At 54.8% G+C, this 57,671-nt stretch carries 52 protein-coding genes and 1 pseudogene (1 of these 53 running past the window's edge); 30 read left to right on the forward strand and 23 right to left on the reverse strand.

Annotated features, from left to right (window positions below; all coding sequences use genetic code 11):
* Both AUP42_RS21535 and AUP42_RS08145 read left to right on the forward strand, forming a co-directional pair.
* Positions 1-293, forward strand: a pseudogene (locus AUP42_RS21535) (aldehyde dehydrogenase (NADP(+))); the annotation flags it as partial.
* Between the two features lie 59 nt (positions 294-352).
* Entirely contained in the window at positions 353-1,078 is a 726-nt protein-coding gene (locus AUP42_RS08145; RefSeq protein ID WP_062950745.1) for a ribonuclease activity regulator RraA, read from the forward strand.
* A gap of 84 nt (positions 1,079-1,162) precedes the next feature.
* On the opposite strand, the gene AUP42_RS08150 is transcribed toward AUP42_RS08145, so the two are convergent.
* The 5 genes from AUP42_RS08150 to xylF all read right to left on the reverse strand — a co-directional run bounded on the left by AUP42_RS08150 (position 1,163) and on the right by xylF (position 6,903).
* The gene (locus AUP42_RS08150) at positions 1,163-2,407 is read right to left on the reverse strand and encodes an ROK family transcriptional regulator (protein ID WP_062950748.1); all 1,245 of its coding nucleotides are present in this window, start codon (positions 2,405-2,407) and stop codon (positions 1,163-1,165) included.
* A gap of 105 nt (positions 2,408-2,512) precedes the next feature.
* Positions 2,513-3,694: a fumarylacetoacetate hydrolase family protein gene (locus AUP42_RS08155; protein ID WP_062950750.1), complete on the reverse strand. Its 1,182-nt coding sequence runs from the start codon at positions 3,692-3,694 to the stop codon at positions 2,513-2,515.
* On the reverse strand, positions 3,691-4,509 hold the full coding sequence (locus tag AUP42_RS08160) for an ATP-binding cassette domain-containing protein (protein ID WP_170954231.1): 819 nt from the start codon (positions 4,507-4,509) through the stop codon (positions 3,691-3,693). The genes AUP42_RS08155 and AUP42_RS08160 overlap by 4 nt, the downstream gene beginning before the upstream one ends.
* A 12-nt stretch (positions 4,510-4,521) precedes the next feature.
* The gene (locus tag AUP42_RS08165; RefSeq protein ID WP_197468256.1) at positions 4,522-5,787 is read right to left on the reverse strand and encodes a sugar ABC transporter permease; all 1,266 of its coding nucleotides are present in this window, start codon (positions 5,785-5,787) and stop codon (positions 4,522-4,524) included.
* An 84-nt stretch (positions 5,788-5,871) separates the two neighbouring features.
* A complete protein-coding gene (xylF, locus tag AUP42_RS08170) occupies positions 5,872-6,903 on the reverse strand; it encodes a D-xylose ABC transporter substrate-binding protein (RefSeq protein ID WP_062950754.1) in 1,032 nt (343 codons plus the stop codon).
* A 244-nt stretch (positions 6,904-7,147) separates the two neighbouring features.
* Between xylF and AUP42_RS08175 the strand changes: the two genes are divergently transcribed.
* The gene (locus tag AUP42_RS08175; RefSeq protein ID WP_062950756.1) at positions 7,148-7,909 is read left to right on the forward strand and encodes an SDR family NAD(P)-dependent oxidoreductase; all 762 of its coding nucleotides are present in this window, start codon (positions 7,148-7,150) and stop codon (positions 7,907-7,909) included.
* Positions 7,910-7,989: 80 nt separating this feature from the next.
* Positions 7,990-10,158, forward strand: coding sequence for a dihydroxy-acid dehydratase (locus tag AUP42_RS08180; protein WP_062950760.1), 2,169 nt, complete (start codon positions 7,990-7,992; stop codon positions 10,156-10,158).
* Here AUP42_RS08180 and AUP42_RS21365 read toward each other — a convergent pair.
* Genes AUP42_RS21365 through AUP42_RS08195 form a run of 4 tightly spaced genes read right to left on the reverse strand, consistent with a single transcriptional unit; the run spans position 10,139 to position 14,952 of the window.
* Positions 10,139-10,306 carry a hypothetical protein gene (locus AUP42_RS21365; protein WP_156484580.1) on the reverse strand — a complete coding sequence of 56 codons (168 nt, stop codon included), beginning with the start codon at positions 10,304-10,306 and terminating at the stop codon, positions 10,139-10,141. The two genes, AUP42_RS08180 and AUP42_RS21365, sit on opposite strands and share 20 nt — an antisense overlap.
* A 25-nt stretch (positions 10,307-10,331) precedes the next feature.
* A complete protein-coding gene (locus AUP42_RS08185; protein ID WP_062950762.1) occupies positions 10,332-11,768 on the reverse strand; it encodes an efflux transporter outer membrane subunit in 1,437 nt (478 codons plus the stop codon).
* A gap of 14 nt (positions 11,769-11,782) precedes the next feature.
* Entirely contained in the window at positions 11,783-13,765 is a 1,983-nt protein-coding gene (locus AUP42_RS08190; RefSeq protein WP_062950763.1) for a MacB family efflux pump subunit, read from the reverse strand.
* Positions 13,766-13,767: 2 nt separating this feature from the next.
* Positions 13,768-14,952 (reverse strand): efflux RND transporter periplasmic adaptor subunit, encoded by a 1,185-nt coding sequence (locus tag AUP42_RS08195; protein ID WP_062950896.1) that lies wholly within the window; start codon positions 14,950-14,952, stop codon positions 13,768-13,770.
* A 223-nt stretch (positions 14,953-15,175) separates the two neighbouring features.
* Between AUP42_RS08195 and AUP42_RS08200 the strand changes: the two genes are divergently transcribed.
* The 4 genes from AUP42_RS08200 to AUP42_RS08215 all read left to right on the forward strand — a co-directional run bounded on the left by AUP42_RS08200 (position 15,176) and on the right by AUP42_RS08215 (position 19,058).
* Positions 15,176-15,886 (forward strand): response regulator transcription factor, encoded by a 711-nt coding sequence (locus AUP42_RS08200; RefSeq protein ID WP_231858200.1) that lies wholly within the window; start codon positions 15,176-15,178, stop codon positions 15,884-15,886.
* Positions 15,883-17,256 (forward strand): HAMP domain-containing sensor histidine kinase, encoded by a 1,374-nt coding sequence (locus AUP42_RS08205; protein WP_062950765.1) that lies wholly within the window; start codon positions 15,883-15,885, stop codon positions 17,254-17,256. The genes AUP42_RS08200 and AUP42_RS08205 overlap by 4 nt, the downstream gene beginning before the upstream one ends.
* Before the next feature lie 107 nt (positions 17,257-17,363).
* A complete protein-coding gene (locus AUP42_RS08210; protein ID WP_062950768.1) occupies positions 17,364-18,059 on the forward strand; it encodes a dienelactone hydrolase family protein in 696 nt (231 codons plus the stop codon).
* A 156-nt stretch (positions 18,060-18,215) separates the two neighbouring features.
* Positions 18,216-19,058 carry a fumarylacetoacetate hydrolase family protein gene (locus AUP42_RS08215; RefSeq protein ID WP_062950769.1) on the forward strand — a complete coding sequence of 281 codons (843 nt, stop codon included), beginning with the start codon at positions 18,216-18,218 and terminating at the stop codon, positions 19,056-19,058.
* 60 nt (positions 19,059-19,118) lie between these two features.
* Here AUP42_RS08215 and AUP42_RS08220 read toward each other — a convergent pair whose 3' ends face one another.
* Positions 19,119-20,708: an FGGY-family carbohydrate kinase gene (locus tag AUP42_RS08220; protein ID WP_062950899.1), complete on the reverse strand. Its 1,590-nt coding sequence runs from the start codon at positions 20,706-20,708 to the stop codon at positions 19,119-19,121.
* 277 nt (positions 20,709-20,985) lie between these two features.
* Between AUP42_RS08220 and AUP42_RS08225 the strand changes: the two genes are divergently transcribed.
* Entirely contained in the window at positions 20,986-21,666 is a 681-nt protein-coding gene (locus AUP42_RS08225; RefSeq protein ID WP_231858201.1) for an HAD family hydrolase, read from the forward strand.
* A gap of 6 nt (positions 21,667-21,672) precedes the next feature.
* On the opposite strand, the gene AUP42_RS08230 is transcribed toward AUP42_RS08225, so the two are convergent.
* Entirely contained in the window at positions 21,673-22,404 is a 732-nt protein-coding gene (locus AUP42_RS08230) for a FadR/GntR family transcriptional regulator (RefSeq protein ID WP_062950776.1), read from the reverse strand.
* 133 nt (positions 22,405-22,537) lie between these two features.
* Between AUP42_RS08230 and AUP42_RS08235 the strand changes: the two genes are divergently transcribed.
* The 3 genes from AUP42_RS08235 to AUP42_RS08245 all read left to right on the forward strand — a co-directional run bounded on the left by AUP42_RS08235 (position 22,538) and on the right by AUP42_RS08245 (position 25,350).
* The gene (locus AUP42_RS08235; protein ID WP_062950778.1) at positions 22,538-23,521 is read left to right on the forward strand and encodes a hypothetical protein; all 984 of its coding nucleotides are present in this window, start codon (positions 22,538-22,540) and stop codon (positions 23,519-23,521) included.
* Between the two features lie 85 nt (positions 23,522-23,606).
* Positions 23,607-24,323, forward strand: a complete 717-nt coding sequence (locus AUP42_RS08240) for a FadR/GntR family transcriptional regulator (RefSeq protein ID WP_082824712.1) — start codon at positions 23,607-23,609, stop codon at positions 24,321-24,323.
* 124 nt (positions 24,324-24,447) lie between these two features.
* Positions 24,448-25,350, forward strand: a complete 903-nt coding sequence (locus AUP42_RS08245) for an SMP-30/gluconolactonase/LRE family protein (RefSeq protein ID WP_062950781.1) — start codon at positions 24,448-24,450, stop codon at positions 25,348-25,350.
* 74 nt (positions 25,351-25,424) lie between these two features.
* On the opposite strand, the gene AUP42_RS08250 is transcribed toward AUP42_RS08245, so the two are convergent.
* Positions 25,425-26,189, reverse strand: a complete 765-nt coding sequence (locus AUP42_RS08250; RefSeq protein ID WP_062950784.1) for a 2-keto-4-pentenoate hydratase — start codon at positions 26,187-26,189, stop codon at positions 25,425-25,427.
* Between the two features lie 277 nt (positions 26,190-26,466).
* On the opposite strand from AUP42_RS08250, the gene kdgD reads away from it, so the two are divergent.
* From kdgD to AUP42_RS08280, 6 genes are all read left to right on the forward strand, one after another.
* Complete coding sequence (gene kdgD, locus AUP42_RS08255; RefSeq protein WP_062950786.1) at positions 26,467-27,393, forward strand: 5-dehydro-4-deoxyglucarate dehydratase; 927 nt, start codon at positions 26,467-26,469, stop codon at positions 27,391-27,393.
* Between the two features lie 203 nt (positions 27,394-27,596).
* A complete protein-coding gene (locus tag AUP42_RS08260) occupies positions 27,597-28,589 on the forward strand; it encodes a TRAP transporter substrate-binding protein (protein WP_062950788.1) in 993 nt (330 codons plus the stop codon).
* A gap of 93 nt (positions 28,590-28,682) precedes the next feature.
* The gene (locus AUP42_RS08265) at positions 28,683-29,228 is read left to right on the forward strand and encodes a TRAP transporter small permease (RefSeq protein ID WP_062950793.1); all 546 of its coding nucleotides are present in this window, start codon (positions 28,683-28,685) and stop codon (positions 29,226-29,228) included.
* A complete protein-coding gene (locus AUP42_RS08270; protein ID WP_062950795.1) occupies positions 29,229-30,518 on the forward strand; it encodes a TRAP transporter large permease in 1,290 nt (429 codons plus the stop codon).
* A gap of 33 nt (positions 30,519-30,551) precedes the next feature.
* Entirely contained in the window at positions 30,552-31,346 is a 795-nt protein-coding gene (locus tag AUP42_RS08275; RefSeq protein ID WP_062950797.1) for an NAD-dependent epimerase/dehydratase family protein, read from the forward strand.
* Between the two features lie 141 nt (positions 31,347-31,487).
* Positions 31,488-31,853, forward strand: coding sequence for a hypothetical protein (locus AUP42_RS08280; RefSeq protein ID WP_231858202.1), 366 nt, complete (start codon positions 31,488-31,490; stop codon positions 31,851-31,853).
* Here the strand turns inward: AUP42_RS08280 and fhuB are convergent.
* From fhuB to AUP42_RS08300, 4 genes are read right to left on the reverse strand one after another with little or no spacing between them, the layout of a single operon-like run.
* A complete protein-coding gene (fhuB, locus tag AUP42_RS08285) occupies positions 31,850-33,859 on the reverse strand; it encodes a Fe(3+)-hydroxamate ABC transporter permease FhuB (protein ID WP_062950801.1) in 2,010 nt (669 codons plus the stop codon). The genes AUP42_RS08280 and fhuB overlap by 4 nt on opposite strands.
* Positions 33,856-34,788, reverse strand: a complete 933-nt coding sequence (locus AUP42_RS08290) for an ABC transporter substrate-binding protein (RefSeq protein WP_062950803.1) — start codon at positions 34,786-34,788, stop codon at positions 33,856-33,858. Before AUP42_RS08290 ends, fhuB begins: the two co-directional genes overlap by 4 nt.
* 6 nt (positions 34,789-34,794) lie before the next feature.
* A complete protein-coding gene (locus AUP42_RS08295; protein WP_062950901.1) occupies positions 34,795-35,736 on the reverse strand; it encodes an iron-siderophore ABC transporter substrate-binding protein in 942 nt (313 codons plus the stop codon).
* A gap of 10 nt (positions 35,737-35,746) precedes the next feature.
* Positions 35,747-36,523, reverse strand: coding sequence for an ABC transporter ATP-binding protein (locus tag AUP42_RS08300; RefSeq protein ID WP_062950804.1), 777 nt, complete (start codon positions 36,521-36,523; stop codon positions 35,747-35,749).
* 298 nt (positions 36,524-36,821) lie between these two features.
* On the opposite strand from AUP42_RS08300, the gene AUP42_RS08305 reads away from it, so the two are divergent.
* Positions 36,822-37,712, forward strand: a complete 891-nt coding sequence (locus AUP42_RS08305; RefSeq protein ID WP_062950806.1) for an SMP-30/gluconolactonase/LRE family protein — start codon at positions 36,822-36,824, stop codon at positions 37,710-37,712.
* A gap of 177 nt (positions 37,713-37,889) precedes the next feature.
* Positions 37,890-39,455 carry a YbaY family lipoprotein gene (locus AUP42_RS08310; protein ID WP_062950808.1) on the forward strand — a complete coding sequence of 522 codons (1,566 nt, stop codon included), beginning with the start codon at positions 37,890-37,892 and terminating at the stop codon, positions 39,453-39,455.
* 88 nt (positions 39,456-39,543) lie between these two features.
* Here the strand turns inward: AUP42_RS08310 and AUP42_RS08315 are convergent, their stop codons facing one another.
* Complete coding sequence (locus AUP42_RS08315; RefSeq protein WP_062950810.1) at positions 39,544-40,050, reverse strand: GNAT family N-acetyltransferase; 507 nt, start codon at positions 40,048-40,050, stop codon at positions 39,544-39,546.
* Between the two features lie 11 nt (positions 40,051-40,061).
* Positions 40,062-41,195 carry a type III PLP-dependent enzyme gene (locus AUP42_RS08320; RefSeq protein ID WP_062950811.1) on the reverse strand — a complete coding sequence of 378 codons (1,134 nt, stop codon included), beginning with the start codon at positions 41,193-41,195 and terminating at the stop codon, positions 40,062-40,064.
* A gap of 599 nt (positions 41,196-41,794) precedes the next feature.
* On the opposite strand from AUP42_RS08320, the gene AUP42_RS08325 reads away from it, so the two are divergent.
* The 3 genes from AUP42_RS08325 to AUP42_RS08335 all read left to right on the forward strand — a co-directional run bounded on the left by AUP42_RS08325 (position 41,795) and on the right by AUP42_RS08335 (position 44,132).
* On the forward strand, positions 41,795-43,021 hold the full coding sequence (locus AUP42_RS08325; protein ID WP_062950812.1) for an SLC13 family permease: 1,227 nt from the start codon (positions 41,795-41,797) through the stop codon (positions 43,019-43,021).
* Positions 43,022-43,032: 11 nt separating this feature from the next.
* The gene (locus AUP42_RS08330) at positions 43,033-43,446 is read left to right on the forward strand and encodes a DUF3830 family protein (RefSeq protein WP_062950813.1); all 414 of its coding nucleotides are present in this window, start codon (positions 43,033-43,035) and stop codon (positions 43,444-43,446) included.
* Positions 43,447-43,538: 92 nt separating this feature from the next.
* Entirely contained in the window at positions 43,539-44,132 is a 594-nt protein-coding gene (locus AUP42_RS08335) for a DedA family protein (protein WP_062950815.1), read from the forward strand.
* A 60-nt stretch (positions 44,133-44,192) separates the two neighbouring features.
* Here the strand turns inward: AUP42_RS08335 and AUP42_RS08340 are convergent, their stop codons facing one another.
* Positions 44,193-45,839 (reverse strand): U32 family peptidase, encoded by a 1,647-nt coding sequence (locus AUP42_RS08340; RefSeq protein ID WP_062950819.1) that lies wholly within the window; start codon positions 45,837-45,839, stop codon positions 44,193-44,195.
* A 271-nt stretch (positions 45,840-46,110) separates the two neighbouring features.
* Here AUP42_RS08340 and AUP42_RS08345 point away from each other — a divergent pair, with 271 nt between their 5' ends.
* Genes AUP42_RS08345 through AUP42_RS08355 form a run of 3 tightly spaced genes read left to right on the forward strand, consistent with a single transcriptional unit; the run spans position 46,111 to position 49,317 of the window.
* On the forward strand, positions 46,111-46,605 hold the full coding sequence (locus tag AUP42_RS08345) for a MarR family winged helix-turn-helix transcriptional regulator (protein ID WP_197468257.1): 495 nt from the start codon (positions 46,111-46,113) through the stop codon (positions 46,603-46,605).
* 16 nt (positions 46,606-46,621) lie between these two features.
* Complete coding sequence (locus AUP42_RS08350) at positions 46,622-47,767, forward strand: HlyD family secretion protein (RefSeq protein WP_062950822.1); 1,146 nt, start codon at positions 46,622-46,624, stop codon at positions 47,765-47,767.
* On the forward strand, positions 47,764-49,317 hold the full coding sequence (locus AUP42_RS08355) for a DHA2 family efflux MFS transporter permease subunit (RefSeq protein WP_062950823.1): 1,554 nt from the start codon (positions 47,764-47,766) through the stop codon (positions 49,315-49,317). The genes AUP42_RS08350 and AUP42_RS08355 overlap by 4 nt, the downstream gene beginning before the upstream one ends.
* A 53-nt stretch (positions 49,318-49,370) precedes the next feature.
* On the opposite strand, the gene AUP42_RS08360 is transcribed toward AUP42_RS08355, so the two are convergent.
* Together AUP42_RS08360 and AUP42_RS08365 are read right to left on the reverse strand one after the other, a co-directional pair.
* Positions 49,371-50,918: an alanine/glycine:cation symporter family protein gene (locus AUP42_RS08360; protein WP_082824710.1), complete on the reverse strand. Its 1,548-nt coding sequence runs from the start codon at positions 50,916-50,918 to the stop codon at positions 49,371-49,373.
* Between the two features lie 54 nt (positions 50,919-50,972).
* Positions 50,973-51,419, reverse strand: coding sequence for a universal stress protein (locus AUP42_RS08365; RefSeq protein ID WP_062950825.1), 447 nt, complete (start codon positions 51,417-51,419; stop codon positions 50,973-50,975).
* Positions 51,420-51,666: 247 nt separating this feature from the next.
* On the opposite strand from AUP42_RS08365, the gene AUP42_RS08370 reads away from it, so the two are divergent.
* The 4 genes from AUP42_RS08370 to AUP42_RS08390 all read left to right on the forward strand — a co-directional run bounded on the left by AUP42_RS08370 (position 51,667) and on the right by AUP42_RS08390 (position 56,486).
* The gene (locus tag AUP42_RS08370; RefSeq protein ID WP_062950827.1) at positions 51,667-52,122 is read left to right on the forward strand and encodes an Lrp/AsnC ligand binding domain-containing protein; all 456 of its coding nucleotides are present in this window, start codon (positions 51,667-51,669) and stop codon (positions 52,120-52,122) included.
* 398 nt (positions 52,123-52,520) lie between these two features.
* The gene (locus tag AUP42_RS08380; RefSeq protein WP_062950830.1) at positions 52,521-53,876 is read left to right on the forward strand and encodes an NAD(P)-dependent oxidoreductase; all 1,356 of its coding nucleotides are present in this window, start codon (positions 52,521-52,523) and stop codon (positions 53,874-53,876) included.
* Positions 53,877-53,896: 20 nt separating this feature from the next.
* On the forward strand, positions 53,897-55,174 hold the full coding sequence (preA, locus tag AUP42_RS08385; RefSeq protein WP_062950831.1) for an NAD-dependent dihydropyrimidine dehydrogenase subunit PreA: 1,278 nt from the start codon (positions 53,897-53,899) through the stop codon (positions 55,172-55,174).
* Positions 55,175-55,208: 34 nt separating this feature from the next.
* Positions 55,209-56,486: a Zn-dependent hydrolase gene (locus AUP42_RS08390; RefSeq protein WP_062950832.1), complete on the forward strand. Its 1,278-nt coding sequence runs from the start codon at positions 55,209-55,211 to the stop codon at positions 56,484-56,486.
* A gap of 63 nt (positions 56,487-56,549) precedes the next feature.
* Here AUP42_RS08390 and AUP42_RS08395 read toward each other — a convergent pair whose 3' ends face one another.
* Both AUP42_RS08395 and AUP42_RS08400 read right to left on the reverse strand, forming a co-directional pair.
* Positions 56,550-57,314 (reverse strand): substrate-binding periplasmic protein, encoded by a 765-nt coding sequence (locus tag AUP42_RS08395; RefSeq protein ID WP_231858203.1) that lies wholly within the window; start codon positions 57,312-57,314, stop codon positions 56,550-56,552.
* A gap of 169 nt (positions 57,315-57,483) precedes the next feature.
* A protein-coding gene (locus tag AUP42_RS08400) for a TetR/AcrR family transcriptional regulator (RefSeq protein ID WP_062950834.1) crosses the window boundary here: on the reverse strand, positions 57,484-57,671 show its 3' portion. It continues 454 nt past the right edge of the window; 188 of the gene's 642 nt are visible here — the last part of the coding sequence; its start codon lies beyond the right edge, outside the window; the stop codon is at positions 57,484-57,486.

A 57,671-nucleotide genomic window follows, 5' to 3' on the forward strand; every position in this document is an offset into this window, starting at 1 on the left:
CGATTGCCAGGGCGCTTGAAGGTCAGCTGACCTGCACGATCCATATGGATGGCGGGGATGCGGCGGATGCGCGTTCGTTGCTGCCGATTTTGGAACGCAAGGCGGGGCGTATTCTGGCCAATGGTTTCCCGACCGGGGTCGAGGTTTCCGACACCATGGTGCATGGCGGACCATACCCGGCATCGACAAATTTCGGGGCGACATCGGTTGGTACCATGTCGATCCGTCGCTTCCTGCGTCCGGTTTGCTATCAGAACATCCCCACCGATGTCCTGCCGGCTGATCTGGCCTGATCGCATTTTATTGATTTGCCGGGGTGATCGCGCCCCGGCGCACCTACGGAGTTCATATAATGAGCGATTATGTCCTTGGCGACGCAACGCGCGAGAAGCTTAAGAACGTCAGCACGGCCTCGCTTTGCACTGCCCTTTTCAAACGTGGCCTGCGCAATCAGTTTATTCAGGATGTCGGCCCGGTTGCGCCAAAAGGTGAAAACATGGTCGGGCAGGCTTATACCCTGCGTTATATTCCGGCCCGCGAAGACCGCAACCCGATCGAGGTTTTCCGCGATCCAAACCATCCGCAGCGTATTGCGGTTGAACAATGCCCAACTGGTCACGTTCTGGTGATGGATAGCCGCAAGGACGCGCGCGCTGCGTCTGCCGGATCGATCCTCGTGACCCGCCTGATGAAGCGCGGCGTTGTTGGTATCGTTACCGATGGTGGTTTCCGTGATGCCGAAGGCATTGGCAAACTTGATATCCATGCCTATCACAACCGCCCGTCGGCACCGACTAACCTGACCCTGCACGAGGCTTATGACCTTAACGTCCCGATCGGGTGTGGCGATGCGCCGGTTTTCCCGGGGGATGTTCTGGTTGGGGATAAGGATGGCGTTGTTGTCATTCCGGCCCATCTTGCCGACGAGCTGGCTGAGGAATGCGCAGGCATGGAAAGCTTCGAGGACTTCGTTCTTGAAGAAGTCCTGGCAGGTAAGCCGATCATCGGCCTTTATCCGGCGACCAAGGACGAAACCAAAGCCAATTATGAGGCATGGCGCAAAAAAACGGGTCGCTGATCCCGTTATGCTTTGCTGAATACTGCGTAAAGCCGCCCTGTTTCGGGCGGCTTTTTGCATTTCGGGTCTAGCCAAGTGATCCGGTCAGTTTGCCGGTGGATTGGCGAACATGCTTTCGTCATGGCGCAAAAGGCTTTGGCCGATTGCACCCTGCAATGCCAGATCCTTGTCCCACGGCAAGTGGATGATCTTGGGCCCGTTACGCAGTTCCGGCACCTGTGCCTCGCGAAGGCCACGTTCGATTTCGGGTTCCATCAGATCATAGGCACGTGCGCCGGAACCGGTAATCAGGATGCGTTCCGGTCCCAGAAGGGCGATCAGATTGGCAATGCCATATCCCAGTACCTTTCCGGCGTGGCGGAACAGATCGGCAAGGTCGTCGTGGCCGTCACGCGCCCGTCTGACCAGATCCATCATCTGTTTTTCACTGGGATGCAGACTGTTGGGATCGGGCAGGTCAATAAGGCCGCTGGCATCACGCAAAATGGCGTAATCCCCGATATAGGCTTCAATACAACCGCGTCGCCCGCAATTGCAAAGCGGCCCGTCGGGCTGGTATTTCATATGGCCAAATTCGGCGGCCGCGCCAAAATGCCCGTTATAGACCGCCCCGTTCAGGACAAGCCCCATACCCACGCCATATCCCAGCATGATCACGGCAAAATCGCCATTGCCGCCAAGATCGTTATTCTGGGTAATTGCGGTCGCAATACAGTTGGCATCGTTTGACATCTGGACAATCCCGCCAAAGCGTTCGCGTAACGGTTTGGTAATCGCGATGTGACGATTGCGAAGGGCCGGTGACCAGATAATTTCGCCGCTGTTGCTGTCGGCGACACCCTGTATGGCGATGCCGATCCCGATGGGCGGGTTTGGCGCGATATCGCGGTTATCGGCAATGAACTGATCAATCAGATCGCAAAGTGTCGTCACCAGCGATGTTTCATCAAGATCGCGGGTATTGATGCTGTGCTGGATGCTGCGTTCAATCTCCCCCTTGAAATTGCCCAACGCGATTTCAACAAGATTGATGGTCAGTTTGACACCAATCACACTGGCTGCAGAGGGAACGAGATCAAGCAGAACCTTGGGGCGGCCGCGTGTAGCACTTTGGCCGCCATTGCCATTCGTGCCGTTTGGTGTGCCCTGGGTTTCCTTGACCAGCCCCTGTGCAATCAGATCGGCGGTCAGCGAGGTAACTGTTGCCGGGCTTAATCCGGTGGCATTACCAATATCGATCCGTGCGGCCGGGCCATGGATACGCAGAAAGCGCAGAATGGCAATCTGGGACGGTTGGCGCGGAGTATCGTGATCGGTTCGACGGCTCATGGGCGGGGCCTGTTATTCTGCAAGGCGGGACCGGAACCGGGAGAAAACCCGGTTCCGGATAAGGGCATGTTTTTTACCGCTTTGGCAAGCTGGTGATGCACCGGGTTAAAGCAATCCGCGCGCGGCCAGATTGGTCATCAACGCCGTGATGCCAAAGGTCCAGGGCGCAATTGCGTCTGACCGGTCGACCTGATTGCAAAGTGTGCCAAGGCAAGGGGTCGAAATGGTGACAAGGTCGCCCATTTCATGGGTAAAGCCCTTGCCTTTGCCGCCACGATCATCGGTGGGCGCAAACATCGTGCCCAGAAACAGCATGAAGCCATCCGGATATTGATGATGTTTGCCGCATGCCTGTGCGGCGAGGCTTTCGGGTGAGCGACTGATCTGGCTCATGGAGGAGCCAGCATCAAGGTGATAGCCATCCTGTCCGTCGACCGCCATTTTAAGATCGGCCTGCTTGACGGTTTCAAGCGTGAAATTACCATCAAAAATGCGGATGAACGGTCCGATGGCGCAGGAGCCGTTATTGTCCTTTGCCTTGCCCAGAAGCAATGCTGAGCGGCCTTCGATGTCGCGCAGGTTGACATCGTTGCCAAGGGTCGCACCGATGATTTTGCCCTTTGAGCTGACGGCGAGAACAACTTCGGGTTCCGGGTTGTTCCAGTTTGAAATCGGATGCAGGCCAACATGCGCGCCATGACCGACGGCGGACATTGGCGGGGATTTGGTAAAGATTTCCGCATCCGGGCCAATGCCGACTTCAAGATATTGCGACCATGCGCCTTTGCCGATCAGGACTTCCTTGATGTCCGCGGCCTTTTTCGATCCCGGTTCGATCTGTGACAGGTCATCGCCGATGATGCCGGTGATTTCGGTGCGGATCAGGTCGGCCTTGCTGGCGTCGCCGCGCGCCTGTTCTTCGATCACACGTTCCAGAAGGCTTGCGACAAAGGTGACACCGCTGGCCTTGATCGCCTGAAGGTCATTGGGGCTGAGCAGATGCAAGGTTTGCGATCCTGCACCGGGCCTGGATGCGGCAACAATGTCATCCAGGGTGCCGACCAGCGGGAAACCCGACGGGTTACGAAGCTGCGATACCAAGTCCTCGCGTTCGAGAAGCTGGCTGATCGTCGGGGCCAGTTTGCTGATATCGCGAAGGTTTCCCTGATCGACAACGGCCGGGGTCGGGCCGGAAACGCGTGGATCCCAGACGCGACCAACCAAGATGGCATTGCCATGATCGTCGGGCAGAATATCGCGGGCGGTATTCGGAAAGTCGATAGTCATTCGGGAGCCTCTTTGTTCGGGGCGTTGGTGGCACCCGGCCCGGCCAGATGCATAAGATGTTCGGGCATTTTACCCAGAATGATCATGCCCAGAACATCGTCATGGGTGACATCCTTGGTCGGGACGGTGCCGACCAGCTTGCCGTTCTTCATAACATGCAAACGATCAGACAAATCAAACACATCATGAAGATCGTGACTGATCAACAAAATACCGAGCCCGTCACGTTTAAGCTGGGCAATCAGTTCGCCGACCATGCGGGTTTCATGCACGCCAAGTGCCGCGCAGGGTTCATCCATGATCAGGACGCGGGCTTCGAACAAAAGCGCGCGCGCAATCGCGACCGATTGGCGTTGCCCGCCCGAAAGGGCCGAAACCGGTGATGTGAATTTATGGAAATTCGGATTCAGGCGATGCAGGACTTCGCGGGCCTTGTGTTCCATCGCCGCATCATCCAGAAAGCCTAGCCTGTCGACGATTTCACGACCCAGAAACAGGTTCTGTGCGGCGTCGAGATTGTCGGCAAGGGCCAGGTTCTGATAGATGGTTTCGATATTGTTGTCACGGGCATCGCGCGCATTTTCAATTTTGGCTTCACGACCATCGACGATGATCTGGCCTGTATCGGCCTTATATGCGCCCGAAAGCACCTTGATCAGGGTTGATTTGCCTGCACCATTATGGCCAAGCACGCCAACCACTTCGCCGGGATAAAGATCGATGGAAACCCCGTCGACCGCCTTGACCCCGCCAAAGCTGATATGAATGTCGCGCATTTCGACCAGCGGGTTTTGACCGGTTTTGATATCGTTCATATCCCTATGCTCCTAGCTGGTCGGGTCGCTATAGCGACGGTGGAAATATTTGTCGCTGAACACGGCAAGGACAAGCACAAGGCCGATGACGATGCTTTGCAGCGATGTATCAACGCCTAGAAGCGCCATACCGCTTTGCAGGCTTTGCATCACTAGGGCGCCAATCAGCGCACCGTAAATGGTGCCAACACCGCCCGCCAGCGACGTGCCGCCAATCACAACCGCAGCAATCACGCGCAATTCGTCAAGCGTGCCAAGATCGTTGCCCGCCGATTGCAGGCGTGCCGATGAAATCGCCGCACTGATCGCGCACAGGACACCCATCAGGGCAAAGACCGCAACCGTCATGCGTTTGACATTGATCCCGGCCAGTTCGGCTGCTTGTGGGTTGCCGCCCATGGCAAAGACATAGCGCCCGAACCGGGTGCGTTTGGCAACGATGGTCAGCACGATGGCGACCAGTGCCACAATCAGAAGCGGGATCGGAATGCCGTGCGAAATCAAAAGGTTTTCCGCCGTTACCGGAATGCCGCGATCCTCAAGAATACGTTCGGCGGCGCGTTCGGGCAGGTGATAGGCATTTAGCGTGATGATCGCCACCAGAACCAGCCCGGCCTTGATCAGTGTATTGGTATATTCCGCCCAGATCGGTTTGACCGGGAACTGGAAGGAAAGCCTGCGGCGGCGTTCCATGATCGCGGCATAGATGATCGCGACAATCGCAATCGCGGCCACGATCCAGCTCCATGTGGCGCCAATCGTGCCTTCGATCCCGCCGCCAAGCAGCATGAAATTATGATCGAGCGGGGCAACGGTACGCCCCTGTGTCACCCACCAAGCCGCCCCGCGCCAGACCAGGAGCCCGCCCAGGGTTACGATAAAGGCCGGAACGCCAAGATAACCAACGGCAAGCCCCTGAACGCCACCAATTGCAGCCCCGACGACCAAGCCGACAAGCAGGGTGATGATCCAGGTCACCGGATGATTGTATTCAAGAAATTGCGGCAGGAAGTCGGTTTGCACCACACCCATGATCATCGCCAGAACCCCCAGCACCGCACCGACCGAAAGATCGATATGGCGGGTGACGATAATCAGGACCATCCCGCAGGCCATCACGGCAACAGAGGCGGTCTGGACTGACAGGTTAAAGATGTTTCGCGGGGTGATGAAGCGGCCACCGGAGGCAACATCAAAGCCGATCCAGATAACCAGAAGCACAACGGCGAGCCCCACAAGGCGGCGGTCGACTTCCATCTTGGCAAGTAGTCTTGTCATGTAAAATGCTCGTCAGGCAGCGGGGCCGGTCGAAAGGGTGCGGCCGGCCCCGGGGTTTAACAAGGTCGGAGGGAGGAAACCTGCCTAGTTACAGGCAGCGACCTTGCCGCTTTCAACCCCTTTGCAGACGACGTCTTTCGATACCCAGCCTGCATCAATCACAAGATCAAGCTTGTTCTGGGTTATCGCCACCGGATCAAGGAAGTAGGATTTCATGGTGACGCCGTTCGGGCTGTTCCAGTCTTGGGTGCCTTCGACATCACCAAGTTTTGCACCTTTTGCCAGCTCAACCGCGATTTCGGCTGCGCGCTGTCCCAGAAGGCGGGCATCTTTCCAGACCGAAACCGTCTGAGTGCCAAGAGCAACACGGTTAAGTGCGGCGTGATCCCCATCCTGACCGGAAACCGGGATGCCCTGCATGCCCTGTGCCGAAAGGGCGGCAACAACACCGCCAGCAGTGCCATCGTTCGAGGCGACAACGGCATCAACCTTGTTATCGGCAGCCGTCAGGAACTGTTCCATGTTGCGCTGGGCGATGGCGGGCTGCCAGCTATCGGTATAGGCTTCGCCGACGACCTTGATGTCGCCGCTATCAATTGCGGCCTGAAGGATTTCAAGCTGGCCTTCATGCAGGATATTGGCGTTCGGGTCGGTCGGTGCGCCCTTGATAAAGACGTAATTGCCTTTCGGCTGTTCGCCAAACACGGCTTCGGCCTGCAGACGGCCGACTTCCTTGTTGTTGAACGTAATGTAATAGGCGTTCGGGTCTTCGATCAGGCGGTCATAACCAACCACCGGAATGCCTTCATTGATCGCCTGCGTAACCGCAGCGCCGATCGATGATGAATCCTGTGCGAGAACGATCAATGCGTCTGCACCACGTGAAATCAGGCTTTCGATATCGGAAAGCTGTTTGGACGGCGAGCTTTGAGCATCTGCGCTGATATATTCTGCGCCGGCTGCTTCCAGTGCCTTCACAATGGCGGCTTCGTCGGTTTTCCAGCGTTCTTCCTGGAAGTTCGACCAGCTGACGCCAACGATCAGATCGTCAGCAAAGGCATTGGCGGAAAACAGCACGGCACCGGCCAGTGCGACCGAGGAGAGGAGTTTTTTCATCTGTTTCTTCCCTGAATGATATGTGTCTTGCAGTGACATTTATTTTTGTTGTCGAAAAAATGTTGACGCCTTCGATCCGTCCTGTCAAATTTTTTTTAATGAACAAATTAAAAATCTCGCTTTTCAGGCTCAAACCCATCATTGAACCGCATGTTTAGTTGATTCTATGTGGATTTGAGTTGGTGCAGCGCAGCATTTAATTTGATATCGAAAAATAAAAGATGAAAACAAGTCAGGGAACGTCATGACAGCGAGTTATCACGACATAGACGGCAAATCGGTTCTTGTAACCGGTGGTGCGTCGGGCATTGGCGCTTCTATCGTCCGGGCCTTTTGTGCGCAGGGTGCGCGGGTCGGCTTTTTTGATATTGATGATGCGGCGGCGGCAAAACTGTGTGCCGAAATCGAACGCGATCTGGATGTTCGTCCGTACTACATGTCACTTGATCTGCGCGATCAGGCCCGAATTCCCAAGGCCATTACCGAAATGGCATCGAAAATCGGAGTGATTGATGTGCTGGTCAATAATGCCGCGCGTGATGATCGCCACAGCCCCGAAGAAACCGGGCCGGATGAATGGCGTGATAAGCTTGATGTCAATCTGTCACACCAGTTTTTCTGTTCGCGTGCCGTGGCAAAGGGCATGGCCGAGAAGGGCCGGGGCAGCATCATTAATTTCAGTTCGGTAAGTTATTTGATGGGGCTGCCCGATCTGGTCGGTTATGAAACGGCCAAAGCCGGTGTGGTTGGCATGACGCGCGCACTGGCGCGTGATTGGGGTGCGGATGGTATCCGGGTCAATACGGTCATTCCGGGCTGTATCATTACCCAGCGACAGCTTGACCTTTGGATCAGCCCGGAAGATGAAGAGCGCATTCAGTCCGAACAATGCATCAAGCGTCGACTTGTCGGGGATGATGTTGCACAGATGGTGCTTTTCCTCGCATCTGACGTGTCATCGGCATGTTCGTCACAAAGCTTTATCGTCGACGGCGGACTTGTCTGATAGTCTGCCCAAAACGAAGTAACGTTACGCCATAATCGCCAGTATTCCGCAGCCCCGATATCCCGCAGTCAGAGACGATCATGCCCCACCAATCCCGATCCATCCCCAATGCCATCACCATTGATGAAAAAGCCAATCCCTATCGCGACTGTATTCAGGGGTTGGCCAATCAGCCGATTACGGTTGTCCGTCTTTTGCGTGATGCGGTGAATGAAAACCCGGTTGTTGCCAGTGACCGGAAATTTGCGGTGCCCGAAATCCGTGATGTGGTCGGGCGGCTGGTGGAAAACCGGCCACGCATTGCGATTATCGGCGGCGCACCGGATCATCCTGCGCATTTGCTTGATCGGCCACAGGCCTTGATGGCGGCCATTCGTATCTGGGAAATGGGCGGGGTGCCGTTCCTGTTTCATGTACCGGTAATCTGCGATGGCACGGCGCAAAACAATATCGGCCAAAGTTATTCGCTTGCGTCACGCAACCATACGGCGGCCGCCGTGAACATTACCTTTGAAGGCCACAGTTATCATGCGGCCTATGTGATTGCCGGGTGCGACAAATCACCCGCCGCCGTTGTGGCCGGTTTGGCGGCGGCCGATCAGGCGCGGAAATATCGCGGTGATCAGGCCCCGGTTTGGGCGGTATTTGCCCCGTCCCACGTGCTGAAGGGTGGCGAAATTCCCGACGGCACCCGTCGATTGCTTGATAAAATTGCTGATGATGCGGATCATGCCGGGCATGATGACCTCGGCGGCGATATTCGTGAAAACATGCGCTATATCCTGCAATGCACATCGGATGAAGCCTTTGCCGGGTTGCTGGATCGTGCGCGGTTGCTAGGCATTATCGATGGCAAGATGGAACGCCGGGTTCTTGACGAGCTTGCCGGGGCGACCTGTGATTCCAAGGGGGGAATTTGCGCCTTTAACGGTACAGGTAATTCATCGCGGACGATGCTGGCAGCCTTTGGCCTGACGCCGCCGGAACTGGAGTTGCTGACCGATGTGCCGCCCTATGCGGCAGTGGCGGCCGGGATTGATGCGCTGTTTGGGGTGTTTAACAAGCCCGAATATGCGATCAGCAATCTGTTGAAACGCAACTTTGCCAATTTCGTCCGCATTCACAATGCCACGGGGTCAAGCAGCAACATGCTGCTGCATTTGCCATTCATGATGCGCTATGCCGGGTTTGATGTGACGATTGATGATTATCAGGATGTGCGTCTTAAAACGCCGGTGCCGGAAATCTTCGCCCATAGTCTGACCGAAAACCGCGATACCTTTGTTCTGGCGCAGCAAATGGCCGAAGGCAAAAACCGCGGCATGGAAAGCATCTATCGCATTCTGGCCGATCTTGGTGTGGCGATGGATCTTGATGCGCCGACGGTTCTTGGCAAGACGTGGGGGGAAAGGATTGCAAATCTTGAAAACCCCGTTGATCTGTCGCTGGGGGATAAATCGGTTATCCGGGCAACACCGGTGCGCAAGCGGTCCGGTGTTGACGTTCTGACCGGCAGTTTCTTTGATAATTGTGCGGTCAAGACATCTGGTATGAGCGACCATCTGATCGAACATTTCGACGATCACGTTTTCATCGTGCGTTATTACGAAAACGAGCATGTCTGCAATGCTGATTTTGCGTCGCCCGATCTGGTGACGCGTTTGATTGAAACTGATGGTGTGGACGAAGACCTGATTGCTGCCGTGGTCCGGCGCAATGGCGGCAACCGGGTTGATATGGATGCGCCCAAGGACATGCTGGCACAGGGGCATTTGTCCTTTGCCTTTGTCATTGGTGGGCAGGGGCCGGAAGCCTACGGCATGCCGGAAATGTTTTCACCGTCCCAGAACCTGCGCCATCATCGCATCCTTGAAGCATCCAGTATGCTGATTACCGATGGCCGTTATTCCGGCGTGACCAAGGGGGCCTGCATCGGCCATATGGTCCCGGAAGCATTTTCTGGTGGCGGCATCGGTCATTTGCGCGATGGCGATGTGCTGCGCCTTGATCTGACGAAAAATACGCTTGACTGGCTGGATCGTGACGCGTTCCTTGCCGGGACCGAAACCGCCGGAAGCCCGATTGATCTGGCGGATCGTGCACCGTTATTTGCCGAACGGCAAAAACGCATGATCGCCCGTCAATACGATATCGCGGCCAGCAACGTGATGGATCATGTATCGAACGCGGCACGCGGAATTGTGCCCGGTGTGGTGGACCGCCGTGCGGTCAATCCGTGGCGAAACTGATACTCGCCTGACGATCAAATCCAGTGTCATACTTGCGATCCTGTGCCGCCCGGCTTTCGCCAAGCAGGATCGCGGTTGCGCATAATCCTGCCCCGAAAAGGATCAGGACATGACCTATATGGTGCGAAAGATTTTCAAAACGCATCATCTGTTTCCCTGTTTGGTGGTTGGTATCAGGCGGCTGAAGTATCCGGTGCCGGGCTGGTTTGGGCATTGGCTGGGGTGGCGTCGCCGCCCAGTGCCTGATAGAGCGTGATCAGATTTGTAATGCGATCAAGCTGGTTGGCCAGAACGGATTCTTCGGCTGTGCGTCTGGTTTCCTGCGCGTCCAGCCAATCCTGCATGGCGACTGCCCCTGATCGGAAACGGGTTTCATAAATCCGTTCGGCATTTCGTGCGGCGTCAAGCGCGGCTTCAAGCCGGGCTGCACGACGATCATACTGTGTGCGGGCCGAAAGAGCGTTTTCAACGTCGCTCATGGCTTCGTAGGCTGTCTGACGGAATTCAGCGACAGCCTGTTCATATTCGGCCTCGGATACCTTGATGTTGAGCTGCCCCTCGTTCCAGTTCAGGAACGGCAGGGCAAGGCTTGCGCCCAGCGTGCCGATTGGATTTTGCAAGAGGTTGCGCAACTGATCGCTGCTGGTGCCCAGATCGCCTGTCAGGGTCAGGGTTGGCAGCAAGCTGGTTTTGACCGAATTCAAATCCGAAACGCTTTCCTTCAGGCGCAATTCCGCCGCCCGAACATCGGGCCGGCGCGACAGCAATTCGGATGGTAATCCAGCGGCCACATCGGGCAGGGCATCTGATGGCAATGTTGCGCGCGGGATTGCAATATCGCCCGGTGGGCGGTCAAACAGGATCGATAGGGCGTTTTTGGTTTCAGTCAGACTTTGTTCGATCTGGGTATAATCGGCCAACTGGCTTTCAAGGTTCTGGCGGGCTTCGAACAGTTCCAGCGATGATGTCGAACCGGACGCATACTGAACATCCACCAGATCAAGGGTTTGCTGAGCATAATCGATGCTGGCCTGTGCAATATCTAGTCGTTGCTGATAATAGACAGCCTGCCAATAAAGGGTGGCGGTGGTGCCGATCAGCGATAGTGCCGTGCTTTCACGATCTTCAAGGGTCGCCAGTGCTTCCCAGCGGGCGGCGTCGTAATCATGGCCAAGCTTGCCCCAAAGATCGAGTTCGTAACTGATTCCGGCATTGGTGCCAAAGCTTCGCGTGCTGCCGTTATCCTCGTCCAGATCGCGCGAAACCGACGCATCCGCACCACCGGAAAAATCTGGATACAGGTCATCTTCGGCGAGGCCCGCAGTCAGTTGTGCCTTGCGAACCTTGATGGTGGCGGCAGCGAGATCGTTATTGCGTTCAAGTGCTCGGGCGATAAGTGCGTCAAGCTGGTCATCGCCGAAATTTTGCCACCAGTCTTGCGTGGCGGCGATGTCGGATGCGCGGCTGTTGTCCGATGTGGTGGCAGATCCGTTCCAACTGTTTTCCGCCGCAATATCCGGACGGGAATATCGGGTTTCGGTCAGGCTGCTGCATCCTGCGAGTGCAATCATAGACAGGATGGTCCCGGTTTTTAAAATCCGTGTGATCATTTTTGTATTCTCCGTCAATCGCGCGACAGGGCGTCGACCGGATCAAGCCGGGCGGCATTGCGGGCAGGCAGAAAGCCGAATGAAATTCCGATCAATGTGGCGCAGGCAAAAGCCGCGACAATCGAGGTTGTCGAATAGACCATTGAAAACGAGCTTCCCATCGCATCGAACAGAACCCCGATGCCAAGGGCTGTCAGAACGCCAAGCGCCCCGCCAAGGATACAGACCAGAACCGCCTCGATCAGGAATTGTCGAAGAATGTCGCTTTGACGTGCGCCGACCGCCATCCGTACCCCGATTTCACCGGTGCGTTCGGTAACCGACACCAGCATGATATTCATCACGCCAATGCCACCAACAATCAGGGAAATCACAGCAATCGACGAAATCAGAAGCGTCATGGTGCTGGTGGTCTTTTCGATGGTTTCACGGATGGTGTCGGTATTGATCGTGAAAAAGTCTTTCACGCCGTGTCGCCGGGTCAGAAGGGTTTCGATGTTCTGTTGCGCCAATGCGGTTTGGACTGCGTCATCAATACGGACGGTGATGCTGCTTAGGTAATTCTGGCCGAGAATTCGGGTCAGTGCGGTGGTGTAGGGAACCCAGATGTTCAGGCTGTCATTATTGCCAAAGGTGCTGTCCTTTGGCGCGGTAACACCAATGATGCGTACCGGGACAGTGCCAAGGAAAATCACCTGCCCCAGCGGGTCTTCGCCATTGGGAAACAGCTTTTCGCGCGTATTGTCGTCAATGACCGCATCCTGGCTGCGTTTGTCGACGGCAAGGCTGTTAAACCAGATGCCATCGGCCATTTCATAGCCGCGCACCCGATAATAATCGGTGCCGACACCGGCAACAGTGGCATCCACTTCAATATTGCCATACCGCAGGGTGACGGTGCTTGAAACACGGGGGGTGACGCTGTCGACATAGTACTGGGTCGACAGCACATCGGCATCGGCCGCAGTCAATGTCCTGATCTGACTGGCATCGCGATCACCAAAATCCTTGCCGCGATTGACATCAATCGTATTGGTCGCGATTGAACTGATATCGGCAAGGATGCGATCCTGCGATCCTTGGCCAAGGGCTACGACCGACACCACCGATGCGATCCCGATAATGATGCCCAGCATCGTCAGAAAGGTCCGCAACCGGTGAGCATTCATTGCCACCAGCGCCATTTTGAATGCCTCGGTAAACCGGTCGATTTCGGCCCGAATGCGTGATGACCGATGGGTATGGTTTTCGACCTTTTTACGGGGACCGGATTGTATGAAGGCCTGCGTCTGGCGTTCATCACGGATGATTTCGCCGTCACGGATTTCAATGATGCGTTCGGCATGGGCGGCAACATCATGATCATGGGTGACCAGAATGACCGTATGGCCATCGCGATGCAGGTTGCGCAGCAGTTCAAGCGTCTGTGCACCGCTTTGGCTATCGAGTGCACCGGTTGGTTCATCGGCCAGAATGACGTCGCCGCCATTCATCAGGGCGCGCGCAATACTGACACGTTGCTGCTGCCCGCCGGAAAGCTGGCTGGGGCGGTGATGAATGCGGTCGCCAAGCCCGACACGGGTCAAGATATCCATTGCCCGGTCACGCCGTGTTTCGGCATCAAACCCGGCATAGATCGACGGGACTTCGACATTGCCAAGCGCGCTTAAATCCGACAGCAGATGATAGCGCTGAAAGATAAAGCCGAAATATTCGCGCCGAAGGGCGGCCAGTTCATCGGGTTCCAGATTGCCTGTCAGGCGGCCATTAACCCGGTATTCCCCACCAGTCGGTCGATCAAGACAGCCCAGAATATTCATCAGGGTCGATTTACCCGACCCGGAAGCGCCAATGATCGCAACCATCTCGCCGCGTTCAATCGTCAGATTGACGCCCTTTAGGACGGCAATGCGATCTTCGCCCGCCGGATAGTGACGCCACAGATCGCGGATTTCGATCAGCGGGGTTTTGTATGTATTGCTCCCTATCTGGTTCATGATCAGAACATCCCCCCCGGGCCACGACGTATGGATTGGCTGGTGGCGACCACACCGCTGGTCGCGCCGATAACAATGTCGTCATTTTCGGAAATGCCACTGATGATCTGCGCGTTGATATTGGTGTTCATGCCGACCGTGACCGGCTTTTCAATCGTGTCACCTTTGTCGTTAAGAACCTGAACGGTATATAGCCCGTCCTTGTCCGGACCACTCAGCGCGGCGGACGGAATGATCAACGCATTTTCAACTTCGTTTAGTGTTATGGTGACTTCGGCTGTCATCCAGACGCGCAGGCGGTGATCCGGATTGGCGATGTCAAACAGACCATTGTAATAAACGGCTTCGTCATCGGTATTGTCGTCGTCATCCTCGATTCCGGTCGGGGCGGGTTCGATGGCGCGAAGGGTGCTTTCATAGCGCGTGTCGGGATCGCCCAGAATGGTGAAGCTGACCGGTTGGCCTTCACGAACGCGGATGACGTCGGCCTCGGATATTTCGGCCTCGACCGTCATGGTGTCGAGCTGTGCGAGTTTTATGATGGTCGGCGTGGATTGGGCGGCGTTCACGGTCTGCCCTTCCTTGACTGGCAGGGCAACAACCGTACCATCCATGGGGGCCAGGATTTTGGTATATCCCAGATCAATCTCGGCGGTATCAACGGCGATTTTTGCCTGATCGATTTGCGCGTTGAGCGCTGCGATTTCAGCCTTGGTCACATTAAGGGTTGCCTCGGCACTTTCGAAATCTTCCTGTGGCGAGGCATCAAGCGCACGCATCTTTTTCTGCCGTGCATAATCAAGTTCCGCCTGTTTCAGTTCGGCCTGCTTGGCGGCAAGCTGTGCCTTGATATTGGCAAGGGCGGCCTCGGCATCGCGCAAATCATTCTGTTGTGTTGATGGATCGATTTCGGCAATCAGATCGCCTTCCTTGATTTCATCACCGAGATCGACATGCAGTGCCTTGATCTGCCCGGACACCTGCGCGCCGACACTGACCAGTTTAGAAGCCGTGATGGTGCCACTTGCCAGAACCGTATCGGCAACCTTGCCGATACGGGGTTTGGTGGTGACATAACCGGTTTTGGCTTCGGACGGGAACAGATAGGCCTGTGCCATCCATCCTGCTGCCAAGATGATGATCACGGCGATGACAAGGTTACGTGCGGTTCTGGATGATTTCTTCATCGGGCTTTCATGTCCTTGGATGAAACGCACCCGACGGCGAAAGGCAATTGAGCCATCGGGCATCCCAGACATAGCAACCCCTTTGTCAGAACGGGGTGAGGGGGATGAAAATGATCTGTAAGGAATGTGTAAAGTTCGCCATCCGTGCCTTTCGTCAGGCGTTTTAAGCGCTAGAATGTCATCATGAACAGGAGTTAACCCGCATTTGAAAGACCCGGAAACCGTGACCAGAATTCTGCTTGTTGATGATGATGTCGAACTCGGCACGATGCTGGGCGAGTATCTTGAAGGTGAGGGGTTCGAGATCGCCAACGCCTATAACGGTAAGGATGGCCTGCGTATGGCGCTGGATGGCGGGTTTTCCGTTGTGTTGCTTGATATCATGATGCCGGGCATAGGCGGAATTGAAGTACTGCGCGAATTGCGTACCAAAAGCCGGGTGCCGGTGATCATGCTGACCGCCAAGGGCGACGATGTCGACCGGGTTGTCGGGCTGGAACTGGGGGCGGATGATTACATACCCAAACCATACTATCCACGCGAGCTGGTGGCGCGCATTCGCGCGGTTCTGCGCCGGGCCGAACCGGTTGGCGAAAGCCGCCGGGATGCAGGCGGGCCGGACAATGGCGACGAAATCGTTCTTGGCAAATTGCGGCTTAATACCGCACGCCGGGTGGCGCAGTTTGATGGTCAAGACATGGAACTGACGGTATCGGAATTCAATCTTCTGGAAGTTCTGATGCGTGCCAGAGAACGGGCAATGTCAAAAAACGAGCTTTCGATGAAGGTGCTGGGCCGCCCGCGCGAGGTTTATGATCGTTCGATTGATGTCCATATGAGCAACCTTCGACAGAAGCTTCAATCTGTCAGTAACGATGTTGGCCTGATCGAAACTGTGCGCGGCTTTGGCTATCGTCTGAGGCAGGACATATGAGAGGACGGTTATTCTGGAAAATCCTGATCGGGTTTGCTTTGACCTTCATGGGGATATGGCAGGGCGTGTGGCTTCTTTTTACGTTATATGGTGATCCACCCAAACCCTATCATGTCGGATATCTGCAGGAAACGGCACGCGGTTATATCGATACTGCTGCAAGAATTATCGAGGCCGAAGGTATTGGTGCGCTTGAGAAGGCGATTGCACACTGGCCCGACAATGAACGTGTCCGACTAAGTATCGAGCCGGATGCAAACCGCACCGACAGCTCCGTGCGCGGTTCCGTACCTGAAACATTCCCCCCCGTCCGGTTCGAGGAGATCCGCGAAAACGGGTTTCTGTCACGTGATGCGGTTAGCCCGGTCGGGTTGCTTGTGCATTTGAAGTTTGATGTGACCGATATCGTTGCGTCTATCCCGGAGCGGGGGCGGTTCAATGTGCCGACCCCGTTGGTGATTGCGGGCGTGCTGGGAGGGTTTGTGTTTAGCGGCGTGCTTGCCTGGTATCTGACCCGACCGATCCGCCAGCTTCAGGAAGGGTTCGAGCGACTGTCGACCGGGGATCTGACATGGCGACTGGGCGAAAAGATCGGCCTTAGACGTGACGAGATTGCTGATCTGGCGCGTGATTTCGATGTGATGGCCGTGCGATTGCAACAATTGATCGAGGCACGCGACCGCCTATTGAACGACGTATCGCATGAACTGCGGTCCCCGCTGGCGCGGATGCAATTGGCTGTTGGGCTGGCGCGCCAGAAACCGGAACGGATCGAAGGATCACTTGACCGGATTGAAAAGGAAACCATTCGTCTGGATGAACTGGTTGGTGAACTTCTGACCCTGTCGCGTGCGGAAAGCGGCGCCAGCCAGAACCAGACATGGCTTGATATCGACCATCTGCTGGGCCGTGTTGTTAGTGATGCCCGGTTTGAGGCCGAGGCGACCGGGATCAAGGTCCAGACAAACCTTGCGATTAAACGCAACTGGCACGGTGAAGTACCGGTGGTGGTCGGCAACGCCGAACTTCTGCGGCGGGCCTTTGAGAATATAGTGCGTAATGCCCTTCGTCATTCACGCGAAGGTCAACTTGTCCGGATTTCTGCCGAAGCAGATGCCAGTCGCAATGTTTTCTGCATCACCATATCCGATCAGGGGCCAGGCATTCCTGCTGAACAGCTTGAAAATATGTTTGAACCATTCATTCGCGGGGAACCGGGAATAAACGGCGCCGGTTTCGGACTGGGTTTGTCAATTGCACGGCGTGCGATCAAGGCGCATGGCGGGGAAATTTCCATTCGCAACCGGGATGGCGGTGGGCTGGATGTTTTAATTACTCTGCCATTTACCTTGCGCGTTGATGACGAATAAACAGATTGCTTCCATTTAACCCCTTGCGAAACCGGTACAATCCAATACCTCAACAGGGAAACAACCGGCGTCGCCGGAAAAATCGGATATCGACAAGGAGGACCATCATGACCAGCAAGCTGACCGTAACGACGCCAGACGGAAATTTCGATGCCTATGTCGCCATGCCTGCCAAGTTACCGGCACCGGTGGTGGTGGTTATTCAGGAAATTTTTGGCGTTAACGCCGTGATGCGGGGCATTGCCGATGATTATGCCAAGCAGGGATATATTGCGGTTTGTCCCGATCTGTTCTGGCGGATCGAGCCAGGGATCGAAATCACCGACAAGACCGAAGAAGAATGGACACAGGCATTTGGCTATTATCAGGCATTTAATGTCGATAAGGGCGTCGAAGATATCGCCGCAACCCTTCAGGCAGCGCGCAAGCTTGATGGCGCAAATGGCAAAGCCGGGGTTGTCGGTTTCTGCCTTGGCGGGCTTTTGACCTTCCTGTCGGCGACGCGCACCGATGGCGATGCATTTGCGGTCTATTACGGCGGTGGGATGAACAATTATGTCGGCGAGGCCGGAAAGATCAAACAGCCGGTGATCATTCACCTTGCCGGGAATGATGAGTATATCCCAGCCGATGCGCAGGCGGTTATCAAGGACGCGCTTGATGATCATCCGTTGACAGAGCTGCATTTCTATCCAGGTCGTGATCACGCCTTTGCGCGTAAGGGAGGGGCGCATTACGACGAGAAGGATGCTGAAACCGCCAATTCAAGAACGACCGAGTTTTTCAGCGCCAACCTTGCCTGACCTTATAAAAGATACCAGAAAGGGCCGCATAAAAGATACCAGAAAGGGCCGCAAATATGCGGCCCTTTTGTTTTGGGGGTTGCGGATCGTTGCTGGACCGCATGTCAAATTATTTGTATGAGGAATGCAAATAGACCGATCATGGGAGGAAACAAAATGAAACTACTGCGTTTCGGCGCTGTTGGTGCGGAAAAACCCGGATTACTGGATCAGGGCGGTGTAATCCGAGATTTGTCGGCGGTGATCGAGGACTTCAATCCAGACACCATTTCCGATGCCACCTTTGCCAAAATTGCCACCCTTGATTCGGCAGGCCTTCCGGTCGTCTCAGGCAACCCGCGGATCGGTGCCTGTGTTGCCAAACCGGGCAAGTTTATCTGCATTGGTCTGAACTATTCCGATCACGCGGCCGAAGCAGGCATGCAGGTGCCGCCTGAGCCGATCATCTTTTTCAAGGCAACGTCGGCGGTTTGCGGCCCGAATGACGATGTGGAAATTCCACGCGGTTCGCAAAAATCCGACTGGGAAGTCGAACTGGGCATCGTGATCGGCAAGGAAGCCAAATATGTGACCGAGGCAGAGGCGCTTGATCATGTGGCAGGTTACTGTGTGGTCAATGATGTGTCCGAACGCGCGTTTCAGCTTGAACATGCCGGGCAGTGGGTGAAAGGCAAAAGCCACGACACGTTTGGTCCGATCGGCCCGTGGCTGGTGACACGTGACGAGATTGCCGATCCGCAGAACCTGCGCCTGTGGCTGGAACTGAACGGCGAACGCGTCCAGAATGGCAGTACGGCAACCATGGTTTACGGCGTTGCCCATCTGATCAGCTATCTGTCGAAATTCATGACCCTGCAGCCGGGCGACATCATCACAACGGGGACTCCGCCCGGTGTTGGCATGGGTATGACACCGCAACGTTTCCTGAAACCCGGCGATGTCATGGAGCTTGGCGTCGAAGGGCTTGGAAGCCAGCGTCAGAAAACAGTTCAGGTCTGATGAGGCTTGTAAGCAAAATGAAAAGCCCCGCAGCGTATGTTGCGGGGCTTTTTTGATGGATCAGCCTGCGGCCATGGCATCAAGTTCCTGTCGGTGGGCATGAAGCTTGTGGAAAATGGCATAGCGCCTGTCGTGGGCGTCCTTAGCGGTTTGGTCCGGCGCGTGGATGGTTTCCTTGCCAGCCATACGGCGCGACGCAAGTGCAAGACCGCCTTCGGGATTAAGGGCCGCCGCACCCAGCATCGCGGATCCCAGCAGGACCGGTTCGGCACAGTCGGACATCACGACATTGCAGCCGGTGACGTCGGCATAAAGTTTGACCAGAACCGGGCTTGCAGTGTGTCCGCCGCTTAGATGGATATGTTTGATCTCATAGCCCGTTGCATTCAGCGCATCAATGATATGGCGTGTGCCATAGGCAATGGCGCAGGCGGTTGCCCAGTAAAGGTCAAGGAAGCTTTCCTCGCTTTGATCAAGGTTGAGGCCGGAAATCACGCCAAGCGCTTCTGAATCGGCGAGTGGTGACCGGTTGCCATGAAAATCGGGCAGAACATGTAGGCGCGGCGCAAGATCGGGTGTTTCCATCATCCGGTGCAAAAGTTTTTCGCTGGCAAGCTTGTGAGCATCGCGACCCATAGCATGCGAAAAAGGATGCATGGCAACAATATGATCAAGCAATGCACCGGTTGCTGATTGGCCGCCCTCGTTAAGCCAAAGACCCGGCGCAATCGCCCCGAAATAGGGGCCCCATACGCCCTTGATGAAGCGCGGTTCGGACGACAGCGCCATATGGCACGTCGAGGTCCCGGCAATCATGGCGAACCGTTCATCCAGATTGCCATCCAGATATTCGCCAAGTGTGCCAAGGGCCCCGGCATGGGCATCAATCAAGCCTGCACCCACGACGCAATCGGAGGTCAAACCAAGTTCGGTCGCACTCTGTTCGGAGAGATTGCCGATCAGATCGCCAACACCCAATGCCTTGCGGTCAATTCCGGCTTTGCCCGGGAAATCATCGAGACCGATTTGATCAAGAAATGCGCGATCCCATGGATCATCCTGATGGGCCAGATAGGTCCATTTGCAGGTTATCGTGCAGCAGGACCGCTTGTTGCTGCCGGTTGCGCGGAAAGACAGGAAATCAGCAAGGTCGTAAGCTGCACCCATTTTGTCCCAGTTCTGACGGTGGTGGCGCTTTAACCACATCAGTTTGGGCAATTCCATTTCGGGGGACATGGTACCGCCGATATATTCTAGCACCTTGGCGCCGGTTTTGGTGCATTCTTCGGCTTCGCGGATGGCACGGTGATCCATCCAGACAATAACATCCCAGTTATCGCCGCCGCCGGGGGTGACACCAAGCGGACGGTTATTGGCATCGCGGATCACGAGCGAACAGGTGGCGTCAAACCCGATGGCTGCGACCTGATTGGCTGCAATGTTTGATTTTGCCAGCGCATCACGGACCGATTGGCAAACAGATTGCCAGATATTTTCCGAGTCCTGTTCGACGAAGTCGGGTTTTGGCTTGTTCATGGCAATCGCATGGGCGGCACTGCCGAGCAGTTTTCCATCCTGGCTAAACACGCCAGCACGTGCGCTTCCGGTGCCAACATCCACACCGATAATGACTTTGTCTGTAAGGCTCATATGGTATTCCTCCCGCGGGGCCGGTTGGCGGGAGCCCTGTATTTCATAGGCAAACCCGATCCCGGTTTTATGCATTCTTCGCGCGTGTTGGTCACCGCGATAAATTCGTGCCGTACGTAATTGAGCAAAAGTGCATCGATTGGTCAAATGTTCATTTTGATTGACGATGACATTCGCGATTGTATAGGCTTTTGTGATCAAACCCAACGAAGCCAGGTTCAACATGGCCCCCGGAAATGTCCAAGATAACGCCCGTAACCCGGCGTCGGCTCCGATCATGACCGGCAAGGACGTCGTTCTTTTCGATTGTGACGGCGTTTTGGTCGACAGTGAACCTATTTCGCTGGCGACGCTTGTCGATGTGCTTGATCATTATGGTGCACCGCTTGATCTTGCCGAAGTTGCCGCCCGTTTTACCGGGCGATCAAGTGCGGCACCGATTGAACATATCCGGATCGAAACCGGACGGGATATCACCGCAGAATTCAAACCGTTCTTTTATGAACGGCTGTTTGCCCGCTATGACGTTGAATTGCAGAAAACAGACGACATCGAGGATGTCTTGACTGCATTGAGCAGCCGCAATATCGCGTTTTGCATTTCATCAAGCAGTTCGGTGCAGCGCCTTGAGCGCACGATGGCGGTTACCGGCCTTGGTCACTGGTTTGGTACCGACATCTATAGTGCGGATTTCGTCAAGAACGGCAAACCAGCACCTGATCTGTTTTTATATGCCGCCGATAAAATGGGCTTTCGCCCGGAACAGGCGGTGGTGATTGAGGATTCCGTCGCCGGGGTCAAGGCCGCGGTGGCCGCAGGCATGACCTGTATTGGTTATGTCGGTGGCGGGCACTATGTGGAAGATCGCAAAATTGCCGCAGCCCGGCTTTACGAAGCCGGGGCTGACGTGGTTTTTGACGGCATGCGTGATATCGCAGCCCTGATTAGTCAGGGCTGATTTTATCTAGCGTTGACGCAGCAGGCTTTGATAACGGGCCTGACTTTGGCTGAGATGTTCGCGCATTGCCGTGCGGGCGGTTTCGGCATCGCGTGCGGCAATTGCATCAAAGATGCGATGATGTTCGGCCAGAATTTTCTGCATGTAGTTTTTCTGGTCTTCGACCTCTGGCGGGCGGCGGCGCAATTGCGCGCGCGGGATGGTTTTATCGCCCAGATGTTCAAGGAACTCGACATAGCGCCGATTGTTTGTCGCATCGGCAATGGCGCGATGGAATTCAAAATCGGCTTTTTCTGTCGGATTACCGCGTTCGAACTGGTCGGTCATTTCCTGCAGGGCTTCGTAGATTTTCGCCTGCTGTGCCGCCGAACTTCGCGCACAGGCAAGACCTGCGGCCTCGATCTCGACCGCCATGCGCAGTTCAAGAATTTCCAGAACATCGGAAATCTGCGCGGAATCGACAGCAAAGATTGCGCTACCCAGTTTGCGTGGGCTGGGGGCGAGCACAAACACACCGGCTCCTTGGCGCGGTTCAAGCAAACCGTCGGCCTTCAGGGCTGCTATAGCCTCGCGCACGACCGTGCGGCTGACGCCGAATTGTTCGGTCAGCACGGGCTCGGTCGGCAGTTTACTGCCGGGGGTGCGCATGCCGCTTTCAATTTCGTGTCGCAGGCTTGCGATGACCTTTTCGGTCAGGGAAACTTTGCGTGGTGCATTTCGCGCGGCGTTGTTGCTCATTTTCTTGCTCTGCAAATCCGCTATGATCGGAACCAGATGTTAATAATGACAAACTTAACATCCTGAAATAGTCCTACGATGTTGGTGACGGAAAGTCATCATATGATTTTGATATAGTGACGAGGCGACGATAATGGCCAAAACGGCCGAAGCTGAATATCGCTGGAACTGCGGCCCTTTCAAGGTCGGAATTGTGCCCCGTGGTGGCGCCATTTCAAGGATCGACTGGGTACGTCCCGACGGCAACGGGGTGATTAACCTTTTGCGCCCGATTGACGACTATGCCCTGACATCGGGTAATCCGTCGCATCTGGGATGTTTTCCGATGGTGCCGTTTGCCAACCGGCTGGGTTACGCCCAGTTCGAATTTGACGGCAAAACCATCAATGTTCCGGCCAATCGGGCACCGGATCCGCATGCAATTCATGGATTTGGAATTTCCAGTGTCTGGGATATAGAACGCCCGACAGTTGATACCATCCGCTTCAATCACAAACATGACGATCCGCAGACGGGGTTCTGCTATGTCGCCTGGCAACAGATCAAAGTTGCAAACGATACCATTTCCATCGAAATCGGCGTGCGTCATCTGGGAAAGGGACCGATGCCTTATGGGATCGGCTTGCATCCATGGTTCCCCGGCGGCGAAAGCGCATGGGTGCAGTTTGTTGCGACCGACTGTTTTAGCACGGATGAGGGAAAATTGCCGACCACGCGCACGGTGATTGATCTTGGGCGTGACTTTGCCGATGGCAAGATGATCCGCCATCACAAGGGGCTGGATGTTCATTATATCGGCTGGAACAAACAGGCGGAAATGGTCTGGGCAGACCGGCAGTTAAGCCTGCTTCTGGAAGCCAGTGACACTTTGTCGAATCTGCAATTCTATATCCCGGAAAACGGCCAGACATTCTGTGTCGAGCCGGTGTCGCATGTACCAAACGTCCATAACCGTCCGGAATTCAAGGAATTCGGCGATGTCAGGGTGCTTGGCTATAACGATACGCTTTCTGGCGACATGACCCTGACACCAGGCCTTTTGACCGGATCGGATAATGGCCTTGTCGATGGTCACGAGGAACCGGTCGGCAGGCGGGATTATTCACTGGTTGACTGATTGCTTCCCCTTTACCCCTTCAGGATTTGCCGATAAAACTTACAAGTAAGAATGACAAGATGACAAGTTGATGGGGATTGGGGAAATGACCGGTTTGCAGCTTAAAATACAGAAGCGTGAAAAGCTTGCGGATCAGCTTTATGGGCAAATTCTGGAACAGATTGTATCTGGCAATCTGTCTGAAGGGGCAAAGCTGCCCTCTGAAAATGAAATATGTGCGTCTTTTGGTGTGTCACGGCCCGTGGTACGTGAAGCGCTGCGCAAATTGCAGTCTGACGGGTTGGTTTATGCCCGACAGGGGGTTGGGTCTTTTGTCAAGAAACGTCCGCCACAAGGGTTGATCGAGTTTGGCGGCATCAATGATGTGGCGGGGTTGCTGCGCTGTTTTGAGGCCCGTATCGCGATCGAAGCAGCAACCGCACGCATGGCGGCGGAACGTGCCACGCTGCGCCATCATCGCGATATCGAACGGGCGCTTAAAATGCTTGAACAAGGCATTGCAGCCGGTGACATAGCTGATCAGGCAGATTTTGAATTTCATATGTCAATCGCGCGCGCCAGCGGAAATGATATTTTTGTCACCATGCTGACGTCGCTGCATGGCGTGATTGCCAAAACCATGAATGTCGCGCTTAACATCACCCGTACCGGATCAGCTGACCGGGTGAAAAAGGTTCTTTTGGAACATCGCCAGATTTATGATGCGATCCGCGGGCAGGACGGCGAGAGCGCGGAATTGCTGATGCGCTATCATTTGCATCAGGCCCGTCAGCGGGTAACCGACCATGCGCGTGATATGTAAAGTCGCGGCTATCACGCATAGAACATCCTGTAAAGTTTCCTCGCAAATTTGTTGACAAGTGCCCCCGTGCACCTGCACACAAGTCATATGACGAATTGCGTCGGAAAGAATACAGGAACGGATCATGTCAGGTGATATTTCAGCCGTACAGCAGCCCCGCATTCTGCTGGAAGAACGGTTTGAACTGGGCGAATGCCCGAACTGGGACAGAGACAACAGCCGCCTTTACTGGGCCGATATCATCGGCCAGAAAATCCATGCACTTGATATCGTAACCGGGCAGCGCCACAGTTGGTCATTCGAGAGCGAAGTCGGCTGTTTCGGTCTGACCGATCGGGGGCGTCTGGTTGTGGCGCTGAAAAGTGACATTGTCCTGTTTGATCCGAAAACCGGTGAGCGCGAAAAACTGGCGGCTGTCGACAGCGACAATGACATGAGTCGCACCAATGACGGCAAGATCGGCCCGGACGGGGCGTTCTGGGTCGGTACCATGGATCAGAACATCGACAAGCAACCGGTAGCATCGCTTTATCGTGTGACCGGTAAAGGGCAGGTCGAACACAAGGCTGGCGGGATCAAGATTTCCAACGGTCTGGCTTGGTCGCCCGATGGACGGATCATGTATCACTCGGATTCTCGCGGGCCGTGGGTCAATCGCTGGAACTTTGATGCCAAAACCGGCGCGATTGGCAATTGCCAGCGTTTCCTTGATCTTGATGACACGGTCGGGCGTCCGGATGGTGCGGCGGTTGACATGGAAGGCTGCTATTGGAGTGCGGGTGTTTCGGCGGGCAAGCTGAACCGTTTTGCTCCTGATGGCACATTGTTGCTATCTATTGATATGCCGATGCCAAATCCCACCATGCCGTGCTTTGGCGGGGCGGATATGAAAACGCTTTATGTCACCAGCCATATGGAAAACTACCCGGCGGAAAAGCGTGACGAATTCCCAGATGCGGGCAAACTTGTCATGCTGCGTGTCGATGTCGCGGGGGTGCCGGTCAACCGGTTCCGCGAAGGCGGATAAGATATAAGACCTGAATCAAAAGGGCCGTGCAGTTTGTTCTGCACGGCCCTTTTTCTTTTGGTTTTCCGGATGCCTTATCCGGTTTTGATGGTTGCGTGTGCTGTGCCGATGCCATCAAAGATTGCCTCGATCCGCCCATGGCTGGTCAGGGTCGGTACCGCACAGGCCCCGGTGGTGATGACGTCACCCGCCTTTAAATGTGTGCCGCGTTTGGCAAGGAAACCGGCGAGATAAGCCAATCCGCCAAACGGATCAGGCCATGCGGCGGGATCGCTGTTCTGGGCGAGGATTTTGTCATCCGATCTTGTTTCGACCGGGACATTCAGAAACGCCATGTCTCGCCAGTTGGTGATTTCCGGGCCTAGCACCAGATAGCCTGTCGAGTTCAGATCGGCCAGTGTTGCAACCGGTCCCTGTCTTTCACGATATCTGCGGTCCGCGATTTCGATTGCCAGATGCACGCTTTTGATGTGGTCCAGTACCTTATCAATGGTGGCGTTGCCATCGGGCGTGCTGGCCATGACCACGGCAATCTCGGCCTCGATATTTGGGAAATGAACATCATTTGTGGTGATGGTCGCCCCGTTTTCGATGATCCGGCCATCCAGCAACGGCCCGACCAGCGGCCCTTCAATCCCAAGCCCTGCCTGTGCAGCGCGTGTCGCGACCGAAAGCTTCCATCCGGTTTGCTTCGCGCCAGTCAGGGCAAGAGTGGCTTGCTGTATCTCGTAGGCAGTATCGAAGTCGACCGGACTCGCGTCTGCGGGCAGGGGATCTATCAGAATGTTTTGCTTAAACGCATCGGCCAGAATCCGGCTTGCCTTGGTGATGTCGGTCATTTTCCGCGCGCATCCTTCTGTTTTTGCGATGTTTTCAGCAGCGTAGCGGCATGAAAATATAAAGTCATCATATCAATTGTCGAGAGTCGTGGATTTGCAGTGTCAAACCCGTTGATATGATGATTTGGTTGAAGGGGCGGTATGGGTCAAATTCTCGGTAAATCGCTGTTTTCTCGCTAGACTAAAGTTTGTGAGTAATATGATTGACACAATGATATGATGAATTTATAGAATCATCATAGGTTATGTCGCCGATTTATGAATTGAAGGACGATTTATGCATTATCAGGATCTAAAAACGGCAATTGGTGCCGGGCTTCTTTCTTTCCCGGTTACGCCGTTCAAGGCGGATGGTTCGCTGGATATGGATACCTACCGTACACATGTTGGCTGGCTGGCCCAGTATCCGGCAGCAGCGCTGTTTGCGGCCGGTGGCACAGGCGAATTTTTCTCGCTGACCCCGGCGGAAGTCATTCAGACCGTCCGCGTTGCCAAGGAAGTTGCCGGTGATACCCCGATCATTGCCGGTTGCGGTTATGGTACGGCAATGGCCGTCGAACTGGCGCGCGAATGTGAAAAGGCCGGTGCGGATGGTCTGCTTCTGCTGCCGCAGTATCTGGTTGGTGCCAAGCAGGAAGGCCTGTATGAGCGCGTCAAGGCGGTTTGTAATGCGGTGAGTATCGGTGTGATTGTTTACAACCGCGACAACTCGATCCTGTCTTCCGAAACGCTTTCGAAATTGTGTGACGAGTGTCCCAACCTGGTCGGCTTCAAGGATGGGCACGGCGATATCGAACTGGTAACGCGCGTTTGTGTCACGATGGGGGATCGTCTTTCTTATATCGGTGGGATGCCGACAGCCGAAGTTTTTGCCAAGGCATACAAGGCGGCGGGTGTGACCACCTATTCGTCGGCTATCTTCAACTTCCTGCCCAAGCAAGCATTGGAATTCTATGACGCGCTGACAACTGACGACGATGCGACGATGAATCGCATCCTGACCGATTTCTTCTATCCGTATCTTGCGGTGCGTGATCGCGGCACGGGTTATGCCGTGTCGATCGTCAAGGCAGGGATGCGCGTTATTGGCCGTGATACCGGCCCGGTTCGCAGCCCCCTTACCGATCTGAGCGGTGAAGAACATGACATGCTGGCTGACGTTATCCGTAAGGCGTTCGGCGAGGACGCACTTAAGGCTGCCTAAGCTTGACGACCCCGGCAGGTGGCATCTGCCGGGATTACCTCTGTGACGCCGCAAAAGTAAATGGCGCGCAAAATTCGGCTGTCAGAAAAACCATTACTTGTTGTTACAAGTTACAAGATGTAAGCTTTTCTGACAACAACTGGTCCCATCAGGGAAAACAAGACTTTAACGTTGAATGACATAAAGTCACGGGAGGAATATCAATGAACAAGTTTATGAAGACCACCACACTGACACTTGCCGCAGCGGCAATGTCGGTCGCCTTTGTCGCCGGTGCGCAAGCACGCGAATGGCGCGGCTGGAACATCCATCCGGCAGACTATCCGGTTTCGACCGGGATGGAAGAATTTGCCCGTCTGATCAATGAAAAATCCGGTGGCGACCTTGAAGCCAAGGTTTATCACGGCGGCGTTCTGGGCGATCAGCCCGATGCCATTCAACAGGTTCGCCTTGGTGGTCTGGACTGGGCTGTTTTCAACCTCGGCCCGCTCGGTGAAGTTGCGCCTGAAGCAAACGTTGTTTCGCTGCCTTTCATCTTCAAAAACGTCGATGCCATGCATGAAGTCATGGACGGTCCGGCAGGTCAGCAGATTGCAGACGGCCTTGCCGAAGCAGGTCTTCAGGCTCTTGGCTGGTATGATTCCGGTGCACGATCCTTCTATAACACCAAGCATCCGATCAACACGCCCGAAGATCTCAAAGGTCTTAAATTCCGCGTGATGAGCAACGATTTGTATGTGCAGATGGTTGCAGCCCTTGGCGGCAACGCAACCCCGATGCCGTATGGCGAAGTTTATCAGTCGTTGAAAACCGGTGTTATTGATGGCGCGGAAAACAACTATCCGTCCTATGACAGCTCCGGCCATTTTGAAGCTGCCAAATACTATTCGGTGACCCAGCATCTGATCCTTCCGGAATGCCTGTGCGTCAACAAGGCGCTTTATGATGGCCTGTCAGATGACGAGAAAAAAATCCTTCAGGAAGCTGCGGATGAGTCGGTGAAGGTTCAGCGCGCTGCCTGGGCAGAACGTGCAGAAAAGTCCAAAGAGAAAGTTGTTGCAGCCGGTATCGAAGTGAACGAAGTCGCCGACAAGGCAGCGTTCCAGGATGCGATGCAGCCTGTATATGACAACTTCATCAAAGCCAATCCGGATCTGGCCGATCTGGTCAAGGCAATTCAGGACGCCCAGAAATAATTGATCAAGCCATAGAAGGGCGGCGACATTTTCGCCGCCCTTCTTTACGCTTGTATCCGGTCTTTTTGTTAATCCATTTCTGGCGGCGTGCGAATGCTTTCACAACTCACCGGGATGCTTGACCGTTTGGGTGGCGGACTAGCCAAAATCCTTAATCTGATCGGCGGAATTGCGCTGGTAGCGTTGATCCCCAGTTTTGCCTGGCTGGTTTTCGGGCGTTATGTCCTTAACGAAACCCCGACCTGGGTCGAACAGATTTCCCTGATCCTGATTGTTCTGATTACTTTTCCGGTTGCTGCGGCCTGTATCCGAGACAACAGCCATCTTTCGGTATCGTTTTTCCGCGATGCATTACCGCCCAAGGCCGCGGCTGTTTTGGCGTTGATCAGTTATGCGGCCATGGTGGTATTCGGTTTTTACATGTTGGTCGGCGCCTACGATCTGGTTGTTTTCAACTGGGCCAAAAGCATGCCGATCATCCACGTTCCCGACGGATTGCGATCCATTCCGATGCTGGTCTGTGGCGGGGGCATCGTATTTTACAGCCTCGTGCATATCCTTAAAATCATCACGGGCTGGAAAACCATCGCGCATAGCCGGTTTTACAGCGACGAATTGCTTGATAAGGACACTGAATAAATGGGCATGACCATTCTTTTGGGCCTGTTTGCCGTTGGTATTGTCATTGGCATGCCCGTTGCCCTTGCACTTGGTATTGCGGCCCTTGCGACCTTTTTCTTCGAGGGTCTGCCAACCCTGATCGCGTTTCAGCGTATCGGTTCGGGCATCAGTGCCTTTTCGCTTCTGGCCATTCCGTTCTTTATCTTTGCCGGCGAACTGATGCTTCATGGCGGGATTGCCAACCGGCTGGTGCAGTTTGCAACCGCATTGGTCGGCAGCCGCCGCGGCGGACTTGGCATTGTGAACGTGTTTTCATCGATGCTGTTTGGTGGCATTTCCGGATCGGCCGTAGCCGATACATCGGCACTCGGCTCGATCCTGATCCCGGTGATGAAAAAGGAAGGCTACCGTGCCGATTATGCGGTCAACGTTACGGTGACCTCGTCGATCGCGGGTATCATGATCCCGCCAAGCCATAACATGATCCTGTATGCGGTTGCGGCCGGTGGCGGGATTTCAATTTCCAAACTGTTCATGGCTGGACTGGTGCCGGGCATCATCATGTGTCTGCTGCTTGGCCTTGCGACATGGCTTGTGGCGATAAAGCATGGCTATCCGGCTGTACCGTTTCCGGGATGGCGGGTTGTCGGGGTTACGGCCATTCGAGCCATTCCGGGCTTTTTCACGGCCGTGATTATCGTCGGCGGTGTGTTGAGCGGTGTGTTCACAGTGACTGAATCCGGTGCCATCGGTGTGGCCTATGCGTTGATCATTACCGGGCTTGTCTATCGCGAACTGAACTGGGTCGGATTTGTTGCGGCGGTCAAACAATCGGCGAAGACTACGGCCCTTGTCATGCTGCTGGTCGGATGTGCATCGGCCTATGGTTACATGCTGGCGTTTTATCAGGTACCCGATGCATTGGCGCATGCGATTACATCCGTCACCGATAACCCGATCATGGTTCTGTTGCTGATCAATGTCATGCTGCTGATTGCCGGCATGATCATGGATATGGCCGCATTGATCCTGATCTGTACGCCGATCTTCCTGCCGCTGGCGACCCAATTCGGTATGGACCCGATCCAGTTCGGTATGGTGCTGATGATGAATTTGGGGCTTGGCCTTTGTACGCCACCGGTCGGCTCCTGCCTGTTTGTCGGTTGCGCGATTGGCGGGGTGAAGATCGAGAAGGCCGTCATGACGATCTGGCCGTTCTATCTGGCGATCCTGACGGCGCTTATGCTGACAACCTATGTACCGGCGATTTCCCTGACTCTGCCTAACCTTGTGTTTGGCGGGGGCTGATTGCGGACCAAGATGACTTCAAAGAGGAAGACGATGAAACGTTTGCTGATTACCGGTGCTGCCGGCAACCTTGGAAAAATCCTGCGCGAGGGGCTTAAAGGCTATGCCGATGTCCTGCGCCTTTCGGATATCGCACCGATGGACCCGGCCGGTCCGGGCGAGGAAGTCGTGCCGTGCGATCTTTCGGATCGGGCGGCTGTGCATGAACTGACCAAGGATTGCGACGGGATCATTCATCTGGGCGGAATTTCGATTGAGGCCGCATTTGATGACCTGCTGCAGGCCAATTTCCTTGGCACCTATAACCTTTATGAAGGTGCACGCAAAAATGGCAAGCCGCGCATCCTGTTTGCCAGCTCGAACCACGCCATCGGGTTCCACAAGCGCACGACCAAGCTTGATGACAAATCCGAACTGCGCCCCGACAGCCTTTATGGTGTCACCAAATGCTATGGCGAGGCATTGGCAAGCTATTACTACGACAAGTTCGATGTCGAAACCGTCTCGCTTCGCATCGGGTCGTGCTTTGAAAAGCCGCGAGATCGCCGGATGTTGTCGACATGGATGAGCCCGCGCGATTTTATTTCCCTGATGAAGGCGGTATTTGATGCGCCGATGACTGGCCATCTAGTGATGTATGGTGTGTCGAACAACCGCACGAAATGGTGGAGCAACGACCACGCCGACCTGATCGGCTGGCAGCCGCAGGACAGTTCCGATATCTTCCGCGAAGAAATCGAGGCAGCCTTCCCGGCTGAGGATCGCCATGATCCGGCTGTGATCTATCAGGGCGGTGGTTTTGCCGCCAAGGGTCACTTCGAAGACTGATCCTTGATTTTTGTTACGCATATAAAGGGCCGCATAAGCGGCCCTTTGTTGTTTTTGGTGAAAAAACGCTGCTGCATTTCGTCTATGAGATAATGACCAGTTACTTTCGGCATGAGGAAATTGATGTTCAGATCAAGCTCGTTGACGGATGATATTATACTGTTCGAGATGGTTGACGCGCAAAGTTCTGCCGATGGGGAGAGCTATATCAGGGCTCTTTACGCACTATCGGCCCGAACGGAACCGGTGATATTGATCATGCTTTTTACCGGGCATGTCGAGCAGGATCACGAAACCCGCAAACAGGCGGCGCTTTGGTTCAGGCAGAACCGAGACCGGTTGCCGTGCTTCGCCAAGGGACTGATACAGGTGGAGCCGGATCACGAACATGACCATGCCGAAGAGGTCGAGAACAGCAACTTTGCAAGAATGCTGCCCTTTCCCCTTAAACATGCGCATAGCTTTGACGAGGCCTATGCACTGGCGAAGAACTGGCCGAAGACCTAGCGTTTGCGGATTGCCAGAAACAGGAAATACGCCGTTCCGATCAGGGCGGCGATCAGGCCGGTTGGTAATTGCTGGGGATAGAGCATATTTCTGGCCATCCATTCGGCAACCATCATCACATTCGCCCCGATCAGAACTGCGCCCAGCAAATGCCCCCCCGCAAGCCGGTAACCGGCAATCCGTGCGAGATGCGGGGCCATCAGCCCGACGAAGCTGAGTGGTCCGACAAGCAGCGTTGCACTGGCGGCAAGGATGGCGGCAAGCAGCATGATGAAGAACTGGAAACCTGAAATGCCAAGGCCAAGCGAGGTGGCCTGATCATTGCCAAATGACGCCAGCTCAAGCGGGCGGCGCACCGCAATCACCACAACCAGCAAGGCTGCGGTGACCCCCGCGACGATCAGGACTTCGTCCATGCGGGTGAAATAGGTTGTGCCCGCCAGCCACGAAATCAGCATTGATGTTTGCGTGCCACTGCGGGTCAGCGCAATACGAACAATCGCGCCCAAAATGGCAGTTAAGGCCAGGCCGTTTAGCAACAGGTAATGCGGGGCGTGGGTGAATTTCCGGCATAGCAGTAGCAGGACGAACAGCGAAATGATCCCGCCGGCAGCACCAACAAACATCAGTTCGGCACGTTGTCCGAAGCCAAAGAAAACAAGGGCGATGATCATCGCGAGTGCGGTGGCAGAACTGACGCCGGTGATTTCCGGGCTGGCCAATGGGTTGCGCCCGACGCGCTGAATTAACGTGCCTGAAACCGCGAGAGCCGCGCCGCAAATGATTGCGGCAAAGGTCCGTTCGGAACGCTGGAGGACGATGTCATGGAAGCTTTCACCACCAGTCAGAAATACGAAATCATGACCGTTAAACGACACGAACAAGGATAGGCCCAAACCTGTAACCAGCCCTAATACCAGCAGGAGGCTCAGCAGATTTTTCGACACAATGTGCTGATCTGGATGATGGTCCTCGCTTTGTTGGCCGGGCATAATCCGGGCCTTGCGCAGGATCAGTATGATAAATGGCGCGCCGATCAAGGCAGTGGCTGCACCGGTTGGAACGATGTCGCCATCAAGCCCGTTCATCTGCCGGACAATAAAGTCGATACACAATAGTGCAAAGCCGCCGGTCAACAGCGAATAGATCATCAGATCGCGCGAACGTGTCAGACCGGCAATACGCAGGGCGGCAGGGACGGCCAGACCGATAAAACCGATCAACCCGGCAGCCGAAATGACCGATGCGGTAATGAAAACGGCAAAGCCCAGGATCAACAGCCGCAAGATGGTGACGCGAGCACCAAGCGAGCTTGCGGTGTCGTCGCCAAGGGCAAGAAGATCAAGCGGGCGCGAGAGAAGCAGAACAACAGCAACACCGACCAGCAGGCGGGGCAAAACAAACTGCGTTGAGTCCCAGCCGTTTTGCGCGAGGTCACCCGCCCCCCACATGAATACCGATTGCAGATACTGTTCGTTAAACAGCAGAAAAATCTGCGTACCCGATTGCAGCATCAGATTGATGATCATCCCGGCCAGTATCAGCCAAAGCGTCGCATTGGCGCGCCGCGATGCAATCAGGTAAACCGCGCCAAGGGCGATCATGCCACCGGCAAGGGCCGCGGCTTCCTTGAACGGGGCGAGTGCTGCCGGGGCCAGAAGCAGGAAAACCGTCAGGGCAAATTCAACACCTGCACCGACACCAAGGGTCGTCGGAGATGCGAGCGGATTACGTAATACCGTCTGGATCGCTGCCCCGGCGAGGGTCAAACCGGCACCACAGATAAAGGCCATTGTGATCCGGGGCAGGGTGCTGAAATGAAACAGGATCTGATCGAAATCAGTTTCGTCGGGATGAAACAGTACATTCATCCCGGCTCCCTTTTGAAGGAACGGCCAAAGATCATTGATCAGGATTGCAACCGAACAGATTGCAAGTGCAAGGCATAGGAGCGCCGGGCCGCGATAGAAAAACCGGCTCATGTCACGGCTCGTTTCGCCGCTCATTTAACCGGGCCACTTTCCATGCTTTCGGCAAGAAGCCGGGCAAAGCGCAGGGCGGATGGCATGCCGCCATATGCCCAGACGACAGGCAGTTCGTAAACCCGGTCGTTGCGAACGAAATCAAGGATTTTCCACACCGGCGATGCCCAGACCTTTTCGCGGATCACATCGGGTACCGGGTTCAGGTACACCAGCGTATCCTGTGCACGCGGGCCAAGGATTTCGATGCCCCCCTTGGCAAAGCCCCAATTGTTGACCGGCCCCTGATAGGCTAGTGGTAGATCCATTTTTGCCAGTACGGTGCCGGGCAGGGACGATTTGCCATAAAGCCCGATATGGCTTTCGGATACGAACTGGGTGATTGCAAGGGCGCGGCCCGGCGGCATGGCAGCCCGGATGCGAGCACCATATTCGGCGAATTTGTCATCGGCATCGGCAAGCCATGCGGCGGCTTCTGCCTCGCGCCCGGTGGCTTTGGCGAGTGTATCGAAAAGTTTACGGGCTTCGGGCAGGACATCACGGTTGTTGTTATAGATCGACAGAACGATGGTTGGGGCGATGGCATTGAAATTGTCATATGCCATTTCAAGATCCTTGCTGATCACGATCAGGTCGGGCTTGGCATCGCGCAGGGCCTCAATATTGGGGGCCGCGCGCTGGCCGATGTCGGTGAAGTTTTCGGGAAGGTCAGGTTTGGCAACCCAATCGAGATAGTCATCGGGATCGGCAATCGCGACCGGATCAAGCCCAAGAGCAATGACCGTTTCGGTCGTGGCCCAGTTCGTTACCGCAACGCGTTTTGCCGGTGCGTCAAGGGTCAGTGTGCCGTGTTCATGCTCAATCGTGACAGGTTCAGCGGTTGCCATTTTGGGTACAAGAGGTGCGGTCAAACCGGCGATCACGGACAGCCAAAGAAACAGGTATCTGGTCATATCGATTTACGATCCGTGTGCGTCGGTGATGGCGTCGGCAAGCTGTTCGGCAAAACGTACTGCCGACAAAAGCCCACCGAATGTCCAGCTTGTCGGGACTTCATAAACGGTATTTTGCCGGTTGAACGGTAATGCTTTCCAGACCGGGGAGCCAAACAGTTTGGTTTTGACAGCCGCGGGTGTCGGTTCGATATAGGCGAAGTGGGCAGGGCCAAGTTTGGCCAGGTCACCAATTTCGCCGTTGCTGAACCCCCAGCCATTGACCGGGCCGGTCCAGGTATTGGCAAAACCCATCCGCGCCAGCGTCGATCCGAAAAGCGATGTGGTACCGTGAATGCGGAAATGGGCATCGTCGAGGATGCGCACGACCGCGAATTTCGCATCGTCGCCAACCGCCTTGCGGATGTGATCGGCGGCGGTAGCAATACGTTGATTGGCAGATGCGATGATTTCTTCGGCTTTGTCACTGCGCCCGGTCAGTTGGCCGACATTGCGCATCAGGTCTTCGGCCCTGTTGAGAGCAGGCTGGTCGGTGTTATAGATCGAATAGACCATGGTCGGCGCGAAGGCCGAAAGTTTGTCATAGGCCATGGCGACGTCGCTGCTTATCAGGATGACTTCGGGGCGGCTGTCGCGCAGGGCTTCAAAATTCGGGGCCATGCGGGTGCCAAGATCGACAAACTCGGCGGGCAATGCCGGTTCGACCACCCATTCGCGATATCCGTCAGCCTCGGGTATGGCGACCGGGTCAATGCCAAGGGCCAAAACCGTTTCGGTCAGTGACCAGTTCGATACGGCAATCCGGTTCGGTGGGGTCGCAAAATTCACCGTTCCCATTTCGTGGGTATAGGTTTCAGCCAGCGCGATTGACGGGGCGATGGTCGGGGCAAGGATGCCGGTAGCAATCACGCAGGAACAGGCGATTGAAGCGATTAGGCGGTTTCGCATGGTCAGGACCCTAAGCAATGTAGCTGACATAATGAGCGGATTCCGGCAGGCGGATCACCCCGATTTCGGTTTGGAAAATATCGCGAAGCGTATCGGCCTGCATGAAATCGCTCGCTGTTCCCTGCCAGCAGGTGCGACCGCCACGAAGGGCGAGGATATGATCAGCAAAGCGCCCCACCATGTCGATATCATGCAGAACCGCAATCACGGTCAGACCGATTTCTGATTTAAGATTGGCGACAAGTTGCAAGATGTCGCGTTGATGTCCGACATCAAGGGCAGATGTCGGTTCATCAAGCAGCAGAACCGGTGCATCCTGGGCAAGCAGCATGGCAAGCCAGACGCGTTGGCGTTCCCCGCCCGAAAGGCTTGCGACAAAGCGGTCGGCAAAATCGGTAACGTGGGTCATTTCCATGGCGCGTTCGATTTTTTCGTGATCGTCCGACCGATAGCGGCCAAAGGCCCCGCGCCAAGGGTAGCGGCCAAAGGAGACCAGTTCGCGCACGCTGAGATGGGCAGGCACAATCGGGCTTTGCGGCAGATAGGCGACCTTGCGGGCGAAATCACGCGTGCTGTGCGTATCAAGGATTTGTGTATCAAGTGTGATCTGGCCGGATGCAGGTTTGTTTTTCCGCGCCAGCAATTTCAAAAGCGTGCTTTTACCCGATCCGTTATGTCCAACAATCGCGCTGAATTCGCCGGTCGGGAAGGACACCGAAATATCGCCCAGCAGCGTTTTCGGGTTCTTGCCTTCGCTTTGGAAGGAGACATTTTTCAGATCGAACATTGGGCGGAAACTCGCAAGAATTCGGTGCCGTTGCAAAATCGCGGATCGCATCCGGCAAAGCAGGCTGCATGAATATGAAAATGCCTATCAATAACCTGATAAAAATGCAACCGAGTTGCGATTGCATTTTGTGGCAAAAGTAAATCATCATACAAAATGACTTTTCAGATTTGGCCTTTCGCGATAGCAATAGACATAATGGTTTCCCTGCACCGGATCGCGGTCGAACGGTCGTCCGGTCTGCATTAAAGGGAAGGGTCAAAACGGGGGAAACCCGCCAAAATATCAGGGAGATATCATGTCCAAAGTCAAAACGGTCCTACCGAATTTGCGCTGTACGCTGGGCGAGGGACCGCATTGGGATGCCGGGGATGGCGTTCTTTACTGGGTGGATATTGTTGATAAAACCGCATTCGCATTGCGCCCGCGTGATGGCGGTTCGCGAAGCTGGACGTTTGATCAGCCGGTATCGGCAATTGTGCCGCGCACAGGCGGCGGACTTTTGGTGGCACTGGCCGACGGGTTGGCATTTCTGGATGCCGAAAGCGGGCAGACGACGCCGTTTGTTGCCCCAGATGCAGATCACCCCGGCAATCGGTCGAACGAGGCGCGTGTCGATCCGGCAGGACGATTCTGGCACGGGACCATGCAAAACAATATCGGTCCGAATGGCGAAGACTTGCCGGTGACGGTATCGACAGGAACGTTGAACCGTGTCGCACCGGACGGCGACATCAAACGCTTTGTTGCCGATATCGGGATTTCGAACACGTTGCTGTGGTCTTCTGATGGCGCAAAGATGTTCTTTGGCGATACGATCAGGAACACGCTGGATGTTTATGATTACGACATGGCAACCGGCACGCCGTCCAACCCCAAGCCGTTCTTTGGCCCGCATGAGCGGGGCAACATGGACGGATCGGCGATGGATGAGGATGGCTATATCTGGAATGCGCGCTGGGGCGGCAGTTGCCTGATCCGGTTTGCGCCTGATGGCTCGGTCGATCGTATCGTCGAACTTCCGGTGACGCAGCCGACGAGTTGTGTGTTTGGCGGGCCGGACCTTAAAACACTTTATATCACGTCGGCATCCGTCGGGCTTGCCGGTAATGGTAACGAGCTTGAAGGCGCGTTGCTGTCGATTGAAACCGATGTGGCGGGGCAGGGCTGTACCCGGTTCGCCGGTTAGGCGGGTATCGAGTTGAGGGGCTGCAGGCCGTTTTGCAGCCTGCCGTTGCCTTGATGAAATAACATAACTTTAATCAGTAATTTTGCCGATTTTTGGCCTTGGTTTTCTTGTTGTTTGCGGTCACGATTGCGAACGGGGGACTACACCCAATAATAACTTGAGCAAACTGAGGCCAGAATGAAACTCTCTTCATGGATTTGGGGAAGGTTGCAGTCGGTATTGATGATCGGGCTTCTGGTCCTGGTCACGGGCTGTGCCGGACTGCAATCCAATCAGGACCGGGTAACCGGCACCGTCGTTTTCCGCGAAAGAATTGCCCTGGCACCAAACAGTGCAAATCTTGTCGTGCGACTTCTTGACGTATCAAAGGCTGATGCGCCTTCGACCGAAATTGCATCCATAACCCATCCGGCGACCAATCCGCCAATGGTGTTTATCCTGCCTTATGACGCCAAACAGATTGATCCACGCCATCGTTACGTGATCGAGGCAAAGATTGTAACCAAGAATGGCGATCTTCTGTTTCGCAATGATCAGGCATATCCCGTGCTGACCAATGATGCGCCCGATGATGTCGAAGTGATGGTCAAACGCGCAGGGCCGGGATCAGCCGCCGCCGCGCGCAATGGCGGCAGTTCGGATGTTGAACGCGATGTTGCCGCGATCGAGGCACGTCTGCCCGATCTGCGGATGATCCCGGGCAGTTATAGTGCCGGGGACAGCAAGGCGACATTCAAGGCCTATGTTACTACCGATGGGCAGCCTGTCTATGTGGAGGAACATCGCGATCTTGGGGATTATGGCAAGTCGGATGTCAAATTCTATTATCGCAATGGCAAACTTCTGCGATTTGTTGAAGATGCCAATCGCACAAATTTTGGCGGAGCAAGTGACGGTGATGCGCTGAACTTTACGCTTAATCTTGATTTTGCCATGGGCCGATTTGCCGGGGGATCGAAAACCGTCAATGGCGTACCTGGCACCCCGGACGAGCACGAAGTCAGCGGGGCGATGGCGCAAAGCAAGGTCGCATTAAGCCGGATCGAGGCCGCCCTTGGTGAAGCTGCAATGGCACCGGTTACCGGGCGCCAGACTTTTGTCTGCGAGGATAAAAGCCGGTTCTATGCCACTTTCGAGGGGCGCAAGGGAGAGGCGGTTATTGAATTTCTTGGCCGTGAGCCGCTTGTCCTGAACATCAAGCGGACCGGTTCCGGGTATGAATATGCCAACGAGATATATTCAATTCGTGGCAAGGGGCAGGAAGCGATCTGGACCGGGCCGAGTGGTTCGACCAAATGTGCGGTTTCTGCCGAAATTACCGGGCTTGCACTTGCCCCCGGCGATTTCCCGGTCGTCGATATCACGGAGCTTGAAAAACCGGAAAATCCGGAATGGACTCGCTTCATCAACGAACTGATGCCAGCAATCAATTCCTGCCTTGCGGTATCAAGCGGTGATCTGACGTCGGTTCTGAAAGCCTGGCCGTTGAACCATGGCATGGTCGGCGTTCGCACGATCAACAGCAATGGCGGGCGCTATGACTGCCTTGCGCCGACCGACGGGCTTGGCGAAGTTCATACCGAACTGGTCGAGGCCAACACCAACCGCCTGCCCGGGGAGGGCAATGTACGCTTCACCCCGGCAAGCGGGGCCTATCCCGGTGGGGAATGCTTCAGCCACCAGCGGCTTGAACATAACGGCATCTTTATCGGCTGGCTGTCGCGTAACAACTGCACGAGCTGATGGCCGAAAGTCCCTAACAGAAAAGCCCCGCAGCACTGGCTGCGGGGCTTTTTTCATCAGATCACGGTCGTTTAATCAATGTGCCAACTCAATGTGTCATCTGGCCGGTTGCCCGAAGGATGCCCGTGGAACCCGAAAGGGCATCACCATTGCCAAGATTGATGCCAAGGAACCGGTGGCGATCAAAATAGCCGGGCATCAAAAGCCCGTTGGCAGGAGCCGCATGGAAGCCGAAGCGCGCGTAATAATCCGGATCGCCGACCAGCAGAACCGACTTGTGCCCGGTTGACTGTGCGGCATTCAGTGCCGCATACATCAAACCCGCACCAACGCCCGAGCCGCTGTAGGCCTTTTCAACCGCAAGTGGCCCCAGCAACAGCGAAGACCCGCTGTCACCGGCTTTGACATTCCACAACCGAACCGTACCGATCATGTGTTTGCCGTCGTGGGCGACAAACGCCAGACCGTCAGCCGGAAGGCGGCCACAGCGCAGCAATTCAGACGATTTCTGAAAGCGCGCCGGACCCATGACGCGATCAAGCAGCTTTTCACGTTCGACGTGCGAAAGGCTGTTTTCGCGATCAATTACGATCATCGATGCGATCCCTAGATCACATAGGCGGTCAGCGGTGCGAAACCGTTGAACGCCACCGAGGCATAAGTGGTGGTATAGGCACCGGTTGCTTCGATCAGAACCTCGTCACCGATGGTCAGCGCAATCGGCAGATCATAGGGTTTCTTTTCGTAAAGCACGTCGGCCGAATCACAGGTCGGACCGGCAAGAACGCACGGTGCAACATCGCCGCCGTCATGGATCGTGGTGATCGGATAACGGATTGCTTCGTCCATGGTTTCGGCAAGGCCGCCGAATTTACCGATATCGAGGTAAACCCAACGTACCGGATCATCGGCATGTTTACGCGAAATCAGAACGACTTCGGCTTTGATCACACCGGCATCACCAACCATGCCACGGCCCGGTTCGATGATGGTTTCGGGCATGTGGTTGCCGAAATGTGTGTGAAGCGCGTCGATGATTGCGGCACCGTATGCTTCGGTTGCCGGAACGTCGCGCAGATAACGGGTCGGGAAACCGCCACCCATATTGACCATGCGAAGGACAATGCCCTTTTCGGCAAGGGTGCGGAAAATCGACGAGGCTTCTGCAAGGGCTGTGTTCCAGGCATCAAGATTGCATTGCTGCGATCCGACATGGAAGGAAACGCCGTATGCGTCCAGACCCATGTGATGGGCATGCTGAAGAACTTCAAGTGCCATGCTCGGCGCGCAACCGAATTTGCGCGACAGCGGCCATTCGGCACCTTCGCCATCGGTCAGGATGCGGCAGAATACACGCGAAGCCGGGGCGACACGGGCAATCTTTTCGACTTCTTCTACGCAATCAACGGCGAACAGGCGAACACCCAGCGCATAGGCACGCGCAATGTCGCGTTCCTTTTTGATGGTGTTGCCAAACGAAATACGCTCCGGGCTTGCACCTGCGGCCATCGCCATTTCGATTTCAGGCACGGATGCAGTGTCGAAGTTGCTGCCAAGATCGGCAAGCAGGCTGAGCACTTCCGGTGCCGGGTTTGCCTTGACCGCATAGAAAACACGGGAATCCGGCAGGGCACGGGTGAAGGTTTCGTAGTTGCGCTGAACTACGTCAAGGTCGACAACCAGGCACGGACCTTCCGGTCGGTTCTGGGCGAGAAAATCGATAATACGCTGAGTTGCCATTGGGGCGTTCTCCCATTCCACGATATGGCAGCTTGCGGTACCTGATGCGTTTAGGCGCGGTGGAGGCGCAGTAACGCGGACTACCGACAGGCTGATAAGCTCCGGTGCCTACCGGAACTTGCGAAACTTTTTGCCTCGCTATGGATGGGAGTTTCCCGTCCGCACGTAGGGCAATGATGGTGTGCCTCTTCAGTGTCGGTGGTATTTGGACAACCACCTGAGACCAAAAAAGCCCTACACCGTCGTTGCTTTAAGTAAGTCCTACGGGTTCCATCTAGCAGGACCACCACAGGCACGTGCGACTTTGGGCAAGTCGCGATGTACGCCTGTTGAACCTCGCGTGCAAGTGAAATTTTATGGCGTTTTGTCATGAGACAACCGCAGAAACGTCGAACAATTCATGTTGCTTCGCACAAAATGGCGCGAATGGCCGGTTTTTGGATTGGCAAGAACGCGATTTATCGGATTTCAACATGGGGCATTGCAATTTGTGCATATCCCGCAGAGTGTCCGAGATGAGATTGACCGCGTCCGATTACCAGAGTAGCGATAAATAACAGGCGGCTATTGCGCGCCGAATTTAAACAGGATGGCACAGATTGGATTGGCTGGTTGTTGCCGTATTTGTCGGGGTCTATATCGGCATGGCGCTGGGGCGTTGGCCGGGGCTTGCGATCAATCGCACGGGGATTGCGCTTATCGGGGCGCTTGTGCTGCTGCTAAGCGGGGCGGTTGACGGGAATGCGGCACTCGCATCGGTCGATTTCGCGACACTTTCGGTTTTGCTGACATTGATGGTGTTGTCATCGCAATATGCTGCCAGCGGTTTCTTTGACTGGATCGGCAACCGGATCACCCATCTTGATTTGACCCCGAGCGGGCTTCTGGCTGGGGTAATTGCAATTTGCGGCGGCCTGTCGGCGGTGATGACCAACGATGTTGTCGTCTGGGCGGTGACGCCAATCCTGATACAGGGCGTGATGGCGCGCCGTCTTGATCCGCGTCCCTATGTGATTGCCGTGGCGTGTGCTGCCAATGCGGGATCGGCCGCGACCCTGATCGGTAATCCGCAGAACCTTATGATTGCCGAATTCGGGCAGCTTGATTTTACCGCCTTTCTTCTGGCGTGTGGTGTGCCTGCCCTGATCGGACTTTTGATTGTGTATGGCGTGATCGCCTATGGTCCGATGACGCGGGCCGCGTTTGATCCGGTGTCAGATGGCTCCGCACTGGACGAAGGCGGTCCGATCAAGCTTGACCGACCGATGCTGGTCAAGGCGGTGGCAGCGACAATTGCGGTAATTACGATCTTTATCTTTGTCGAGGACCGCGCCCTTTGGTCATTGCTGATTGTGGCTGTGCTGTTGCTTAGCCGAAGGCTTGGTACTGATCAGGTGCTGGGCCGGGTCGACTGGCATTTACTGGCCCTGTTTTGTGGGTTGTTCATTGTTACCGGGGCAATGGCCGGGGATGACGCGATTGCTACCTTTTTCCGCGATGCGCTTTCAGGGCTTCGGATTGATAACCCGGCGGTGCTGGCCACCCTTTCGCTTGCGGGAAGTAACACGATTGGCAATGTGCCGCTGGTGATGATGTTGCTGTCTCTTGGCCCGGAATGGACGCCGGAACTGTTGCACGGGCTTGCAGTTTTCAGCACATTGTCAGGCAACTTTTTAATTGTCGGTTCGGTCGCCAATATCATTGCGGTCGAACAGGCCCGCGCCGCCGGTATTACCGTCGGCTTTGGCGATTACGCCCGGATCGGCATCCCGGTTACCGTGATCAGCCTTGCGTTTGCGTGGGGCTGGATCATGATGTTTGTTTGAATGGATTTATGATGACCAAGATTAAAATCACCGCAGGCCCGTTCACCTTTGATGGTGTGCTTGAAGTCGACAAGGCGCCGCAAACCTGCAAGGCATTCATGGATCGCATGCCGTTTGAAAGCAAAGCCGTGCATGTCCGCTGGAGCGGCGAGGGTGTATGGATGCCGCTTGGCGATTATCAGTTCGGCGTTGGTTATGAAAACCATACCAGTTTCCCGGCACCGGGCCAGATTATTCTGTATCCCGGCGGCATCAGCGAAACCGAAATCCTGTTGGCCTATGGCGGCGTTCATTTCGCATCGAAGGTCGGGCAGCTTGCCGGCAACCATTTCATCACGGTTACCAGCAATCTTGAAGACCTTGAGAAGCTCGGCAAGATGACGCTTTGGGAAGGTGCCCAGCCGATCCGGTTTGAGATGGCGTAATAATATTCAGGGTGTGAAGCGGCACACTCGCTTATGAGGCCAGCCTGATCTAGAACACTTTTTATCTTTGGGACAGGCAGGCGAGTGCGGACGTGTTTGAAACAATCAATCTTTGGATTCAGGATCACCAGCAACTGGTCTATAGCCTGATCTTTACCTATTGCGTGAGCAAGGCCAGCATCCTGCCGGTTTTTGTCGGCATCTTTGTCGTGTCCGAAAGTCTTCTGATCGGGCCATCCATGATCGCGATGATTTCCGGCGCATTTGTCGGGGACATGGTGAGGTTCTGGCTGGGACGAAAATATGGCGATGCGATTGTCAGAAAGCTGCCAGAGTCATTTTCAAAGTGGCTGGGCAAAACCATGCGCCTGTTTGAGCATTATGGCGTCGCCTATATCATGCTGTGTCGCTATCCCAACACCATCCGCTCTATCAGTGTGTTCCCGGTCGGAATGAGCTCAATGTCGTTTATGCGGTTTCTGCCGCTGAGTATCGCATCGATCTTGATTTGGATCGGGTCGTTCTTTGCACTTGGATATGTCTTGGGCGAGGGGATGTCGGAACTGCTGGAACGCAATCTGACGCTGCTTAGTCCGATCCTGCTGATTGTGTTTCTCGGGCTTGGCTGGTTTGGTCTGCGTCGGATCGACAAGCTGGAGCAGCAGGCCGAAAAGGCCATCATGTAGCCCAAAAGAAAACGGCAGCCACATTGGGCTGCCGTTCCTGTATCCGGGCGTTGTGAATGCCTATTCAGCGGCAATCGTCTTGCCGTCTTTTTCCAGCATTTCGCCCTGTTTGCGTTTGGCAAGGATTTCGCGGGCTTTGGCATAGCTTTCATCGTGCCAGAAGATCAGGCAGCCGTTACAACCACGGCCGCAGCATCCTTTGGTGCCGACGCGAGGTGTGCGGAAAGAGCGTTCTTTCTGGCGGTCATCAAGGGCGGTCTGAAGCGCTTCGCGTTTGGCGTCATAGCGTTCTTCGTTGCCTTTGCCCATTTCGATCTTGTGGCCTTCCTGATCAAGTTTCAGGCGTTGCCATTCGTCTTCGGACAGGGCCTTCTCCTTACGCACGATGGTCATCGGCAGGATTTCACGCTTAAGGAATTCGGGGTCTTCCTGTTCAAACAGTGAAAACGGAAGGCGGATGCGCGGATGGGTATTGGCATGAACCGCTTCGCCGACCTTGCCGGTGGCAGCATCAATGAATTCATACATGCGGATGAAAATGGTCTGGCGTGAACGCGGTGGGACGATTTCAATGACGTCACCGGGCAGCATGCGGTTTTTGACCGACATAATGAAGGCATCGTCTTCGACTTCCTCGATCATCCCGGCAAATTCCCAATCGGACACATTGGTATTGCTGTCATAGCCATGTGCATAATTGGTCAGGCGGCCATCATGGAACGCCAGCGTATAGCCACGGTTCGGGATGGTCGCCAGTTCCTTCATATATTCTTCGGCAGACCAGTTTTCAGGGTCTTTGTACCAGTCATCAATCGCCATGCGATAGGCACGTGCCACCAACCCTGCATAATAGGGGCTTTTGCCGCGGCCTTCGACCTTGAGGCTGTCGACACCGATTTTCAGGTAATCTTCAAGCTTCGGCATGATGCAAAGATCGCGCGAATTCAGGATGTAGGAACCGCGTTCGTCTTCCTGAATTTCCATCAGTTCACCCGGACGCATGTCTTCTTCAAGGAAGAAGTCAAACATTTCGAGGTTTTCCTCGGTCAGTTTGAGTTCCTTGACCGTGCCGTCCTTGAGCTTCATGTGGACTTTGTATTTCCAGCGGCACGAATTGGCGCATGCGCCCTGATTGGCGCCGCGTTCGGCCATGAAGTTCGACAGCAGGCAACGCCCGGAATAGGTCATGCACATCGAGCCATGCACGAAGGCCTCGATCTTGATGTCCTGGCATTTGGCGCGGATTTCAGTCAGTTCCTCGTAGGAAACCTCACGGCCCAGAACGACCAGTTTGGCACCGATACTTTGCCAGAATTTGACCGACTGCCATGAACAGACATTAGCCTGTGTCGAAACATGCAGGTCAAGTTCCGGGGCATGTTCACGGACAAACATGAAAACACCGGGATCGGCAACGATCAGCCCGTCCGGGCGGACCTTGCGCACGGTGTCGACATATTCTGGCAGCTTGTCGATATCCTTGTTATGCGAAAACAGGTTCAGCGTCAGATAAACGCGAACGCCATGTTCATGGGCAAATTCGATCCCTTCGACCACATCTTCAAGCGACATCTGGCTTTTGACCCGAAGCGACAGGTCCGGCGTGCCCATATAAACCGCGTCAGCCCCATAAAGGACGGCGACTTTCAGTTTTTCGAGCGAGCCGGCGGGCATCAGCAATTCGGAACGACGCGATTGATTACTCATCACTTGCGGGTCTTTTCTTTTGGGTACGGGAATCTCTCTGTCCGTCGGAATTCAATGATCCGGCGGTGAATTTGCGCGTGTCATATCACAATCGCACAACGCTTGCCGATCAAAATCGCACATTTCACCGTAATTGCAAAGCAGACCCGATGACCGGCAGCCATGAATGGCTTGCATAAGGGATGTGAAATTATATGACTTGTGGTCATTTGTGAATTTAATATATATTACTTACTATATATCAACCAATCTAATTTGACAGAGGCACCCATTGGCGTCTTTTAGCGATCCAAAACAGAATATCGGCTTCCTGATGAAGGACGTGACCCGCCTGATGCGGCGTAATTTCATGCGTCATGCTGGTGATTTCGGCCTGACGCAGGCGCAGATGCAGGCCATGGCCTATGTCGCGCGCAAGGAAGGCATCCGGCAGGTCGCCTTGGCAGAAATGCTCGAAATCCAGCCCATCACGACGGCGCGTCTGATCGACAAGCTGGTCGAGGAAGGGCTGGTTGAACGCCGTCCGGACCCCGATGATCGTCGTGCGGTGCAGCTTTATGTAACCGCAAAGGCAACCGAGTTGCTGGAACGGATCATGGTTGTTGCGGCATCTGCCCGCGAAGAGGCGATGATCGGTATCACGCCGGAAATGCAGGAAATGCTGATTTCCGTTCTTGGAAAGATGCATGAAAACCTGATGGTGGCCGAACCGCGACAGAAAACGCCCGAAAGCGCCCCCACCAAAACGAAAAAGTCAAAAGACTGAAGCAAGGCCCTGTATCATGACCGAGAAAAATGAAAATGCTGGCGCATCTGCTGGTAACGAACAGAATGTTGCCAAACGCAAGAAGCACTGGTTGCGTCCCGTATTGCTTCTGGCCGGACCACTTGCGGTGATTGTCGGCGGGGCATACTGGTATTATTCCGGCGGGCGGTTTGTCGGCACGGAAAACGCCTATATCCATGCCGATATGGTTGCGATCAGTCCGCAGATTGACGGACCGATCAGCGAAATCCTGATCCATGAAAACCAGCGGGTGGAAAAGGGAGACGTCTTGTTTCGCATTGATCCGCGCCCCTATCAGATTGCAGTTGAACGTGCACATGCCAACCTTGCCGCCACTGCGCAGGAGATTGAGGCGCTGAAGCAAAGCTATGAAGAGCTTCAGGGCAGTCTTGAACTGGCGAAGATCAATCTGGATTTTGCCAAAAAGAAATATGACCGGCAGGCGGCATTGCGCAAAAGCAATGTCGCGTCGCAGGCATCCTTTGACGAAGCCCAAAATGCGCTTTTGGCAGCAAAGCAGCGCATCGTCCTTGATCAGCGGGCGATGAAAACCACATTGGCGAAGCTCGGCGGAAATTACGACACACCGATTACGGATTTGCCGCAATATCAGCAGGCCAAATACGCGCTTGATCAGGCCGAACTTGATCTTGCCCATACCGAAATTACCGCCCCGTTCCGCGGTGTGATCAGCAACAAACCCGAAGAAGGTGCCTATGCCAAGGCAGGGCAGGCGATGGCGAGCCTTGTTTCGAGCGATGCCGTATGGATTGATGCCAATTTCAAGGAAGTTGATCTGACTTATCTTGAACCGGGACAGGAAGCCGAGATTTCGGTCGATGCCTATCCGGGCAAGGTCTGGCACGGTGTGGTTCATTCGGTTGCCCCGGCTACCGGTGCAGAATTTTCGGTGATTCCAGCCCAGAATGCGACGGGCAACTGGGTGAAGGTCGTGCAACGGGTCCCGGTGCGGATCGCCGTTGACATTGAAAATGGCGGTCCTGAATTGCGGGCTGGCATGAGCACCGAGGTCGAGGTGGATACCCATCACAAACGCGAACTGCCGGCCTTTGCCGCCGCCGCACTTGGCTGGATCGGGATCAATCAGGCCGAAGCTGGTACCGAAGGGGCCGTGCAATGAATGCAGCCGCCACGGCGGCCAGCGAGACCACGCCGCTTGAACGCGGTCTGACCACCGTTTCGATCATGCTTGCGACGATCATGCAGGCACTTGATACCACTATTGCAAACGTTGCCCTGCCGCATATGCAGGGTAGTATGGCCGCCACCCAGGATCAGATTTCCTGGGTGCTGACATCCTATATCGTTGCCGCCGCGATCATGACGCCACCGACGGGCTTTCTGGCGTCACGGTTTGGTCGCAAGAAGTTGTTTCTGGTGTCTGTCACCGGTTTTACCATTGCCTCCATGTTGTGCGGGGCGGCTGTTTCCCTGCCGGAAATGGTTGTGTTTCGCTTGTTGCAAGGTGCGTTTGGTGCCGGGTTGGTTCCGCTGTCGCAGGCAGTTTTGCTTGATACATACCCCAAAGAAAAGCATGGCTCGGCCATGGCGATGTGGGGCATGGGTGTGATGCTAGGCCCGATCCTTGGACCGACACTGGGCGGGTATTTGACCGAGTATTACAATTGGCGCTGGGTGTTTTACATCAATCTGCCCGTTGGTCTTTTGGCCCTTGGCGGGATCATGGCCTTTGTGCCCGAAACCGATAAACGAAAAGGGCTTTCATTTGACTGGTTCGGCTTTGCGTTGCTGAGCCTTTCGATTGGCGCGTTGCAGATGATGCTTGATCGCGGGGAAAGCCAGAATTGGTTTTCGTCGTCGGAAATCCTGATTGAAACGGCCTTGGCGGCGGTGTGCCTTTATATGTTTATCGTGCATATGTTTACGGCCAGAAATCCGTTTCTGGAGCCGGGGCTGTTTGCGGACCGGAACTTTGTTATCGGGTTGTTCTTTATCTTTATCGTCGGTGTGGTGTTGCTTGCGACATTGGCATTATTGCCGCCGTTCTTGCAAAATCTGATGGGATATCCAGTGGTGACGGCAGGGATGCTGCTTGCGCCGCGCGGGGTTGGCACGATGATCGCCATGATGCTTGTCGGGCGGTTGATCGGCAAAATCGATATCCGGCTTCTGATCCTGTTTGGCCTGTTCATGACAGCCTTGTCACTTTACCAGATGATGGGCTTTACGACCGAGGTCAGCGAATTCACGATCATCCGCACCGGGATCATTCAGGGGATCGGGCTCGGCTTTATTTTCGTGCCGCTCAGCACGATTACCTTTGCCACCCTTGATCCGCATTATCGGACCGAGGGTACGGCGATGTTCAGCCTGATGCGCAATATCGGATCAAGCATCGGCATTTCAGTGATGACCACGATGCTGACGCAGAATACCCAAGTGATGCATGCAAGCCTTGCCGCGACCCTGACGCCATTCCGGATGGCGCTGCAAAGCCCGTGGCTGCCCGAAACTTGGGACTGGCAGAGTGCGACCGGTGCAGTCACCCTTAATCAGGTTGTGACAGCACAGGCCAATACGGTTGCCTATCTGAATGATTTTCAGGCGATGATGTGGATCGTGATTGCAGTGGTGCCCTTGCTGCTTTTGATGCAGGGGCCAAAGCGCAAGGCACCGTCTCGTGACGAGCATATGGAAGTTATGGAATAGGCCAAATCAAGCCCCCTGCGCGAAAGGCAGGGGGCTTTTGGTTTGATCGTGGGTCAGGCTTCTGCTTCGGCAGCAGCGGATTTGTCGACTTTGCGGATTTCGCCACGGTCGATTTTGGCCCAGTATTGGTCCACTTCGCCGCGTACGACCGACATCAGCAGATAAAGGCCAATGACGTTCGGAATGGCCATGGCAAAGATCATGGAATCCGAGAAGTCAATCACGGGACCGAGGCTCATGCTTGCCCCCACGATGACACACAGGCAGAAGAACAGCTTGAAGATGATCTCCTTGCCTTTGCCTTCTCCCACAAGATAGGTCCAGGCTTTCAGGCCGTAATAGGACCATGACAGCATGGTTGAAAAGGCAAACAGGACCACGGCAAGTGCCAGTACCAGAGGAAACCATGTAAAGGCTGATGCAAATGCCGCCGATGTCAGTTCAACACCGGTCAGGCCGGAATTGAGTTCGCCGCTGATGGTAATGACAAGGGCGGTCATGGTGCAGATCACAACAGTATCGATAAACGGTTCAAGCAGGGCGACATAACCCTCTGTCACCGGTTCCTTGGTGCGAACTGCCGAATGGGCGATGGCAGCTGAACCAATACCGGCCTCGTTGGAAAAGGCTGCACGTTTGAAGCCCTGGATCAAGGCCCCGACAACGCCACCGGCCACACCGGCCCCGGTAAAGGCCCCAACGAAAATGTCGCTAAACGCCTGACCGACCATGCCGATATTGCTGATGATAATAACCAGCCCGGCGGTGACATAAATGACAGCCATGAAAGGCACGATTTTTTCGGTGACCTTGGCAATCGATTTGATGCCGCCAATGATGACCGAGCCAACGATGACGGCCATGATCAGGCCGAATAGCCAGCCGCTTCCGGCAAGGAAGCTGTTTTCACCACCGGTAACATTGACGACCTGCTGGAAGGCCTGATTGGCCTGAAACATATTGCCGCCGCCAACGGCACCACCGATGCAGCAGATCGAAAAGAGGATGGCGAGCGCCTTGCCCAGTCCGGGTTTGCCTTTTTCAGCCAAGCCTTTGGACAGATAATACATAGGCCCGCCCGATACGCGACCATCGGGATATTCATTGCGATATTTGACCCCTAATGTGCATTCGGTGAATTTCGACGCCATGCCCATCAAACCGGCAAGAATCATCCAGAATGTCGCCCCCGGTCCGCCGATGGAAACCGCGACGGCAACACCGGCAATATTGCCAAGGCCAACGGTACCTGACAGGGCCGTTGCCAATGCCTGAAAATGCGAAACTTCGCCCGCGTCATCGGGATGTGAATAATCACCTTTCACCAATGCAATCGCATGGCCGAATTTGCGGAATTGCACGAAGCCGAAATAAAGCGTGAAAATAGCGGCGGCAATCACAAGCCAGCCGACGATCAGCGGGAAATCATTCCCCGCGATGGGGACGGAATAGAAAATTGTACCGGCAATGACATTTGAGATCGGCGCAACGGTTTCGTTGATGCGCTGGTCAAGCGACCCTTCCTGCGCCATCGCCATGAAGGGAAGAATAGTCGCCGTTATGCCGGCGGCCCACGCCGGGACTCTGTACTGGCAAGACATGAGAACTCTCCGATTTTGATTGTTTTATGTTTTTGACTGCAAACCCGGTGGTGTTCAGGGCACTACGGTAACGGGCACGGGACTGGCCTGAACCAGTGTCAGGGCAAGGCTGCCCAGTAATCGCGCGCCAAGGGCTGTGCCGCCCTTTCGACCAAGGACGATCTGTGTGGCTTTCTTTTCCTTGGCGATCTGGCAGATCAGTTCGCCGGAATGGCCGTATCTGACCTCGTAGGTCATTGGGATATTGCGGTCGGTAAAAACACGAAGTGCCGGGGCAAGGGTGGCCTCGGCACGGGAAAGTTCTTCGGTTCGGCGTTGATGGCGTTCTTCAAGTTCCTGGGCCGACAGAAAGCTGTATGGCGACCATTCCAGAACATAGATGACATGTACCGGGCATCCTTCGGCGGCGGCCCGGTTGGCGGTAAATTGAACCGCGCGGTATGCTGCCTCTGTCCCGTCATAGCCAATCAGGATCGGCTTCACGGATGGTGTCTGTGACATGGTGAAGTCCCTTTTTGCGATAGTTGTTCGTTGTCGGTTTTCCACTCCCGTTACGCCGGACTTGATCCGGTCTTGCCGACATCCGCTGGTCGCTGACGCCTGTGCGACCCGGGCCAGCGGTTTGCTGCCGTTGGTTAATGATACGACTTTATGACAGGTTGTTTTTCCTAAAGTTGATTTGATCGATGGGTAATTTCACTTATTATTTTAGTTATAATAGGAAATTTAATTACATTAGAGGTGCCAAATGGGTGTTTTGGACAAGATTGATCTGGCGGTTCTGCGCGAAGTTGCTGTGAATGGCCGGATTACGGTTACGGATCTGGCGCATCGCGTCGGACTATCGAAAACACCCTGTGCCCTGCGTCTGCGACGGCTGGAAGAAAGTGAACACATCCTTGGTTATCGGGCGATCCTTCATCCGGAAAAAATGGGGGCCAGCCATATTGCGTTTGTTCAGGTGATCCTGACCGATACCAAGACCGAGGCGCTTAATGCATTCAACAAGGCCGTGCGGGACGTGCCTGAAATAGAGCAATGCCACATGATCGCGGGGGCGTTTGATTACCTGATCAAGGTGCGCAGCCGCGATATTGGTGATTATCGCCGCGTGCTGGGCGAGAAGATTTCTGAACTGCCATATGTGTCGCACACATCGACCTTTGTTGTGATGGAAGCAGTCAAGGACAGCTATTCGTTATAGCCTTCTGGCGACGAAAGCGCAAAAGCGACAGAAATGCAGGATAAAACTGCAAGTTTAATAACCTGTATTTTTAATCTTGACCAAATGATCAGGATTGGACATGCTGTATCTGTCAGAGAGAGGCATCTGTACGCGCTATCAAACGGGAATAACCCGAACTTCATAAAAGCGCGGCAGATCAAATACTGGGAAACAGTTCGGCGGTAAGCCGGACGGATACGCCAAGAATGTCATTGATAGAAGACCCAGAGTTGGTCGGGCCCGCCCGTTCACATGCGCCATAAATCCATCCGAAGCCCTTTGCGGCTTCCAGCGCGGCTGGTCTTTTGAGGATGCCATTCTTGTTTTGTCTCTCGCTGACGCCAGGAGAGGACGCCTTTTTGGCAGGGAGACAAAACATGACCATCTTGCAGGGCAAGCAAGTTTCGAAATCAGGTGCGATCCATGGTGTTGGCCATAACGACGCTGATGACGGCTTTTCCGATCTGCATCCGCCTTATTCCACCTTGCAGGCCATGGCCGAAAGCAATCGCTGCCTGTATTGCTATGATGCGCCGTGCGTTACAGCATGCCCGACATCAATCGATATTCCGGGCTTCATCCGCAAAATCAGCACCGGAAACCCGGACGGGGCGGCCAAAACCATCCTGTCGGCCAATATCATGGGTGGCACCTGTGCACGTGCCTGCCCGACGGAAGTACTGTGCGAACAGGCCTGCGTGCGTAATGTGTCCGAAGATGTCGCGGTTGAAATCGGCAGTCTGCAGCGTTTTGCGGTTGATCACCTGATGGCGCGCGATGAATTGCCCCATCCGTTCAAACGGGCCCCCCTGACCGGTAAACAGATTGCGGTGGTCGGTGCCGGTCCGGCGGGGCTTTCATGCGCGCATCGCGCGGCGATGCTGGGCCATGATGTGACGGTGTTTGAGGCCAAGGCAAAGCCGGGCGGGCTTAATGAATATGGTCTTGCGGCGTACAAAATGACCAATGATTTCGCCCAGCGCGAGGTTGAATTCCTTTTGGGCATTGGCGGCATCCGGATCGAGTATGGCAAGGCGCTTGGCCGTGACATCCGTCTTGGGGCTTTGCGTGACGGATATGATGCGGTGTTTGTTGGGGTCGGGCTTGGCGCGACCAACGAACTTGGCCTGCCGGGAGAGGCATTTGATGGTGTCGATGACGCGATTGCCTTTATCGAGCAACTTCGCCAGACCGAACCGAAATCCGACATGCCGGTTGGCAATAATGTGATCGTGATCGGCGGTGGCAACACTGCAGTTGATGCCGCCATTCAGGCCAAACGCCTTGGTGCCGACGAAGTCACATTGGTCTATCGCCGTGGGGCCGAACATATGTCGGCGACCGAATATGAACAGGAACTGGCCAAGATCAATGGCGTGGTTGTGCGCCACTGGGCCAAGCCGATTGCGATCAAGGCCAATGGTAAACTGATCGGAATGGAGTTCGAGAAAACGGAACTTCGGGACGGTAAGCTTGTCGGTACCGGCGAGAAATTTGAAATCCGTGCCGATCAGATCCTGAAGGCCATCGGGCAGAAAATCAAAACAGATGACCTTGCCGGAATGGAAATTGCCGGGGGCAAGATCGTGGTCGATGAAAATTACCAGACAACCGCCTCTGGCATCTTTGCCGGTGGGGATTGCATCAAAAGTGGCGAGGACCTGACAGTCCAGTCGGTCGAAGACGGCAAACAGGCCGCAATTGCCATCGATGCGTTCCTTAAAACCGCATAAGCCAGAAAGGGAGAGAGAAAATGGCTGATCTAAGCTGCAAAATTGCCGGGATTGATTCACTCAACCCGTTCTGGCTGGCCTCCGCACCGCCGACCGACAAGAAATACAACGTTGTTCGCGCATTTCAGGCCGGATGGGGCGGGGTTGTCTGGAAGACGCTGGGGATTGATCCGCCAGTGGTTAACGTATCGTCGCGCTATGGCGCGCATCATGACCAGAACCGTCGTTTGCTTGGTATCAACAATATCGAACTGATTTCCGACCGGCCGCTTTCGGTCAATCTTCAGGAAATCCGCGAATGTCGTAAAGAATATCCCGACCATGTGATCATCGGATCGATGATGGCCCCGATTGAAGAACGGGCATGGAAGGATTTGGCACAACAGATCGCCGAAAGCGGCGTGCACGGGATAGAACTTAACCTTGGCTGCCCGCACGGCATGTGCGAGCGCGGCATGGGATCGGCCATCGGGCAGGTGCCTGAAATGGTCGAACAGGTCACCCGCTGGGTCAAGGATGCGGTCGATATTCCGGTCTTTACGAAGCTGACGCCAAACATCACCAATATCCTGTGGTCGGCAGAGGCCGCACTTAAAGGTGGGGCGGATGCCGTGTCGCTTATTAACACCGTTAACTCGATCATTTCGGTCGATCTTGACAGCATGGTTCCCGAACCGATTGTTGATGGCAAGGGTACGCATGGCGGTTATTGCGGATCGGCGGTAAAGCCGATTGCGCTTAACATGGTGGCCGAAATTGCCCGCACGCCGGAAACCCGCGATCTGCATATTTCCGGCATCGGCGGGATTACCACATGGAAAGACGCCGTTGAATTCATGGCGTTGGGGTCAAACGCGGTGCAGGTCTGCACGGCTGCAATGATTTATGGTTTCCGCGTTGTCGATGATCTGATCGATGGCATGAGCCAGTGGATGGATGACAAGGGGTACACCAGTGTCGAACAGTTCACGCGTGCGGCCGTGCCGCAGGTCGCGAACTGGAACGAGCTTAACATGAATTTCGATACCAAGGCGGTGATCAACCCGGACAATTGTATCGAATGTGGCCGTTGCCACATCGCTTGCGAGGATACATCGCATCAGGCGATTGCGATGAATGTCAAGGAAGACGGGCACCGTGAGTTTGTTGTCATCGACGAGGAATGTGTTGGTTGCAACCTTTGCTATCACATTTGTCCGGTGCCTGATTGCATCACCATGGAACCGGTCAAAACCGACAAGCCTTACATGACCTGGCCGGAACATCCGTTAAACCCGATGCGGCAGGCTGCCGAGTAATCCCAAGCCGGAAGACAGACAAAAGGATATCTAAATGACCGTTCAACCAAGTGTGCGCAATCTGTCGATCAATGGCGACCGGCTTTGGGACAGCCTGATGGAAATGGCAAAGATCGGCAAAACCGCCAAGGATGGCGTTTGTCGATTGGCGCTGACCGATCTGGATCGTGAGAGCCGAGACTTGTTCATCAAATGGTGCAAGGCCGAGGGTTGCACGATCCGCATCGACAAGATGGGAAATATCTTTGCACGCCGTGAAGGGCGCAATCCCGATCTGCCACCGGTGGTGATGGGAAGCCATCTGGACAGCCAGCCGACAGGGGGAAAATATGATGGTGTTTATGGTGTGCTTTCGGGGCTTGAAGTAATCCGGGCTCTGAACGAAGCCAAATACGAAACCGAAGCACCACTTGAAGTCGTTTGCTGGACCAACGAAGAAGGGTCGCGCTTTGCCCCGGCGATGGTCGCATCGGGCGTGTTTGCCAAGGTTTTCGACCTTGAATACGGTCATTCGCGCGCTGATGTCGATGGCAAGACGATGGGCGAGGAATTGAAACGCATCGGCTATCTTGGTGATGACGAAGCCACGATTGATGCCCATCCGATGGGCGCGTATTTCGAGGCCCATATCGAACAGGGCCCGATCCTTGAAGATGAAGGCAAGGATATCGGCATTGTCACCGATGCACAGGGGCAGCGCTGGTACGAAATCAAGTTCACCGGTGTTGAGGCCCATGCCGGCCCGACGCCGATGAAAACCCGCAAGGATGCATTGTTGGGTGCGTCGCGTGTGGTTGATCTGGTCAACAGGATCGGTCTGGATCGATCCCCACTGGCCTGTGCCACGGTTGGCATGATGCAAATCCATCCGAACTCACGCAATGTTATCCCGGGTGAGGTGTTCTTTACCGTTGATTTCCGCCATCCAGATGACGCGGTTCTGGCCGATATGGACAAAGCTCTGCGCGATGGTGTTGATAAAATTGCATCCGAAATCGGCCTTAAAACCGAGTTTGAGCAGATTTTCTATTACGCGCCGGTTCCGTTTGACAAAACCTGCGTCGACGCGGTTCGCAATGCGGTTGAAATCGGTGGATATTCCGCGCGCGAGATTGTGTCGGGTGCGGGGCATGATGCCTGCTATCTGGCGCAGGTGACCCCGACCGCGATGATCTTTATCCCGTGTGTCGATGGTATTTCCCATAACGAGATTGAGGAAGTTCACAAGCACTGGTCAGATGCGGGAGGGCAGGTTTTGCTGCATGCCGTTCTGGCCAAGGCCGACGAGACGGTCATGACACAATCGGTTTAGACTGATATCAACTACCTCCCATGAATACTCCAGACTGGACCGGCCTCTGTGCCGGTCTTTTTGTCAGTTGCTGTTAGATTTGGGCAGGTGAAAGGCAACCCATTCGGAAAGCTGCCCGCTGTCGTTCAGTTCAGTGATCAAGTTGTTGATCCGGGCGACATGCCGCACGCACGGGCTGCTGCGCGAAAACATGAATTGAACTTCGTTCACGGCCAGTGGTGGTTCAATGGCAATAACCTGTTGGTCGATGCCGTCAATCGCGACATTGGCCATGCCGTCATATCGCCCGAGCAATACATAATCGACCCGCCCGTTCAACAGGATATCGAATATGCGGTTGCCAGTTGGTGAATAAATCATGTCGAGCCTATCGGCGGCAAACCGGTCAATGAAATCGCCGTAGCTTCCGCCTTGGGGGCGCGCACCGCTGTGACCGATGAGGCTGTCGATGCTGTGAACTGAAAATTGCCGGTCAACATGCTGAAAGACCATCACATCATCGGATGCATAAGGAAGTGAATAAATGAAAGTCATTGCGCGTTCGGCCGTGTAATAGGCACCCGCCATCACATCGATTTCACCGGCTTCGAGCATCTGGATCGACCGGTTCCAAGGGACTTCAAGATGCACTTTCAGGCTGATATTATTTTCCTGTGTGTATCGACGCAGGATATCAATCGAAATACCTTGCGCGTGGCCGTTACTGCCTAAGTAAGAGATCGGTTCCCATCCTGCGGCACCGCCAACAACAATCTGTTTGCAGGTATCAGATGCGGCATGGGCATGATTGATGATTGCGGACAGGACAATGCAAGGCAGGACAAGCATAGGCATGACGCCCAATTGGATCGCGTACAAGAATACGCGTTGAAAATACATGCTTATCCCCCCTGAAAACCGATCAGTGTTTGTCGATTTCAGATTTGGAAGCAGAGTATCTTTTACAACTATTCGTTAGTGTGGGGACGGGCAGGCAGCTTTGTTGCGCCGGTTGCCTTTAAGACAGGCCAACACCCTTTAGAATGATGCGCACGACATTTTCCTTGGCCTCTGCGAATTGGGTATCCGACAGCGGTTGATTGTTGTTAAAGATTTCAATCTGGCGGGCAAAGTCGGCGTAATGCTGGGTAGTGGCAAAGATCATATACATCAGCGAGTAGGGCTCAACCTTGTCCATTTTCCCCT

The organism is Thalassospira lucentensis, assembly GCF_001613805.1.
GTDB classification, from domain to species: Bacteria; Pseudomonadota; Alphaproteobacteria; order Rhodospirillales; family Thalassospiraceae; genus Thalassospira; species Thalassospira lucentensis_A.

What these genes read in the sequence shown, in the direction of transcription:
- AUP42_RS08340 (WP_062950819.1), bottom strand. Translation starts at nt 45,839, where the DNA reads ATGAGTAATCAATCGCGTCGTTCCGAATTGCTGATGCCCGCCGGCTCG.
- AUP42_RS08390 (WP_062950832.1), top strand. Translation starts at nt 55,209, where the DNA reads ATGACCGTTCAACCAAGTGTGCGCAATCTGTCGATCAATGGCGACCGG.
- AUP42_RS08290 (WP_062950803.1), bottom strand. Translation starts at nt 34,788, where the DNA reads ATGACCAGATACCTGTTTCTTTGGCTGTCCGTGATCGCCGGTTTGACC.
- AUP42_RS08380 (WP_062950830.1), top strand. Translation starts at nt 52,521, where the DNA reads ATGACCATCTTGCAGGGCAAGCAAGTTTCGAAATCAGGTGCGATCCAT.
- AUP42_RS08295 (WP_062950901.1), bottom strand. Translation starts at nt 35,736, where the DNA reads ATGCGAAACCGCCTAATCGCTTCAATCGCCTGTTCCTGCGTGATTGCT.
- AUP42_RS08260 (WP_062950788.1), top strand. Translation starts at nt 27,597, where the DNA reads ATGAACAAGTTTATGAAGACCACCACACTGACACTTGCCGCAGCGGCA.
- AUP42_RS08395 (WP_231858203.1), bottom strand. Translation starts at nt 57,314, where the DNA reads ATGCTTGTCCTGCCTTGCATTGTCCTGTCCGCAATCATCAATCATGCC.
- AUP42_RS08320 (WP_062950811.1), bottom strand. Translation starts at nt 41,195, where the DNA reads ATGGCAACTCAGCGTATTATCGATTTTCTCGCCCAGAACCGACCGGAA.
- AUP42_RS08230 (WP_062950776.1), bottom strand. Translation starts at nt 22,404, where the DNA reads ATGAGCAACAACGCCGCGCGAAATGCACCACGCAAAGTTTCCCTGACC.
- AUP42_RS08360 (WP_082824710.1), bottom strand. Translation starts at nt 50,918, where the DNA reads ATGTCTTGCCAGTACAGAGTCCCGGCGTGGGCCGCCGGCATAACGGCG.
- AUP42_RS08205 (WP_062950765.1), top strand. Translation starts at nt 15,883, where the DNA reads ATGAGAGGACGGTTATTCTGGAAAATCCTGATCGGGTTTGCTTTGACC.
- preA (WP_062950831.1), top strand. Translation starts at nt 53,897, where the DNA reads ATGGCTGATCTAAGCTGCAAAATTGCCGGGATTGATTCACTCAACCCG.
- AUP42_RS08220 (WP_062950899.1), bottom strand. Translation starts at nt 20,708, where the DNA reads ATGAGCCTTACAGACAAAGTCATTATCGGTGTGGATGTTGGCACCGGA.
- AUP42_RS08225 (WP_231858201.1), top strand. Translation starts at nt 20,986, where the DNA reads ATGACCGGCAAGGACGTCGTTCTTTTCGATTGTGACGGCGTTTTGGTC.
- AUP42_RS08370 (WP_062950827.1), top strand. Translation starts at nt 51,667, where the DNA reads ATGGGTGTTTTGGACAAGATTGATCTGGCGGTTCTGCGCGAAGTTGCT.
- xylF (WP_062950754.1), bottom strand. Translation starts at nt 6,903, where the DNA reads ATGAAAAAACTCCTCTCCTCGGTCGCACTGGCCGGTGCCGTGCTGTTT.
- AUP42_RS08155 (WP_062950750.1), bottom strand. Translation starts at nt 3,694, where the DNA reads ATGACTATCGACTTTCCGAATACCGCCCGCGATATTCTGCCCGACGAT.
- AUP42_RS08265 (WP_062950793.1), top strand. Translation starts at nt 28,683, where the DNA reads ATGCTTTCACAACTCACCGGGATGCTTGACCGTTTGGGTGGCGGACTA.
- AUP42_RS08250 (WP_062950784.1), bottom strand. Translation starts at nt 26,189, where the DNA reads ATGACCGACATCACCAAGGCAAGCCGGATTCTGGCCGATGCGTTTAAG.
- AUP42_RS08210 (WP_062950768.1), top strand. Translation starts at nt 17,364, where the DNA reads ATGACCAGCAAGCTGACCGTAACGACGCCAGACGGAAATTTCGATGCC.
- AUP42_RS08275 (WP_062950797.1), top strand. Translation starts at nt 30,552, where the DNA reads ATGAAACGTTTGCTGATTACCGGTGCTGCCGGCAACCTTGGAAAAATC.
- AUP42_RS08310 (WP_062950808.1), top strand. Translation starts at nt 37,890, where the DNA reads ATGAAACTCTCTTCATGGATTTGGGGAAGGTTGCAGTCGGTATTGATG.
- AUP42_RS21365 (WP_156484580.1), bottom strand. Translation starts at nt 10,306, where the DNA reads ATGATGCGTTTTGAAAATCTTTCGCACCATATAGGTCATGTCCTGATC.
- AUP42_RS08240 (WP_082824712.1), top strand. Translation starts at nt 23,607, where the DNA reads ATGACCGGTTTGCAGCTTAAAATACAGAAGCGTGAAAAGCTTGCGGAT.
- AUP42_RS08180 (WP_062950760.1), top strand. Translation starts at nt 7,990, where the DNA reads ATGCCCCACCAATCCCGATCCATCCCCAATGCCATCACCATTGATGAA.
- fhuB (WP_062950801.1), bottom strand. Translation starts at nt 33,859, where the DNA reads ATGAGCGGCGAAACGAGCCGTGACATGAGCCGGTTTTTCTATCGCGGC.
- AUP42_RS08175 (WP_062950756.1), top strand. Translation starts at nt 7,148, where the DNA reads ATGACAGCGAGTTATCACGACATAGACGGCAAATCGGTTCTTGTAACC.
- AUP42_RS08305 (WP_062950806.1), top strand. Translation starts at nt 36,822, where the DNA reads ATGTCCAAAGTCAAAACGGTCCTACCGAATTTGCGCTGTACGCTGGGC.
- AUP42_RS08235 (WP_062950778.1), top strand. Translation starts at nt 22,538, where the DNA reads ATGGCCAAAACGGCCGAAGCTGAATATCGCTGGAACTGCGGCCCTTTC.
- AUP42_RS08190 (WP_062950763.1), bottom strand. Translation starts at nt 13,765, where the DNA reads ATGAACCAGATAGGGAGCAATACATACAAAACCCCGCTGATCGAAATC.
- AUP42_RS08350 (WP_062950822.1), top strand. Translation starts at nt 46,622, where the DNA reads ATGACCGAGAAAAATGAAAATGCTGGCGCATCTGCTGGTAACGAACAG.
- AUP42_RS08160 (WP_170954231.1), bottom strand. Translation starts at nt 4,509, where the DNA reads ATGAACGATATCAAAACCGGTCAAAACCCGCTGGTCGAAATGCGCGAC.
- AUP42_RS08355 (WP_062950823.1), top strand. Translation starts at nt 47,764, where the DNA reads ATGAATGCAGCCGCCACGGCGGCCAGCGAGACCACGCCGCTTGAACGC.
- kdgD (WP_062950786.1), top strand. Translation starts at nt 26,467, where the DNA reads ATGCATTATCAGGATCTAAAAACGGCAATTGGTGCCGGGCTTCTTTCT.
- AUP42_RS08165 (WP_197468256.1), bottom strand. Translation starts at nt 5,787, where the DNA reads ATGACAAGACTACTTGCCAAGATGGAAGTCGACCGCCGCCTTGTGGGG.
- AUP42_RS08245 (WP_062950781.1), top strand. Translation starts at nt 24,448, where the DNA reads ATGTCAGGTGATATTTCAGCCGTACAGCAGCCCCGCATTCTGCTGGAA.
- AUP42_RS08195 (WP_062950896.1), bottom strand. Translation starts at nt 14,952, where the DNA reads ATGAAGAAATCATCCAGAACCGCACGTAACCTTGTCATCGCCGTGATC.
- AUP42_RS08145 (WP_062950745.1), top strand. Translation starts at nt 353, where the DNA reads ATGAGCGATTATGTCCTTGGCGACGCAACGCGCGAGAAGCTTAAGAAC.
- AUP42_RS08270 (WP_062950795.1), top strand. Translation starts at nt 29,229, where the DNA reads ATGGGCATGACCATTCTTTTGGGCCTGTTTGCCGTTGGTATTGTCATT.
- AUP42_RS08315 (WP_062950810.1), bottom strand. Translation starts at nt 40,050, where the DNA reads ATGATCGTAATTGATCGCGAAAACAGCCTTTCGCACGTCGAACGTGAA.
- AUP42_RS08185 (WP_062950762.1), bottom strand. Translation starts at nt 11,768, where the DNA reads ATGATCACACGGATTTTAAAAACCGGGACCATCCTGTCTATGATTGCA.
- AUP42_RS08215 (WP_062950769.1), top strand. Translation starts at nt 18,216, where the DNA reads ATGAAACTACTGCGTTTCGGCGCTGTTGGTGCGGAAAAACCCGGATTA.
- AUP42_RS08300 (WP_062950804.1), bottom strand. Translation starts at nt 36,523, where the DNA reads ATGTTCGATCTGAAAAATGTCTCCTTCCAAAGCGAAGGCAAGAACCCG.
- AUP42_RS08150 (WP_062950748.1), bottom strand. Translation starts at nt 2,407, where the DNA reads ATGAGCCGTCGAACCGATCACGATACTCCGCGCCAACCGTCCCAGATT.
- AUP42_RS08330 (WP_062950813.1), top strand. Translation starts at nt 43,033, where the DNA reads ATGACCAAGATTAAAATCACCGCAGGCCCGTTCACCTTTGATGGTGTG.
- AUP42_RS08365 (WP_062950825.1), bottom strand. Translation starts at nt 51,419, where the DNA reads ATGTCACAGACACCATCCGTGAAGCCGATCCTGATTGGCTATGACGGG.